The following is a 57,671-nucleotide window of genomic DNA, read 5'->3' as shown; positions in this document are numbered from 1 at the left end:
ACAAAGCCTTCATCAAGCTGGTTACTGCCATCTGCATAATTGATCAGGACTCCAGGCTGTACATTGTAGCAGAATACATTAAAACTTACTCCACTTCCGCCATCTTCTACAGAGTAAGCTTCCATCTTCACACCATCGCAAAGGAGATTATTACCTGAGAAGATTGGCGTAACCCTGTACATCACATGATTTCCAGTTGATTCTACGTATCCGGCAACCCTGTTTTCATAGGGAAGCATTCCCTCGATATTAAAATATCTTGTCCCAGTTATAAGATTCTTTTCGTTAGCGTTTTCGCCAGTCAGCTGATATCCGATGAGATGACATCTATTGTAAAGATATGGTGGTTCAGAATTTACAATTCCCGGGTATTTGTTTTGGTTCCAGCCCGTGGGCTTAACAGAACCGATAGAACCACGCTCTTCAGTTGGCATTATGTCCTTGCCAACACAGGCCATTGCTGCTGTGCATCGTCCAAGCGAATCAAAATTTCCATAGCTTTCATAAGAATCTGTGGTGATTTCATCCGCCGAAAACTCTGGAACATTATTATTTAGAGTTACAGATGTGCTTCCAGAAAACGACGCCGCTGATTCCGCTGCCTCTACCTGAATCGCTGACAAATTGAAGGAGAAAACTGTACATATCAGCAATTCGAAAGCAATTATCAGCGCATATGTACTTGTAACAGCTCTCCTTTCCCTCATCAGTTCTTCCTCTTATAAAACAAAAACACCGCAAAGCTGCGGTGTGTAGTTGCAGCTGGCTGACTCATTAAGTCCCTGTAGCTTTGTGTCGCCGGATCACTCCGGTTTTACCTAAGTATTTCACTACAAACATTGTAGTGCCCATGTTATATTCAATCAATCAAATTTCTATTAACAAAACATTAAAAATATGTCTTTTCCCACCGTAATAGTGGTAATTCATTCCCACGGTCTTTCAGGATTGCCTTCTTTGGAAGGATCCTTATATTCATACCTCTGTGGATCTTTTCCAATATTTCTGAAATATTCCTTTATATCTTTTTCATGACCGATATCATTCGGCTCATAAAATATCATATCCTTTATCGCGTCTGGGAGATACTGCTGCTCTACCCAGTGATTGGGATAATTGTGAGCATACTTATATCCAACACCTCTTCCAAGCTTTGCAGCTCCTTTATATGAGGAATCCTGCAGATAAGGAGGGATTGGAAGGTTTCCGGTTTCTCTTACTGTCTGCAATACCTTCTCTATCCCGAGATAAGCTGCATTGGACTTAGGCGCAGAGGCTATATAGGTTGCTGCCTGGGCAAGAATGATCCTTCCTTCAGGCATTCCGACACGCTCAACTGCAATTGCAGCTGAAGCCGCAACACATATTGCCATGGGATCCGCGTTTCCAACCTCCTCAGATGCTGCAACCAGCATTCTCCTGGCTATATACTTCACATCTTCACCTGCAGCAAGCATACGACCAAGATAGTAAAGTGCTGCATCAGGATCCGACCCACACATGGATTCTATGAATGCTGCTATTGTGTCATAGTGGTTATCACCAGTCTTATCATAGCGAATCGCTTTCTTCTGGATACACTCCTCAGCTACTGTAAGGTCTACATGGATTTTTGCATCTGCGGAAGGTTTTGTGGTAAGCACTGCCAACTCTATTGCATTAAGCGCCGCTCTGGCATCGCCATCTGCTATGTCTGCAAGGAAATCTGCCGCTTCATCCGTTATCTCTGCGTTATACTGCTTTACACCCCTGTCTGACTCAAAAGCTCTTTTTATGAGAGTCAGAATGTTTTCTTTAGAGAGAGGCTTTAGTTCAAATATCCTTGACCTTGATATAAGCGCTCCATTCACTTCAAAGTAAGGATTCTCAGTAGTAGCACCTATCAGTATCAGTGTGCCGTCTTCGACGTATGGAAGCAGGTAATCCTGCTGTGCCTTATTAAATCTGTGTATCTCGTCGATGAAAAGAATTGTCTTTCTTCCATATCCGCCAAGGTTGTTCTTGGCAGTCTCAACTACGGATTCCATATCTTTTTTACCGGCTATTGTAGCGTTGACCTGATGGAAATCTGCCGAGGTAGTGTTGGCGATCACTTTCGCAAGTGTTGTCTTTCCTACCCCGGGAGGTCCATAAAGGATTATTGAGCTTAATCTGTCTGCCTTTATAGCACGATATAGCAGCTTGTCTTCGCCGATTATATCTTCCTGCCCCACAACTTCGTCAAGTGTCTGTGGGCGCATTCTTGCAGCTAAAGGCGCTTCTTTTTCTTTTCTATTGCCTGCCATATATTCAAAGAGATCCATATCAGCATATGCTCCTTTGTTCAATTTCACTCTTTAAATTATATCATCATCAGGCAAAAAATGAGCTCCGGGACAGTGAAAGCCCCGGAGCCCCTATATCAACATCCTTAATGGCGGATGTGTATCTTATCTGTTATCATACCTGCTAGTATAATCAGGATGGTTTTCCATAAGGAGTGCTGCAATTAAGTATATTACTGCTCCAGAACCTCCTGAAATCGTAAGAACTGCCCATAGAATCCTTATCACGGTCGGATCCCATCCAAAATACTCAGCAATACCGCCGCACACACCAAATATCTTTCTGTCATTACTTCTGTATAATTTCTTTTCCATCACACATGCCCCCTTAAAGCTTCCTTCCATCTGCATCAATTACTTCAATACGCTCATCATCACTTTTTTCAACCAGATTTTTTCTCCTGCTGGCTACGTATGAAAGAAATACCAGCACAATATCATCTACTGGTCCGGGAATGAGATCTACCGGTGAAATCACATATACTATGAGCATCGCAACAATGAACCCTTTCCAAAATCCGTTCATGGGTATCCTCCTTTCGCAACCGCCGTATTTTTGATTTCTTTATAGACACATTGTATCCCACAAGGTTGTGTGAATATATCACATTTTTAGCGTATTTGAAGTTCCTATTCTTCGATTTTAGGAAGATATCAGATGAACAATCTTCCAAAAAGATAAGGTACCGTCACTGCGGCAGGCTCCCGGTGGCGGTACTCTTTTTCGCTAAAAAAGGAGAATAAAGTCCGTTATCCTTCTCAATAAGTGATGTTACTATCTGCCCTGTTGCTTTAAGATATCATTAACACTTAATACTATTGTCAAAAATTTGGAGGCAAAGCCATGTATGATATAAGAACAAGAGAAATACAGGAAGCTATAGAAGCAGCTGATGTTGCACTTGACCACCTTGAAAGAGCCAAAAGGTGCCTTTCCAGCGCAAGCGGATGGGGATTATTTGACACCCTTGGTGGCGGATTTATCAGCGGTCTTATAAAACACAGTAAAATGAGTGATGCTGAGAATGAAATAGATAAGGCCAAAAGAGCCCTCGAAAAATTCTCAAAAGAACTAAGAGACGTAGATGGATACTCATCTGTGCATATTAACGGCTTCCTTACATTTGGAGATCTCTTCTGCGACGGATTTTTAATGGATGTCATCGTCCAGTCACAGATTGGAAAAGCAAAACATGAATGTGAAAATGCTATAAATCAGGTTACAAGCATACGAAATGACCTAAAGAGAATGTTGTAAAAGTGATTTTATAGATACTTTATATTTCAGAAACATTTCAAACACACAAAGCCGATAAGATGTTTATATCGACTAGAGTAATATCTGCCGATAATGAAAGCACACAAAGGGGATTACAATAATGGGAATACTTGAAACAAAAATAGCAGAATACGTCGGAAATCACTCAAGAAGATGGGGCTATTCTCCAACTGTTGAGGAACTTGTAAGTACATTTGGATTTATAAACATCATGAAATCGATGTTTTATGTTTTTAACCTCTTCAGGATAGGTATGATACGAAATTCACTGTTCTTTGGGACCAGTGATCTAAGACTTATTTCTGTAAAAACAAAATGATGTCTCATTCAGTAAACGCTTCCCATGGATACTTGCAGGACGGATTCCAGATGATCCAAGAGTCAATACCATTATCATTAACAGCTTTTATCTGCTCCCTTACTTCTTCTGTCTCATACTGGCGGTACTTTTTCAGATAAGATGCGGTAAAGCCCTGAAGCCATGGCCTGACTGATGCCTGCACTCTCTTTCCGTTCGGATTAACGGTTTTTAGTGCTGTCTCTGAGTACTTCATGGCTGCATCTATCGTCTCATATGGGTAAAGATCAGGATAATCATTGCCCATTGTTCCTTCATAATAGTGCGATGGATATATCATCGGAGATAAATACTCACATCCCATTGAAAGCCAGGAATACTCCTGCCCAACGATATTTCTGTCTACTTTTGAGTTTATGACAGTTCCAAATACATCCAGTGACAGAGGCATGCCCGATGACTTAAGTTTAGCGTGAGCAGTCCTTACAAAGTCGTTAATGGCCTTTCTCCTACCATATCCGTTCATGCCAAGGTCTTCTTCGGTTATTCCGGTGGGGAATCTTACATAGTCAAACTGAACTTCATCAAACCCAGCGTCTTTGCAAGAAAGAGCAACCTCGATAAGGTAGTCGCAGACGTCGTCATTTCTTGGATCCATCCAATTAAAGCCTTTATTATCTTCATATATTTCGCCATCTGCAGTTCTTAACATCCACTCAGGTTCTACATCTTTTATATACGGATCCCTGAAGGCAACACATCTGGCAATAGTATAAACTCCGTGCTCATGAAGAGTATCAATGAGCCCTGGCATGTCTTTCACAAGTATATTTTTGGCTCCAAGCTTATCGATAAGATCTGATTTCATGTCAAAGACAATGTTTCCCTCATCATTTTTGACATCGATCACAACGGCATTGATATTACTGCCATCTATATGAGTGATCATCTCTTCCATCATGTTTTTTGTACCGGCAACATAAGCACTTACATATATTCCATGTATTTGGTCTGTCGATGGAAGGCTTGTCTCATCACCTTCAGCATATACGTTTTTAGACTGTCCCAAAGCCATTGTCAGCACCAGGAATAACAATATTATTTTTTTACTCAGTATTTTAAAACATTTCTTTTTCATAGCTACCTTGACCAATTAATGTGACTCTTAATATCATACACCAAAACCCACATTTATTCTCTAACCATAAAAAAGCCGGTCATACGGACCGGTAGCTTTTGGGAGGATGAGCTGCCAGTTATCTGACAGCTCGTTATGAAAAAGAAGTTTTACTATTATTAATTCTACAAACGCTTAGCACTATAATTATCATATGAAAATACTACTAGTGATCGATGTTCAAGAAAAATATCTAAACTACTACGACGCTGACCTGCTGCCAAGGATCAACGCTAGGATTGCTGCGGCTAAATCAACTGGAGCCCAAGTTTTCTACGTCCGCAACATAGGTATTAATGGAGATGATGATAGTTATGCACTTGCGAAAGATCTGCTCATAGTCTCAGATCACATCTATGAAAAGAAATTTCCAAGCGCCTTTACAAATGATTCTTTTGTAAAAGAGCTAAAGATTCAGAACGTTACTGAACTTGAGATAATAGGTGTAGATGGCAACAGCTGCATAAAGAAAACATGCCTGGATGCTGTCAATGCAGGCTATAAAGTAACTCTTAACCTGCAATGCACAGCCGCCAGGAATGAAAAGATATTTGAAAAGACGCTTAAAGAATTGAGAAATGCTGGTGTAATAATCACCGTTTAATATGGCTACTCGTTATTCCACTCTTCATTCCAAGTAAAGATGCAGAATAATAGGCGTCTAAAACCTTTTATTCAATGGCACACCTACCGTATTATCATCAGGTCATTCCTGCCTTATGTTCCTTTATGCGATTGTTACTTAGTAGAATCTGCGATATTCTCAGTACTGTTAATCAACTTATCAAAGTCACTTTCATATGTCTTGTCCTGTATAAGTCTATATTTTTCAAACTCGCTCTCTGCAAATTCTTTTGCTATAGCCGCAGTTACTTTCCCTTTATTTTGCAGAACTTCAGCATCGTTAAAAACAAGAAATGCATCTAATTTCGATTTCCAATCTGCCATTGTCATCGGAACATGCCTCTTAGCCTGCCTCGTCGCATAATCGAGATACATTGTTACTATCTCATTTAGTTCTTGTATTTCATCTTTTAACAAATAGTTTTTTGCTATTGAAACATCCGTCTTTATGATTTTCCCATCCGGTGCGTTTTTCCATGAAGTTAATCCCATGTGTTCCTTTGTGTGATCAGCTCTGGATACGATAAGTTCTGCAGCTGTGTTTCCATGAACAGCATAATGCATTTTATTCTGCACCGTTGCATAGAATTCTCTTGTCACAGGAGCATCTTTATCATAATCTGCAGCAGTTGCATATATATCTGTTATTTTCTGGTAGAATCTTCTTTCACTGGCTCGTATTTCCTGAATTTCAGCTACTAACTGATCAAAATAATCTTCATCAAATATTTTTCCATTCACTAGTCTGCTTTTATCAAGAACATAACCCTGTTTAGTAAATGCATCTAATACCTTCGTTGCCCATTGTCTAAATTGTGTTGCCTTATCAGAATTTGTCCTATATCCTACAGCAATAATCGCTGCCAAAGAATAAAACTTATAATTGTAGTTTTTTCCATCATCAGCAGTTTGTGCATATTTTGCACAAACTGAATTTTCATCCAATTCCCCCGAAGAAAAAATTTTTTTGAGATGCTTCGAGACAACTGACCTATCAATATCAAAAAGCTGTGCTATCGCATTTTGAGTTAACCAGACATCTCCATCTTGCACTCTAACTTCTATTCCATCACTTTTAGAATCTTTGGTAAAAATCAAAAAATCAACAGTACTATTTCTTATCTGAACATTCTTTTTCATACGAAAACCCTCTTTCCCTAACCGTGATTCTAACCTTCTTCATATCTCACACCTTTAATGGCCACTCAGAGCCAACGTCCAGCCCATTCTCCGTAAGCCAGTCATCTTCAACTGACACAAGTTTCTCATTCCCAGTATCATCCACAAGAGTAACTGATACCTTAGGCTTCTGTCCCGGCTGTAATTCCTCGCAGCCATAATCCCCATCAAATATCTGCTTTATCTTCCACATAAACCTCAGTCCAAGTCCTCCACATCAATCATCTTAATTGAAGTTTCACTAACCAGCTGCGCAAACACTCCCCTGCCCTTCACAGAAAGCCCCAACCTTCTCGCTGTAGTTATTTCCACCATTATATTTGCAGTTCTCACCTAAAAGGCATGCGCTAACAGCAATGACCATTACAGTTTTCCATCCTTTCCAAATGAGTCTTCCAGAAAATCAAACAATGGTTCCCGGATATCCTTATCATAAAAAATGTCCTTACTCATCTATAGTCCTTGAAGCCCTTTTCTCAGCCACTCTATCTTTTATCACCACTACAACAGTTCCAACTGCGGCAACAGCCAATGCAATAAATCCATAAACCATCATGATCGCCGCACCAAAAATCGGAGTCTCAGGACCAGCACTGACAAAATAGTAGTAATAATACGTGTAGAGAATCATTCCAGCGGCAGTCGATACAACAAGCATCAGAGATGAAATGCAATACTCTTTCATTCCTTTTTCAATAAGCATATTTATAACTCCAAGTACCACAATTATGATCAGTAAGTACCTGCTGATCAATGTTCCTCTCAGCTTATCTACTATGAAGAACATAATAAGTGGTATCAGATTCAGGAATTTCAGATATCTCATACTATCCTCTTAACACCCTTTCCTTCCACTTTTATGATCTTCTATAGAGCAGGCATCAGGTGTTCCATATTCAATTAGGCCCACAACCGCAGGATCAAGAGTAATGCTTCCGTCTTCAAGAACAAAGGCCGGTATACCAACATCTCCAATTTCCTTGGAATGATTGAATGCCGGATTGGTATCACGAAGTCTGGTAAAAATCCCCATATTCCTGATATTTTCGCCAATGTTAATATACTCAAATTCATTCTCACGCCCTATTATCTGCTCATGAATGTAATCGCAGTAGGGACATGTAGGCATTCCGTAAATTTTGATCATTGTTCTCCCTCCATAATGTCATTGTAAATATACCCCAATAAAATCAATACTTTCTTCATATACTTTTAACTCCCCTAATTATATGCAAAAAAGTACTTCGACGCTATATGAGACGGCTAGTTTAATCCATCAAAAAAGAGTGTAGTTAACGTGAGCTACACCCTTTATAAATCAAAAGCATCTATATTTATTCTTCATTCATAGATTTTATAACTAGACTAATGTACGCACTCCTATTATATAAGACTCTTCCCACTTCAGTGCGACCAGCCCTGATCCATATCAGCTAAAGCTATCGGCGAGTAAACTATTTCATAATCCATCTCAGCCTTCTAGCCTCCTACGCCTGTTTTTAAAATGTTCAGCGACCTCATCGTCGCTAATCCATCCTTCCTCTTCTCCAGAAGCGAATCCCGCATTGAGTTCACTGACGAGTTTAACCATAGCCCTTGCTTTGTCAAAAATTACGTCATCCTCTATACTATGTATGCTATACTCGACTCGACCATTTTTAGTCAGGTAAACCGGTTTACCCGCTTCAACTTTATCCAAGACCTGTCCATAATTGCGCAATTCAGAAATAGGTGCAATTGTTGGCATAATATCACCTCAGTTTCTTAACTTTATTATGGTTCTTCCAGGTATCTGACCTCTTTACCGTGTGCTATCGCGTATTCAATCTCACTCTTAGTGCTAGTTCCCACATAGCCTCCAACGTTGATTACATATATGGAATCTGCCATATCGATTTTCCTCTTGTGCATGTCGTCTAGCATCTCTTTTGTCTTAGTAAGCGTTCCCTCGTCCATGTTCTCCCAGACTTCCTGATCTCCAGAATGACCAAACAAGCCTACGCTGATGACAATGTTGCCTTCAAGAGTAAGCCTCTTCTGTGCTTCCATGAACTGATCTTTAAACCTAGTGCTTCCGCACAATGTTATTACCGGATATTTCCCCTGCATGTCATTCTCCTCCATCAAATTACCATTATCAGTGTCCCTGCTCCAATCAGCACACACCCGATTAAAGACTTCGCCGTAAACTCCTCATGTAAAAAGACAAATGCCAGCACCAGCGTGATTACAACACTCAGCTTATCAATAGGCACTACTTTTGAAGCTTCACCCATCTGCAGAGCTTTGTAATAACACAGCCATGATGCTCCTGTAGCAAGCCCTGACAGAATCAAAAAGATCCAGCTCTTTCTGCTGATAGAGCTTATCCCGCCCTGGGCGCTTGTTATGAATACCATAACCCAGGCCATCACAACCACAACACAGGTCCTTATCGCTGTAGCCAGGTTAGAATCAACTCCCTCAATGCCGACCTTGGCAAGTATTGATGTCAGTGCTGCAAACACTGCTGATAGAATCGCAAACAAAAACCACATATCATTTATCCCCCGCTTACATTACTCTGTAATCTCTATCTGATTCCCTTCATCTGAAATGTACTGTCCTATTCCGCCTTCAGTCTTGCTGGCATCAAACTTAAGCGTATCCAAAATGATATCTGCCTCTTCCCACATATGGCTTATCCAGGAATCGCAGTCTATGCTCTGGGCAACTATCTGAGGACGCTCATCGCCAAAAGTAATGAAGTCCCAATGCTCATGATCATCATATGTGCCAGCATGCGCGGTATATCCCGCTAATGTAATCTCTTCCTGGGAAAGTCCTGTTCCGCAAACGCCAAAACTGTCTGTGCAAAAGAGCTCTATCTGCCCTGCATCTGCAGATTTTGGTTTTAGTATCAATCCATATAGACCATAAGTGAGCTTCCCATCATCCACTGCAGAAATCTCCGCAGTCCATCCTTCCGGAACAACTACAGACATCTCTCCATAGGGTCCGCCCACTGAAACTGTCTGCTTTTCATAAGCACTTCCTGTGGCAAAAGAGCTCCATTCGCCATAAACTCTCTCGGCTCCGTTGCCTTTAAATGCCCTTACTCTTATTCTGAAATCGAAATAATCCTGAGCACTGGTAACATAAGAATTATCGGCAATCTCAACTGTTTCAGGTTCTCTGTATTCCTTCTCTGAATAGTACTTATTCTCTTCAGAGACTTCGTATCCTTCAGCCCCCTCAACCGGATTCCACTCGAAAACAACCTCTGCACAGTCTTCTCCAGGTCTCAAAATCCCGTCTTTCACCGCAGGCACACCAAGAGTACTGGCTTCAACCGCTTCCGGTTCACTCACTGTGCTGGAAGCAGCTCCGCTATCTGCCACTTTATTGTTTCCACATCCAACAGCGGCAATCGTCATAAGCATTACCATAGCAACACATAATCTTTTCATACTGCTCCTTATTCTCTATAAACATTAACCCAACTTTTTCAGATCCCTAAAAATCCCAAAGCATTCTCTGACCATATTATTTGGAAGATACCAAGGAACTGTATACGCTGCTATTCCGCAAACCTCGTTATCTGTAAGCTTCCTCGCTAAATGCACTCCCCTGAACACATGAAAATTATTGGTCACAACACCAATCGTCAGACCATCCCTATCACCTATTATTTCAAGAGAATTGGCTATATTCTGAACTGTATCAACTGCATTCGTTTCAGCTATGATTCTGTTTTCCACAATTCCTTTTGAGACTAGATACTCTTTTCCACCTTCTCCTTCACTTACTGATTCGTTATTCCCTTTAGCTCCGGAAACAATACATACTGTATCCGGATTCTGTATGAGATAATCATAAGCAGCATCAAGCCTGTATTTAAAAATAATGCTCGGTCCACTATTCCTCATCTGTGCGCCAAGCACAACTATGTAATCAAGGTCCTCCTGTCCCTTATCATTAAAATGACTTATCATCGCAATTATGCATAGCATAAAAGCCACCATAATAGCCGCTATGCAAACATTCACTATCCTTCGCACTAGTATCGGAACCCTTTTCCATCTATCTTTCCCGGAGAACCAGAATATTGTTCCAAAAAACAATGCTCCAATAAGCCATATCACAAAAGAAAAAGTTCCGCTTCCCACAAAATAGATACTCCCAGAATACAATAGACATATTCCAATTAGTAACAACCATATCAATCTTTTCTTCATATCTCAATAACATATCCTCAGCTATCTAAACGTATTACCATTTGATGATAACATTAATTTGCCTGTTCGGAGGTATATAAAAAGAGCCATCGCAAACGATAGCCCTTCGCTATAACCATATCAAAAATTTAAATTCCATTATCCAAGAAACATCACATGTTCAGGATTTCCCATAAATCCGGAGTCAGATACTTCTTAAGAAGTCCATCTGCATCCACGTCACCGAAGCCACCGTAGAATTCTTCAGCTACTCCGCCTGCAATTGCTCCGAAAGTATCAGAGTCGCATTCCAGGGAAAAGACATTTCGTATGAAGCTCTCGTAATCAGTGCTTTCGTAGAAACATCTCATAGCTGCAGGTACTGATCCCTGACAGCTCTCAGTCCACTTATAGCGCGGCCTGATCTCATCAAGGCTATAGCCAATACTGTACTCATAACTCTCCTTAGGATACTGCTCTAGCACATAATCATATATTTCCTGCTTGTTCTTGCCGTGTCTTGCCATCCAGATGCATGTTGCTGTCACAACTGCTCCCTTGATTCCTTCTGGATGATTATGAGAAACCGATGCTGTAGCTTCAGCCATATTCTGCATTTCTTCATAGTCCTCGTAATACTCTCCGACAAAAGACACTCTCATAGCGCTGCCATTTCCCCAGCTGTTATAAGGCTCATGGTTATTTCCATTGATCCAGTTAAAGAACCTCCCTCCATATCCGGCAAATGGGTACTCACGGCCAACTTCAACCATGGTCTCAACAAGATCCGCTCCGATCTTTAGTGCCCTCTTAATTGCCAAAGTCATGACTGTATCATCTGTAAAACCAATTGCATCGCCCTCAGCCAGAGGTACATTCTTCCAATCAAGATTCTTTGGTCTGTCAAACTCAAACTGTGCTCCAAGTATATCTCCTAAAACTGCTCCTTTTACTGCCATCTACTCTTCCCTCTCTTCTGATAATCTCTGTTGATCTCATCGTCCCATCCGCTTTCGCTCAGGCACTCATCGGCTTCCATAGCACTACCTGCCATCATTACTGAACATACTGCCTTGCTAACTCCTGCGTATACATTAGCCGTACCAATTGTATCACTCACATAGTTAACAGCCCTGTCCTTGCGAATTCCGTACTTCTGAGCCTCAGCATAAGCATCGATATTGGCTCCGATGAAGATGAACTCCCAGCCATATTTCTTTTGCTGCTTCTTAACCATCTTCTCAATCTTCTCGCGAGAATATCTGCTGCTGGCATTCTCCATGCCGTCTGTAGTGATTACAAAAATTGTCTTCTCAGGCCTGTCCTCTTCCCTTGCATATTTGTGAACGTTGCCAATGTGGTGAATCGCTCCTCCAACCGCATCCAGAAGAGCTGTGCAGCCTCTGACGTAATACTGCTTGTCAGTCATCTTCTCAATCTTTTCAATGGGAACTCTGTCATGGATAACTTCGCACTCATCATCGAAAAGAACTGTAGAAACCACTGCCTTCTCGCCTGTCTTTTTCTGCTTCTCCATCATGGCGTTGAAACCTCCAATAGTATCTGCCTCAAGTCCGCCCATTGAACCTGATCTATCTAAAATATAAACAATCTCTGTATATCCTTTACTCATCTCTTTTGCCTCCATCAGTACATCTGTAGTCCCCTGCAGTGGACTGTTTCCTTTGTTCTGATGTAATAATACCTTTTTGGCAAAAGAAAAAGGTCAACCCGGAGGAGACCTTTGTAAAAACACAAATTGTGCAAGTCAGCTTGCACGTTTTTATCAACTTGAAAGCGAATCCAAGCCATAATCAAAGAGTACAATATCAATCTTCATTACGTTGTAATCCTGGTGTCTTATGAAATGCTCTACGATTACATCAGTCTGGGATACCGGAGAAAAAGCATATCCAGCGAGACGCAGGAAATCAACAGCTTCATCCATGTTGAGCCGAAGTCCCACTGCCAAGGCAAGGACCTTTTCTTTTGAAGGCTTAACCTGGCCCTTTATCAGCTTGGAAAAATACTGCTTTGAAATATTCGCTGCAGCATAAACCTCTGAATTCTTGAGCCCTTTCTTGTTGATCAGCTGCTGAAGGTGCTTTTCAAAAGAATCCGTGTACATGCTCTTTAAAGCATCATCAAGAGACTCTGCCTTCTTGGGTGCACTTCCAATATCATCCTCTGGTCCGAGTTCCTCATATTCCTCAAGAACTTCTTCAGCTTCAACCTCCATCTCATCAGAGATATCCTCAAAGCCGCTACTACCTATATAATCTGCAGCATGGAAAGAAGCTTCTTCTCGCCTTCTATCTCGAGGACGCTCCAATCCGTACTCCTTATCAAGAGTCTCCGTGACATAGTCATCATCTATGTAGCAGCGTACTTCTTCACCCAACTCACCGGAAATCCTTACAGACTTCTGTCCGAACACCACCAGGAAGATTTCCATCTCATGCTCGGTTAAAAACCTGGTAAAAGAATCTACAGCAATCTCTATTCCTAATTTCTGCGGAAATCCATAGGTTCCCGTAGCAAGTAGTGGGAAAGCAATGGACTTACACTTATGCTTATATGCCAGCTCCAGAGATTTGTCATAGCAAGCCTTCAAAAGCTCTGCTTCTCCATGATCTCCGCCGTCCCACCATGGTCCACTGGCATGGATGATGTATTTAACACCAAGATTAAAGGCAGGAGTAATACCCACTTCTCCAGGATCAAGTCGTCCAATCTTGCCCCTGGCAGCAAGAAGCTTCTCTTCCCCCGCAGCTTTATATATGGCAGAATCAACGCCACCACCAATAGCTACTTCTGGATTAGCAGTGTTTACTATGACGTCTGCTTTTACTTTTGTAATATCATTCCTGATAATTTGAAATGGCATTTAGGCTTCATCCCTTCCTATAACAACCCTTTTTATCATTATATGAAATCCCACTTGTATTTGCTTTATTTTTCTTTCATAACATTTCTGTGGAAAAATCAGGTCTTTAGCGATCTGACATGAAGAACATAACCTGACGGTATCTGTCTTGGAGAATAACCTGTTATGCCTTTAAACACACGGTTAAAATTTCTAATGGTATTAAATCCCGTCTCAGCAAGCAATTCATTATAAGACATATCAGGATCTGATTCCAAAAGATCTATAGCGTGACTTATACGTATTACATTTAGATATTGAGAAAAAGTCATGCCAGACATCGTCTTAAATGCCCTGGAAAAATATGCGTCAGACATATTCATAAATGATGCAGCATCATGAAAAGAAAGAGTATCATAATGATTATCTATCTCTGACAAAAGTCTTTTATATCTGACCACAGCAAAATAATGCTCACTGTCTTTTTGGATCATTTCTTCGTTTCTTATGACATCTACCATAAGTTCAGTTGTGATAGAATTTATCAACTCTACATAGAACAATCCTTTGTTTTGATACTCATCATAGATTTTCACAATCCTATCCTTAATATGGTATCGGTCTTTAATATATGGGGTCTTAAAACGGTAATCCTTACTATTATGATCCGGATTCTTTTCAAATTGAGCTATGTATATAGTGGTCCCTTCATCGCTTTCGATACTATGTATGCTCTCTCCATAGCAAAAGAGACAGTAATCTGGTGTCAATTCATAAACTCTACCTTCCAAAATTACTTTCGCTTTCCCACAGGTACATACTATAAGCTCAGTTTCAAAATGCCAGTGCGGATTTTTGTGAAGATTTAGAAATTTGTTTACATAGATATGCAAGCCTTTGTCAAAAGCAAGATGTTCAAAATTGGCAAGCATGAGAAATACCTCCATGTGAGTATATTTTAATTTTAGTTCTATCTTCTTTTACTTACAAGATTTAAGACAAATAATGTCTATAAAATGACAATAGATTTCTTTAATTCACTGTTGGCTAGTGACACAATATAGTTACACACATGGGGTGAACGAGGATATATTTTGATATTTATCCTCGTTCAAAAAGCATATGAAAAAAGATAATGTGGGGAAAGGAAGAAAAAACATGAAAAAGAAAAATCGATTATGGCTAATAATTGCTCTATGCTGCATGGTTATCAGCATTATAGGGTCAAGCCTAATTCAGACCGCAGGGGGAAAGGTCGAAATTCGAAAGCTTAACCTTGTTATCAGCAATGATGATACTTTGTATGCACAAATGTATATTCCAAAAGATGCTACTGCTGATCACAAATTACCTCTTGTAGTCCTTCAACACGGTAGTCAACACAATTTGCAAATGCAAGATATGAATATGGTAGAGCTTGCAAGACGTGGCTTCATTGTTATTTCAGGTGATGCTCTTGGGCACGGATCATCTACTCCTCGTGGTATGGTTAACAATCCGGCTCTTAATTTTGCTAATGTTCAGATTCTTATTGATTATGCCTGTGCTAACATGGACAACATTGACACAAGCAAAATTGGTATCTGCGGTCATTCTATGGGGGCAGCAATCATACTGAGCACATTACAGCACTATGTAGAGGAAGGTTATAAAGGCGGAGAGAATAAAATTGCCGCAGCTCTCGAAATCGGTTATGATCCCGCTTATGAAGCTTGGGAATTTGATGGTGTGGACGGACCAGTTTATGCCGACAGCAATTGGGGAGTAATCGCAGGCAAATATGATGAGTATTTCTTCCGTCAGGAAGATACAAATAATGATCCGGCGCATATACTTGAAAGTCAGGCCGCACTTAATTTTGTTCGTCAGGCTGATCCAAGTGCGCAGGGACCTGTTGAAGAAGGAAAATACTATACCGGTCAGATAAATGGTAAAACCGTATCACGTGTATATTACCAGAATCCTGAAATACATCCACAAAATGTATTCTCACGTAATACTTCTCATGATGTAATTGAGTTCTTTTATAATACACTTGGAACCCCTGATGGTCATGAAAATATTAGTCCAGACAATCAGGTATGGCTTATCAAACAGCTCTTTAATCTCCTTGGACTTATAGGTATGCTCCTGTTCTTATTCCCATTCGCATGTTGGATCATGGACGCAGTACCATTCTTCTCAAGTCTTCGTGCTGATAAAGAACTCCCTCCTGCTCCAGCCCTGACAACAGCAAAGAGCAAGGTTATTTATTGGATATTCTTTTGTATTAATATGCTTCTTCCAGCAGCACTTGCAATGCCGGTAATGCACAATCTTATCGGAAAAGAATCGTTTGCTCCGGCAACAGCAAATAGTTGGTTTGGTGAAGGATCAACAAATGAAATAGCTGCATGGGCTTTAATCTCTGGTGCATGCATCCTCATTGTTTTCCTGATCAACTACTTTGTGTTTAGCAAAAAAGATGGTGCAACACCTGAAACCTGGGGAATAAAGATATCTGTTGGTAACTTCTTTAAGAGTTTACTGCTCGCATTTATTACATTCCTCACAGTATATTTGATCGTATTCGTAGCAGATTTCTTCTTTACAACAGATTTTAGATTCTGGCTTATCGCAATGAGAACTTTCAATGCCAACAAAGTCCTTTACTGGATTGCTTATGTACCAGCATTTATTATTTTCTACCTTGTTAACAATATCATGGTAAATGGTGGAAACCGCGTTGATGGAAGACCAGACTGGGTCGTAACACTTGTGAGCTGCCTTGCAAATGCATGTGGTATCGTATTGCTTCTTGCCATTCAATATATTGTTTATATTAATACCGGAGCATTTACCTTCAATGCCATGCGTACACATAATCTGTTCCCATTTGTTGTACTTGTTCCAGCTGCAACAATCATCACAAGAAAGTATTTCAAGGAAAATGGAAATATTTATCTTGGTGCCTTTACCATAGGTATGATATACACTATGATGCAGGTCACTCAAGTAGCTATGAACACTGGCCTTATTAATGGCTAAAAACTAAATGAACATGTAGAAAGCTGCAGTTACTATATGCTTTCTACATGTTCTTTTATTCCAAACATTTCTTTATCTCATATTCCTAAAGATATTGTAATCTTACGGATGTTCTATATATTCTGATTCATTCAATAATTGACATATCTGCTCAATGCCAATGAAAACCACTTTCTTCCCACTTAGTCTTGCTAAATAATCAATAGTTGCCTGAACGTTTTGGTCGAAGTGCTGAGGAGCAACTATTGCAATTAACTGAGCCCTATTATCTTCCATCCCTTGAGTTACAAATTGCCTGATTATCTCCTCTCCTTCACTAGAGGTCTCAAGTAAAGGCATTGTCAACATTTCTTCTAGGGTCCTCTTTCCCGTGTTAAACGAGTTCTTTTTAATAATGCCTTTCATAAGATAGTGATTCCTTCCTACGGTCACCTGTCCATGTACATCCCCAAACTCAGATCCTTTATGTGGTTGCACCCTAAAGTTTGGCAAATATCCCATAAACAGTTTGGGAAGGCAAACCATTTTTTTGTCCATCAAACATTTTTCAATTTTTTTGTTAGAACATCCTCCTTCGCATTTTTCCTTCATCTTAACAGCATATTCTACCAACCTTCTATTTAAAGCATATTGCTCACTGCCCTTTTGAAACTCTTTAATATCATAAAACTGAATTTCGACTTCATCATCTGGTACAAGCCCTCTTTTAATTACAAGAGTCTCATCTAATACAAAAATAGCAATATCATTTTCCATTCCGGGAAAGCCTATGTTTAAATTTCTTTTAATTTCACTTTTAAATTTCCTAGTAGCGATATACCATGCTGTAAGCTTACAATTTCTGTGCCCTTCTGCACAAACTATTTCTACCGATGCTCCGCAGTCACAAACCAGCTCTTTTCCGGACATTTTCAAAGGTTTACCACAATTACAACAAACTGGAGGTTCATATTCTTCACATTCGTTACAGTATATCCTTGGAGCTTTCATAAAATATACATCATCATCTAAAAGGCATTCAGCATTAGTTAACATTGGAATCTGAATTTGACCATCATCCTCTAGCGAAATGATATTAGTCAAGATCCAATTTGCTATTGTTTGCTGTTCCATAGAAAGAGTCCACTTAAGGTGTAATCCCATTGACTCATATATCTCTGCAACTGGTTGACCTTTAAGTTTATCAATTTCATTTAATATAGTCGTAATAGCTTCATCTGACCACTTAAAAAGAACATCTGCCGGTAAATGCTTATATATTCCTATGCTCCCTTTGTGAATATTGTGCTTGATTGTTCCCACAATTCCTTCTGTTATTTCAGCAATATAGTTTCCCGCTGTATCAAAAGTATCTCTCTTAGTTCTTAATCTCTCCTCTTCATCCCTTTGATCTTCTGTAAGTCCGGTAGAACACGAAAATGTAGTCTTTGCACCACTATAATCTTGAATCGTCACTCGGCTCTTAGCTTGAATTTTTGTGCACTTTTCTACCGCTGATTTTGGAGGCTTAATCTGAGTCACCTTATTACCCATTGAAGATGCAACAAATGATGTAATGAACCTAGTCATATTCTCATGTTTACTGATGCAAGCTAAATATGGCTTATTTGCCCCTACCCATACGCATCCCCTATGCATTTCCCATATACTAGAGTCCTTTCCCTCTTCACTTAAATAAATATATTCCTTGCTATATGTATAAACTATCTCATACCTATCATTAACTTTCTGAACTGACAGAACACGAAAATTTCTAAATCCACTAATATCTATAAAAGCTTTGCTACATGTTTCTAGCCGAAGCAATCTATCCACCTGTTCATTAGTTACTTCTTTGTTAAAATACCATAGCGTAAATGTAACCCTATCTCCATATATATAATTTTCTAATAATTTACTAATCTTTTCATCGCTTACATCCTGCTCCAGGAAAATACTATCTATTATCTCTGAGCGTGTCTTACTTTTTAATCCTTCTTCTGCAATTCCTTTCTCTACCGCAAGTTCAAAAATTGCTTGCCACGGAAGTTGCGACAACTTCCTCTTTTTTTCACTTACCAGCATAACCCTCCTCTGTTAATAATCATCAATAATCAAAAGGCCAATGTTTTTGCAATTTCTAACAACTCCAAAATATTGTCTCTTACCGAACTGATCTCAGAGTTTGCACCCCAGCTTATCCGTATTGCCGATGAAATAGCATCCTTGTCTATCCCCATGGCTGTTAAGACATAGCTTGGTTTATAGTCATTTGAAGTACAAGCCGATCCATTAGATATCCCGCAAAACTGTTTTGATGAAAGCATTAGTGCTTCCGATTCAATTCCTCGAAAACTCACGTTTATTGTATTCGGCATACAATAGTCTTGGTTTCCGTTAAGTGTATACTCTAAACCAGAATTCTCTACAAGATTCAAGACCTCTTTTTTGATTTCTAAACAGTGTTCAAGGTTTTTCTCATGCTCAGCATTTGCTATCTCGCATGCCTTTCCAAGACCTGCAACCAACGCAACAGGAATTGTTCCCGGTCGAATCCCATGTTCCTGCTGACCGCCATAAGTAATAGCTTTTACTGGTGGAAGTTTATACCGTTTTTTTCTTAATACCAATGCTCCAACTCCTTGTGGGCCGTTAAACTTATGTGCACTTAACGAGAGCATTGTATACTTAGTGCTTCTAAGTTCTTCAACGAGTTTCCCACAGCTTTGTGTTGCATCAACATGAAAAAAGACTCCTTTTTCCGCCAAAGCTTCGCCTATCTCTTCAATTGGCTGTATAACTCCCGTCTCATTGTTGGCATGCATAACGCTTACCAACAAAGTATCTTCTCTTACTAGGTCGATTATCTTTTGAGCACTAATTCTCCCATCTTTCTCAGGATCAACGATATCAATCAAAAAGCCTTCGTTTTTTAGGCTCTTTACAGTCTCAAGCACTGCCTTATGCTCTATACTCGTAGTAATAACATGCTTTTTCCCTACAGTATTTGCATAACTAATAAGCCCCCTTATCGCAATATTACTGCTTTCCGTAGAGCCACTAGTAAAAAACACTTCTGTACTATCGACACCTAAAAGGCTTGCTACCTCTTTTCTAGCCTTCTCAACAATCTTCCTTGCACCATCACCATAATCATGTGTTCTACTATCTGCATTTCCATAATTATTGGTGTAAACTTCCACCATATAATCCAGAACTCTCTTATCTATCGGTGTTGTAGCGTTATAGTCTAAATATATTCCCATAATCAGTCCTCTAATGAAAGCATCAGTAAGTCATCAAGATTCTTAATAAAATTCGTTCCGCATAGATAGGCAATTCCTCTTTCTAGATGAAGTTTAAAATACTTAGCTAATGTTTCCTCATCTGTAGGAAGATCCATTTTTTTACACCAAGCAATAATAAGTGCTTCATAAATATCGCTATATTCACCACCAAACGTGTACCAAGACATTTCCACATTACTATCTGCAACAATAGGAACATCAGTTGGTACAGTGTTTTCAGATAGTGAAAAACATAATGCCCATCTACATAAAATATTCCAATTCTTTATTCCTGTCTTTCCTTTTAGCCTGCCAAGTTTATCTTTTGATGCATTTGAAAGCTTAATTTGTTTTACAATCATGTTCTTATTCCCATCCAAAATATGTTTTTGTTAATGAGGTTGTCTTTTCCTCATCGTCATACTCCAGCGTAAACCTATCTCCTACGCTCGGTTGCATCAATTCATAATATCGTTCATCTATTTCTGAATCAGTTGATAATATTATTGTCTGTTCACTTGCATTTGGAAAATAGGTAGTTATAAGCGACTCTCTATGTGCAGAATCCAGTCGAGACAATGGTGTATCAATAATAACTGGCAGTTTTTTCTTTGAGCAAATTGCCAACGCCCATAATAAAGATATTACCATTAACTGCTTTTCTCCGGCTGATAGACGCTCCTTTGTAACTACTTCTCCTTCTTTGTTTAAGTACAATAAATCTAGAGTTTCAGGATTCATTTCAATGTGTGAAACAAGGTTCTTCTTATTTGCCAGCTTTTTATAACATGCTGTCATAGTTTCTGCCAAAACGCTCGTTTTTCTTGCTTGAAGTCTTATTTTATACTGTTCAATAATATCCTGTGCCATATGAGCATATTTCACTACTCTTTCATCAGAATCCACTGCTTCTAGAGCAGATAAAACATTCTCAGCCATTCTGCTAAATTCTGAGGTAAGCATCATTAAATTATTACTTAAGCTTGAACGTTTTTTATGATAATCCTCTATTTCGATTTCGCAATTGGCCAATTCTTTCTCGGTAGCTTTTATTGTTTTAAACAGATCACTCAGTTCTTTCTCATTAATATCTACAGAAAGATAGCCATCAATCTCATCTATCTTTTTCTGATTCTTGCATTCCTCTTTGAGCAGTTTTTTTACTTGTTCTTTTGCAGTTACAAGTCCGATATCACAGAGCATCCCAACCTTATATAAAGTCGCATCCGACAAATTATATATATTATCGCTTTGATCATCTCCAACCATATTTTGCATAAACGTGATAAACTTGTCTGTCGTGGCATTTTTCTTATCATATTTAGCGTACGCATCTTTTATCTTATCTATTGCCAAGGAGGAAAGCATTCTCTCATGCTCAACTTCTCCCTCGCTCCTTATATCTTTAAGTAATGGCATAACCAAAACTAATGGAAGCTCTCCTGAAGCAATCTCATATCGATCTTCCTGGTTACTTGCCAGCGCTGATATTTTGTTTGCCCTTTCTTGCATTAAATCATGTTTCTGTTCAACAATGTCACCGCCCTTAACCTGATACTCAGAGTTAAGGCTCTCTAGTTCATTCACAAGCTTATTCTTTTGCTTTTCCAAATTAGATATTTCTTCGTCAAGCATTTTAAGCTCTTCACTAGCTGCATCTTTTTCGTTTCTCAATTCTTCAAGTTTTCCCAAGTCCTGATTTGAAGATATCTTTTTCCCTATCCTGGTAATAATTTTGCTTATATCAGAATCAAGAATATCAAGCACCGATATTCCTAGCATTGCTTTTATTGATTCTTTCATCTGATAGCTTGTGTCTTCAACTGCTAATTCTGCTATCTTTTCTCCATCGAAAAAGAAAAAGTTAGAAAGCGCACTTGGTAGAATACTCTCTACAAACATAGGCCAATTCTCGGTCAAAAAAGCACTATCCTCACCATTTTTCCTTACCCATATTCTTTCATGTACCCTTTGTCCTTTAGCATCCCATTCACGATGAACTTGATATACTTCTTCATCAGAACTATCCATAGAAAAAACAATCTCAACAAATGATTCTAGTGTTCCGTCCTTTTTATTAACATATGATTTTAAATACTGCCCATAGGTCTGATATTTACTTTCTGTATACGCAAACGAATTAGAACCATAAAGACTTAGTAACACAGCCTCAAGGATTGTCGTTTTTCCTCGTCCATTCATTCCTCCAATAAGTACAACAGGCTTATTTCCAGTAAACTCCATCACATTTGTGTCAGCATAAACGCCAAAGTTATGCATTGTTAGTTTCTTTATGATCATTACTCTTCTTCCTCGCCCTCTTCGGTTTCATATGGTTCATCATATGAATCGTCTAATGCAATAGCACTATACTTTCCTCCCAGGTCCCTCTTTCTTTCTGTCTGTCCTAAATAGAACTGTCTGGCATCCTCTTCATCTTTGTAGTATGTCTTTTTAATTGCGCCTTCTAGTGCATCAGCAATTCCCTTCCTTTGGTTCAATCCACTAGACTTATTCTCTATATCCACGAGGCTATATGCCATTTCAAAAGCCAATTCTTCATCAGGATATAGTTCTTCTACTACCTCTTTTAGGATTTCCCACTCCTCATTCTTAAAAGCTGGGTTACCAATCCATTCGGGATCATCAAACTCCAAGCCGGTTACTTCTTGGTATATTCTCGGAAGAGAATCATCGAATTCATGTTTTTCATTAACCCAAATACGGCGAATGTTTCTAAGTTCCGGCATCGTTATAAGTTTAAGATCAGAAAATTCTTCTGGACCATTTTCATTTATATCCTTCTGCACCTCTAACAGCTCACGAAGCCATTTTTCTCTATATTCCTTTGTATATGGTCCATGATAAAGCTGCTTATAGCTTCCCTGTAGATAGCCAGCCATCTTTCTGAAGCTTCTGCGCTCACGATCATGTTCCTCATCTCCGAATCTATTCCTAAAATCTAATAAAGCTGACATCCACTCTTTTTCTGAATCGTTTGCAATCATGGCTTCCATAGATTTATCCTTTTCAACCATGGTACAAACCCAACAGCCAAATCTACTCCTACCACAACTAGGTAATCCTTTTTCAACCATCAAAGGACATTCGCCGTCAGCAGTTGCTCCTCTGTAAAGTGTTAACAGCTCTTTATTTGAATATCCCCATGGATTAGGATATTGCATCAGAAACACCCAAACATCGTTATCATTCCAGTCTTCTAATGGAGAAAAAACAAGTTCATTTGCCATAGATTGATTTGGACTCAGCAATTCTCTCACACGTTTCTTTTCATAATAAGCCATTGTTTTGGCACGTCTTGCACTCTCAGCTTTTCTAGTGCCAATTACCATAATTATCTCGCCATGCTCCGCTATCTTTTCTTTTACAAAAGTATTTACCGGCTGGATTTTCAAACGATCAGTGCACCAACGAAGCTTTTTTCTAGGAAATGGATATCCTCTTCCGATAAAATTCACCCAAAATGTATTATCCTCAGCAGGTGTCAACTGATGTGTTTCAAAAGGAAGTCCTTGCTCTTCAGCTGCTTCATCCATACATTCTAATGATTTTTTAACCCACTTTGACACTACAGGCGATTCAACTAAAGTATCTGTATTTATGATATGAACTTTCTTTTTAAGCATATACTTCGGAAGGCTTTTAAGCGCTAACCAAACCAATTGAACTGTAGCTGTGCTGTCCTTTCCTCCCGAATAACCAATGACCCAGGGAATGTCATCGCATAAGTATAAGTTTCTAACTGTATCCATCAATCCTTCAATTGATTCCTTCGTTATTGTTACTTCTCTTTTTACTTCACAACTATTTGTATCGCTCATAATACTGGTCTCCAATTATATTGTTAGTTCTTGTTCCGCAATCATTTCATCATCTGTAAGCGGTAATTCTAATCTTTTTTTAATATTGTTTGCCGCAAGTAATATCGCCTTTTCACTTGTAATCATGCGTCCATTAGGCTTAATTACCCTTTGTACCCATTCAGGAGCTGTTCGTTTCCAATCTATAGTTTCAAGCTTAGAAACCGCCTTATCAACATCATACTCATCTTGATGTTCAATAAGATACCCACCAACTCTACCTAATGCTTGAATAATGACAGCCTGCGTAGCAATATACTTTTCTCTTAACTCCATTTTAGAAATATCACGATTTTTTAGATCGCCCCACGGAATCATATGAGATGAAACTGATTGCCAATATTTAAGGCAAAACTCTTCAAAAACCTCATTACATGGCCGTCTTTTAAGAATTCTTCTATTCGCATTGTACATATTATTCAATGTAAACAATGAAGAAGAATACTTCCCTAAGATATCTTTTTCCTTATCTACGTACTCATCCAAAAAAGGAATTTCTTTAACTATTTTTCTAGTTACTACCGCCAAATCATCTCTCGAGTCATACAATTCGGATATCGAATTAGATGTTTTCACAGCATGCTTATTCAAATCAGTAAACATCTGTTGACTTCTTTCTAGCCCAGAATCCTCAAAAAAGACCACAGAAATAGTCTCTTCCATCAAAGAAGGATCTTCACTAATTGCTTCAAGGATCGCTGCTTTTCTGTGCTGACCATCATTTATCAAAAATCGAGCATCCAGCGCAACCTCTAGGATACCAACATCTTCTTGTTCTGAAGGAACAAATCTAAATTCTCCATCAATACTAGCAGCCAATGCAGAAAACACATAAGAATCCCTATTTTCAAGAATATAGTTAGCTATTTCTGGAATGCGTGATTCATTAAGCTTTCTCTGCGCTCTATGCTCCGGCATAATGTATTCATCATCTCTAGGAAACAAACTTGCTATCATTTTTAAAGGAACCATTCCGATATAGTATTCTTTTTTCGCTTGAACGCCTTTTACCACTGGAAATCTATAACAATAATTCATATCGCCTCCACGTAAAAATACCCTACTTAAGTAGTATACTTAAGTAGGGTATTCCTTGTCAATGACGCATTCCACATATTATTCAATATCTATGGGCATTAGATCATCCAAAGGCAAATCATCTATTTCCAAATTTCTTCCTTCTACAGTTGATATCATGAAGTTCTTGATTTTTTCCATAGACTCAAGATCAGTATTCCCGATCAGTTCTACAAGTTTAGTAACACCGAAATTAGCAAAAGAAACCAAAAAGCCCAACTTATTGAACTCATCCTTTGATTTTTCTCCATTCTTGCTCTTTTCATCACCAAAAGCGAGTTCAAGTTTCTTTTCTTCTGTCAGAGATTCAGTCGTAGTAGACAGAATTGCTGCCTGGAAATAAAAATCCAACTGCCCATTATCATTATTATTTATTACGTTACGAGGAACATACTTTGGCTCCTCTCCACTTTCAGAAGGAGTTTCAATCCTCTGATCATACATGATTCCTATAGCCAAACATAACATAAATATACTATAGTTTGTTCTAGTAGAAAAAATCGCAGAAAGCTTGTCGATTGCTCTATTCCAATCAGTGCCTTTCAAAATCACATCAGTAGTTATTTCCATAACTTACCCTCCTCTATAGTAGCAATGTTTTTCTCATCATTGCTCTGTATAGTCCATACTCTACCAATATTCTCCGCTTTAATAACATCATGAAGATCATCCTTAGAGAAAACTATAACCTGAGGTGCAAATTTAGGAAGCATATCAACAACATTCTGTTTTTGGTCAGCATCTAGTTTTGAAAACGGTCCATCTAAAACCAATGGATACTCTCTATTATGTAAGCCCTCTTCATTTTTTAGCATTTGAAGAATTCCGCCAATATATGCAAAGGAAACTACTGCAAATTGTCCTTCTGACTTTGATTCGTCATTAAAACTATCTGTTACTCTTACTGAAAATTCATTTGTAACAGAAACAGATCTCCTTGAAGTAAGCATATTATTCAACAAAAGCTGAATATTCTCCTGCAATTGCTTACTATAGTTGTTTGCTGCATGTTCTAATTCATCAGCAAAGTATTTTGCAACTTCTTCCATTATTTCAATTTTATGCTTTGCAGCCTGGCCTTCTTTAATCCCATCTGTAAGCTCATTAAACTTCTTCATTTGCTGTTTGAGATAAATTTCGTGTTTTTCTTTTTTCTTCTCAAGTTCTGTTATTAATTCATCAAGCTCTAAAACAGCCTCTTCAGCCTGTTGCCTGCTAACAATTAAATCTTCAATGTCCTTACTATTTTTTTCTGCCTCATCCAGCTCTTTTATTTTTCTATCACAAGCCTCAGCTGAATCCTTATTATCTAGAACTCTTTTTATTTTTCCTTCAATGTTTTCCTTGTCATAAGACTTATTTATACTATCTGCTCTGCCTTTAAAATTCTGATACATGCTGGCATACGAATGTGGAGGCATCATCTGCAAAAATGATGAAATATGTTCCTTTTCTTTGTCACATAAGGCATTACCACAAATACATTGAGTAGTCGAAAGTTTTGTCAAATATGCTATCAGTCTTTTTGAAAGGCCATCCGGTAACGCATCTGCTGTTTCTTTCACCTTTAAATCCAACTTCTTCTCAGCATCTAAAATTGCCTTTGAAATAAGCAGCGTTGGAAAGCCACTCATAATAGCATCTCCAAAGTTAGCGGTTTCACTTTTTACATTATCAAGAAAAACATCCCGTTGCTTCTTTAATTCACTTCTTTGAGCTTCATAATCTGCCTTAGACTTAGAACTACCAATCTCTTCAGACACTCTACTAATAAGTTCTTTTTTTTCATTCCTTTCTTTCCGCTTATCCTCTAGTTGATCTTTAAACAGCTGAATTTTTCCTTGCGCATTGTCTATATTTGTTTTTACCGCAGCCACTTCACTTCCACTAGCTATAGTACCTTTTTCTAAATATAGTTTTCCCAATACTGTTGTTTTTAAATCTGTACTACCAATATGCGCAATTGCAGCCTCTATTATATCAAGATCAAACATTGAATATAATGCTTTTCGTAGCTTCATTGCGGAATCTCTTCCTTTAACTCTAAGGTCCGCAATCATACTCTCACCATCAAAAAAGAAATACTCAGCCAATCCTGATGGAAGCATCTTTTCAATGGTTTCTTGTGGTCTGTCAACTCGTTTCCAATTATAATCATCATCCATCTTCTGGAGTGACAACTCTTCACCTATTTTTTCCGAGTCTGTTAGGCCTTTCTTATATATACTTTTTCTAGTGAGCGAATACTGTTGTCCATCGTCTTCAAAGTCTATTCTTCCCATAACTTCAAAAACATTGCCATATTCCTGCTCTGCCTCATATGCCAAGTTATATAGATGCTCTGTTGTTGTTTTATTAAAATGCACCTGTCCATATATTACCCACTGAAAAAGCTGGTGCAACGTTGTCTTTCCGTCACCATTTTTACCATAGACAATAGTCACTTTCCCATCTGTAGAACACTTAATTGCTCCATGATCCTTAAAGTTTCTAAAATTCTCGTATTCAATGGTCTTTATTTTCATTTGCAATTTCCTCTTCTAGTTTATTTAAAATTGCGTTTACAACGTCGGTTTTTCCGTTTTTATTATCTCCAGACATCTTTGCCGCCTGTAAATCTCGTTCACTTTCTTGAATAAAATCGACCATATGCTTAACTATCTCTTCTTTACTCATCCTCATCGACCTCCACATCTTCATAATCGTAAACATCAATATCTTCAATTGAAAGATCATATTGTAGAAGGTAGTCTTCTAAATCCATCTCTAATTCATCCCAATTTAAAGATAATCGCGCATATTCTAAATACCTACGAAGCTCTATCTTTGCCCATTGGTCGCATTCTCTACTAGGAAGGACAATAACATCGTAAATTGTTGCATCCTTTTTCCCTGCGTACGTTCTTAAAATTCTACCTCTTCGTTGAACAAACTCTCTATAATCATCATTGCTTGAAAGGATTAGGGCGCTTTTTATCGATGGAATATTAATTCCTTCATCTAAGCATCTGATTGCCGCCAATGCGGATATCTCTCCTTTATTGAAAGAATCCACCAATTCCATTCTATCCTTCATATTCTCTTGGGCAGTAAACTGACTAGCTTTATATTCATGCTCGCTTAATATCTTCTTAATCTCTTGAATATGTCTAACTTCTGCTCCTCTTTCATAGTCAAACAAATGTCCATCGCCACAATAGACAACAACATGGTCAGTCTCTTTTACTTCATCTATAATATCATGTATTTGTTCCATCTTCTGACTTGCCATTGAAATAATTCTTAACCTGTTTCTTAACGTTTTAACTAGCAAATCCGGATTAATGCATTTCCCATTCTTAAAACATGATAGGATAATGCGACTGCAAGCATTAAACTTACTTTCCTCCTCGTCTGTAGAATGTACAAATATCGGCCGATAATAGTATGGCACAAGATATTTTCTATCTAATGCTTCTTCGATAGGTAAGCTGAATACTTGCCCACCAAAGTAATCCATCAATTCTTTCCCTCGTTCTGCAGAGGTTCCACTAAATGGAGTCGCACTTAAGCCCAATAGATAGTCATAGTTTTGAGGTCTAATGGTAAATCTATGTGCTTCATCAACTATCAAAAGTTTTTTTCCTTCAAATTTAGATATCAAATTATTAAATCTATCTTTTTTGAACGATGCTATTGTAGATAATATTATCAACTGGGCTTTATCATCATATTTACTTCTTATAATCTCGTCAGTAATTTGCCTCTCCCACTCAGGATTCTCAGACGAAACTAAAACGAGCTTTGCATGAGGAAACGCCTTTTCAACATCTTCAGCCCATTGTTTTATAAGATGCTTGTACGGAGCACATACCACCGTAAGAATATGATTGTTTTCAATTAATTCCTTTGCAGAATATATAGCAGTCCATGTTTTACCTGTACCAGTTGCCATAACATAGAAACCATGGTATCCATTACTAACCCATGCGTTAATAGCTTGCTCTTGATAATCACGCAAAACTACAGCTTTTCCAGCATTTCCTGACGAGCGACGTTCAATCACCTCAAGTAATTTTTTTTGAGCAGTTTCGCGGAATTCATATACTTCAACATACTCGTTACTGTTGTTCCATAGCTGGTCAAATTCCTCATTTTCTTCTGCAACAATCTCATCAAATCCAGGCACCCAACTTTTAGCAACACGGATTTTTTCATAATTTCCCTTATATCCACTGTAACTTGAATTCGCCGAACCATAAAAAGCTATCTTATTGCCTTCGTCATCGGTAAATACCCCTAATTTATCATGATATATCCCATTTCCACTAGTAATAGCAATTTTAATATCCAAAATATTATTCTTAATCAAATCCGATAATAATTGGAGCTTCCTATCATTTAATTTTTCTATTTCATTCACAAATCCTTCTGTAAATCTATTTTCTACAAGAAGTTTCCTTTGTTCATATCCTGTGGTAATAGCGCGTATATCATCTTCGGTCAATTCTGGACTTGCAATAAGCTTTATTATCCCCTTATTCTTTACCAAACCCATTATTCCTTCAGAAATAGTATCAATGACACCTGAGGAAAAAAAGCCGACGCTTCTCTTATATTCTGTACTCATTTTCAGTACAGGAACAACAAACGCATCGGTAATACTGTTATCGCCTTTGCTTTTATAACTATTATGAATATCCAGTTCCTTGAAACTCATACCAAATCGTCCTCGTCCAAAATATAGTCACCAATTAGTTCATCTATATTATCCAAATCATCGATAGTAGCAACATGTCCAACGTTTTCTTTATCTAGATTTTTCACACCTTCAAGATTCAACATTCCTTTAGGTGCAACCACAGGAAACGAATATCTAAACTGCTCAGATGAAGCTGCTACATCTAGACTAGTTCCCCATTTTTTAATCAAACTGTATATTAGCCAATCAGTCCATGGTACATTTATCGTTGGAAATTTCATAATACATGCTAGATTAGCGATAGGAACAGTACCTGTAATTTCTTCACATATCAGCTTTTCGATATAATTCACAACATTGATATCTACTCCGATTTTTTCAATTTTCATTATTTCGCTGGAATTGATCAGTAAGCTCATATCATTACAAGAGTCTATGAAATCCAATAGACTATATATTGTAAAATGATATTCCTTTGCCAAACTCTGTATTTCAGAAATACTCATTATGTCACTATCTGCTATAGTTCCATCTATTACATCCCTCGCTCTATCAAATTGAATTTCATCTTTTGATATGAAAGGTCTAGAAAAAACATACTCACCACCAAATAAGTACTCCAGTAAACTAAAGAGTCCAAATGGAAATGAAATGAAATTTTTTGACAAAATAGCTGCATTTTCTGCAACAACTATAGGATGTATATCTTTAACATGAATCAAATCTTTGTCTGAAAGTGCTTCTTCTAGCACACTGTGCAAATACTGTTTTTCTCCATCTGTAATGCTTATGTTATTGCCATGTATATACGAGCCAAATAGATTAAGCACATTCGAATCAGATACAGACAACTGCAAAACAATATCAGTTAAGCCAGGAAATGCCTTAAATATTTCTTCCTTTGTTACAGGATATTTTGAGTGCTTGATAAAAGTTACTACACTCGTATATACAGATGTAAATGAAGGATCTTTAGCTATATAATCACGCTTAAAATACCAGCAGTCATCATATAATTCATGGAGAATTCCTTGCAAAAAGTATCTATTATCAATTCCTTCGCCAACTAACTCTTCTTCAAAAACATCAAATATTGCCCCAATCAAAATAATAGGCTGATTTGCACTTTCGACATACTGATATATTTTTTGAGCAAGCTCTTTCGATATAAAATTTCCCTTGTTAAGTTTATATCTCCCTCTGCCACAAAGAATTCCATTGGAGCTAAGGATGCCAATTATGGATCTATCTGATTTATCAGCCATTGATATTCCATAATCAAATTCCACCTTTTCTCTAAATGAAGCCAATTCTTTAGCATCATAAATATGCATGCCATTAGGGTAGTGCTTTTCAAGAACATCTAAATAAATATTCTTCAAAACAAGTCGAAATCTATGATACACTTCGCCTGTGCGATCATAGCACTCATCAAATGATCTTTCCAATAACTCCTCAGGCAATTCATATTCTTGTACACCTGCAATAATATACTTTTCTTTATCTTTTACCGCCAAAGTTTCAGGAATAGAATCAAGATATTCTTGGACACTCTCAGCAAGCGAATAATCACTCATAACAAATGTATCAGTGTTGTGATCATAGTATTTCTTATATGTTTCACAGTTTTTTAGCAGATATATGAATTCATCAGTATCTTCCCCGAAATACTCACTGAGTTCTGTAGGCGTAAGTACAGAATCTCCACTCCTGACAGCATAAATTTTCCATAGCAATCTGGTTGTCTTGGCAAACCTTCCAAAGGCAATTATCGCTTTCTTTTCAATTTGTCTAACTCTTTCCCTCGTCACTCCAATATCATTGCCAACTAATTCTAGCGTCTTTTTTTGCGCTCTCAGACTTATAATGCGATCCCACTTAGGATTGTCTTTGACAATTTTCTTTATGTTGCTTATATCATTTTCAAGATCAAAAGCGCACCATTTTACAAATTTGTTCAAGGCAATTTCTTCATTTTTCTTTTCGCCAATTTCGTCAATAAAAGCATTTAGCGCCATTTCTCTATCACTAAGATAAGAAAAGACGGTGTTTCTTGCATTATCATCATCAGTAAATGCCTTTATAAAATGCTCTGCTGGAAGATTTCCATATTTTAACTCAGGTTCTTCTTTTTTCTCTCCAGACAATGAAAAAATAAACTCTACTAATTCTGTTTGACAGCTTCTTCCAAAGCCTCCTACCTTTAGCATATCTGCCATACTCTTGTTTAGTAGGTCCTCAATTGTTCGAATATTCAGCTTGAGAAGCCTATTCCCCAGTCTATTACTAAATGTGTACTCATTAATGTAATTAAAATGATACTGTGCAGGAACCAAATTATACAAAGCACCAAATGTGTCGCACATCTTATCACGCGATTCTTCGACATGTGCACCATCATTTTTCTCAGCTATAAAATCAGCGACATCAATACTACTTAAATTCGAGACAAATTCTATAACATCATCCAAGGTGCTTTTTCCAAAGTTATTTAATGACATCAAATAATAAGGGCTTAGTTTTAACAAATCAGAAACTGCCCCTATCTTATTTCTTAATAGAATATTCTTTACCCTCCTAGGAAGGTTAACATCAAGTATGCTCTTAGCAGAATAGTCTTCTGGATTAAGACCATGTACTAAATAAAAAGGTTTATTAAATCCCAATAAATCATCACTTTGTTCTTCCAGTGATAATGTTTCTTCAATTACCTCTGATACATGATCGCTTTTATAATCTGGATGTACCTCTTTCTGAACTTGCTCCTTTTCTAGAATGCTATTGTCATTTTGAGTACTATCAATAATTGTGCATGATTCAACAAGACTTTCTTCTCTTACTCTATTACCTTCTCCTAAATCACTCTTTTCATCGAGTATTAAATCACTTAATTCTTCAGGTTTCTTATCTCCAATTGCTATAGTTTTAGAAATATCCTCTTTTACTTCTTTACACTTCACATCTCTTATCTGTGACAAAAAATTGCATATCTCTCTTTCAGAAGTTGACGCAAATCCATTCAATAACCTCAGCTCGAATAGTGTTTTATTTAATAACTCCTCTACTGAATTTATGTTGTTGCTATTCAAAACATTCTTAAGCCGATTACTTATTGGGGCATTGTAAATAGAATAGTTCTTATAATCACTTGAATCTACCTCGTACATGTCTGAAAGTAGTGGATGAAAAATATTTTTTGAAATACCATCCCGTATATCGTCTGGCTCTTCATTATCCTTAACTGACAAACCATGCTTATTTTCTTTTTTATTGTTTAATTTGTTATCGTCTTCAAAGTCATTACTATCGGCATCATTAACCGATTTTCCCTCCGATGCACTTACTAGAGAAATATCCTCGCATTGATTCCGTTTTCGAATCCTATATCTATCAATTGCATCAGAAATATCATTGAATTCAGATGTCACAACACCACAAAAATCAAATAACTCATTTATTGAAAAAAGCCCCATTTTCCTAACAGTTTTTAATCCACCAAGCTTAAGTTTTTTCAATAGATCATCTGAAAAGCCAATATCTTCCAGCTGCACTTCTGCTATATCATCTAATTTAATTATTTCTTCTATAGGAATTGAATATATATTATCTATTCCCTCTATCTCCCCATCCACTTGAACACTTTGGTTAGAAATTCCCTCATCCTCTTGAACATTCCCACAAGACAACTCATTTTGTTTCAATGCAGGATTAGTTTCCTCTATTGTTTCATTCTTATCCACGCAATTGCTAACGTTTGCTAAATTACCAACATATGATTCTATTTCAATAATTTCTTCTGGCGTTAAATCAAAAAAAACCTCAAGCTCTTTTGAATTATACAATAGAAGTTTACCAACAGTGCATACATCCTCTTCTTCTAGTTTTTTTGTCAATTGCTCAGTAAGCCCTGCAGTTTCAATTTCTAGCGATAAGTAATCTATATAATTTAAGTCATATTGCTTGCTAAAACTAATCATAATTGCCTCTATTTCTATATAAAAGAAAGGATATTCAACCATAAAACACAGCTAACTATATTATATTCCACAATCGAATAACTCTACCATAAAAATGGTTAAAAACACTAAACATACATCCTAGCTACCTTTAAATCTATTCGTACAGCTCATACTTAAACTCTCCAAAAACTGCCTATGTTTTTCTCGTTCTCTTTTAAGCTCATCCTGACTGCGATCAAATTTTCTTCGCTCTTTTTCTAGCTGTGCTTATAAGATCCTTGTATTGCTCATCCATTAATCTGCCAATTTTAGCCTTCTTTCCAGAATCATAGGGCTACGTTTCTTTCAATCCATGCTTCTATCCCTCTTGCAAATCTCATAGAACTTACAAGTATCACATTAGTGTTTGCAGAATCTGTTGTTCCTATGAGTATATTTCCTAATCCAACACTGGACCTTATCCATTACATATTCTCCTAAAAGACTACCTATTCACCTTGTAACTGCCTTGAATTAGTATTTTATGTGTCCCCATAGTAATTGATAATGTGTCCTATAATTACGCCAAGATAAGTAATGATAACGAGACAGAAGAAAATGAAGAAATGACAAAAATGTAAAGAAAAACTGCCGGAATTTCTACCGGCAGCCCCATCATTTATACTTTTCCTCTAATATCTTAATAGCCCTTTTCAAAAAATCCACATCATAATCAGTATACCCGCCCATACTCCAATGAGTCAGATACCTCCAATATGAAAACAGTTCATTACCTACAACTTGCCTATCTGCATGTTCTAAAACATATAGACGATTTCGTTTTTCTTCTCTCTCATTCGTTGGCTCCTTGAGTTTTAACCCGCAGTTCCTTTCATACTCATGAAAGGACTCTTCACAATCCATCTCAAAGCCTAACCCCCACATTAAGTCTGGGAAATCCTCCCAGGAATCAAGATTATTGTTCTCTTTATATTTATCAAATATTCCCGGATTGTATACTAACGGTTCAATGCCCTCATGCATAACCCCTCACCCCCTATTCCATATTCTTCGTAAATTCAACCAAATTGATTTCGCAATAACTCTCCTCCAAGAGACAGAAGAAAATACATTTGTCTAATCATTCCATGAATACATCGCACACGCTATTCTCAAAATGAATATTTCCTTTAGTTTGAAACGCCATACATACCAAAGAGTGCCTTGAACTTGCTTCACGATAGCTAACTCAATTATCAATACTATCAATTTTATCAGTTAATACATCAATCTTGTAATACTTAATGGTATTACCATCTGTACTATAGTAATTACCATATTGGCTATGTTTTTCTAATTCATCACATACAATAGTACTATATGCCCCATCTCTTGTACTTAAAAAATCATATTTATAAGTTACAGCATCATACTCACATGACCCTATATTAGGAAAATCTGTATTAAAGCCATTGCAACTTCCATGGTGAGAGTGCAAAAGAGTCTTTAAACTAAAGTTTCATGACTGAACTCAATTCGTATCTATTTCTTAATTTCATTTAATCCTTTAACTTTGGCATAAAATAAATAAAAAAGGCAGCATGATTAAGTCTGCTGCCTTTTTAAGAGTATCACATTATACACTATAGATTATTAGATATTAAATCTTTTATCTCAAATATTGTTTCTGTTATCCTTTCTGCATCAAATGGGATCCCGCACAAAACGACCTTATTTGAGACATCATCCAGATGCGACTTATAAGTCACTTCATAGTGTGTAAATCTGTCTGATGGATATAAGATATATCCCGTTTTATCTCTCTGGGGCTCAAATGAACAATAGGCTAATATTTGATGTAGATCATGTCTGTATGTTTCTTTTAAAATAGTTACATCTGTTCCCACCGAATACATATTGGCTTTATATTTTGCATCAGCGAATACTGTCTTATCTTGAAATAATGCAATCATATCTGGTTCAAGATATTTTACCCCCCACTTCATATGAGCGCCTTTTCCTGAAATTTTCGAATTAGAAAGCATCTTTCCAGCTAACTGTTTCACGCTATTTCCGAACACATATTGAGCATATCGTTCAAAAAGCATTGACATATCGATTCTCCAAGCCATACTATTTGAACTTTCCATTTGTAATATTCGATTAGCTTGTTCTTTTAATTCTTTTACACAAATTGGATCTCCAGCGTGAATGAACACTTTTTTAACGGGACGAGGAATGATGCTCCTAACACTATTTTCCACCGATTTGTAATAACTTTGAAATTTATACCTTATATTGCCTGGCGCAGATGACGAAGTAATAATATTCTTTGCCAGATTCAAAACATAAACTAACTCTTGCCACTCTTTATGATTCATAGCTAAAACATTTCTATTACACGGAAATAGCAACGAGTTATTGGGATTTGATGATTTCATCGCATAATCATCCCAGTGAGTCCCACTAACAGGATATGGAAGAATCGTCTCTATAGCATTAAACCTTCTCCACTTATATTTAACAACTCTTTTAAACAAATAAATGTACTGTAAAGCATCGTTGTACATTGGAGCATTTAGCTGATATGGAAGATTTAATTGCATATTTGTTTCATACTCAGGCTCTACAACAAAATCTAACTCGTTAATTATATTAGTCAGAGTAAAAAAGGTATCATTGCCAGTAGTAAACCTCGGATATACTTGAAAATCTTTATGTGCAATCCCATCATATGGCATTTTAATAGGAATAGCCCCCACGTACTTAGATGAAACAAAGCTTACTGATAGATTGCTACCTGAGCCAAATGTCTGAATTCTGATGTCAAGAAATTTAAACGCTTCTTGGTTTAACATGATCATTTTTTGAAGATCTGCTTCAAGATTTCTTTTATCTCTAACTTCTTTATCAAAAAAAGTTTCATAAATAGTTTCGGCAGGTATGTATCTAGATTCAGTTAGACAAGGCATCTTAAATAACAGTTTATCCACTTATCTAAACATCTCCTCATTTATACGTTCTCTGAAGTAATTAACAAAATCATCTTTAGCTCTAACTAGCATACCATCAAGTATATATTCCTTGATAAGTGGAAGAATCTCATATCTTAATCTTTCCTCAATATGTTCATCTTTAATATCTTTTTTAACTATAAAGTATGCTTGTCCAGGCATTACGTTAAGCTCATCATCGGACGCATACTGCTCAAATATCCCTTTTATAGTATTAAATTCTTCCTCGCAAAAGTACAGTTCATCGTCGTCAACATCAACCGCATGCGGAACCATTGTGTACCATGCAAATCTTCTACGCAATGCAAAATCAACTACTGCTAAACTTCTATCTGCAGTATTCATCGTTGCAATCACATACAAGTTTTCAGGTAATTTGCCAAGTTTTACCCCTGGACATACATCAATTGTTATGTTACTTTCCTGCATTGTTGGCTCAAATAAATAAAAAGCGGATCCAAGTACATTTGACAGATTTGCTCTGTTTATTTCATCAATAATTAAGTAAATATTTTTATTTTTATTATTTTCTGCAGCCTTAATTGCCTCGACAAAAACTCCATATTTTTCATCATATTTCAAGTCTTCACTATTGACTCTTGGTAATATTCCATAGATAAAATCGCTATACGACGTTTCTGCATGAAATTGAGTAAAGAACACACTACCACCAGCAGCCAATCGTTTAGCCATGCGCGTTTTTCCAGTACCTGGCGCCCCCTGTAAAACAATGTACTTTCTATTTTCTAGGAGTTTTTTTATGTTATCTTCTTCGTATCGCACTATTGCATTATTATTCTTTAAAGCTTGACTGATAGCAGCCCTATGAGCTTTATTTGTAGGCCACATACGAATTTTGGCATATATTGCCAAATATAGTCTCATAATTCTTTCACAAGCTTCTGAGTTAGGAGCAACTATTGTTGAAGACAAAACTACCTGTTGGTACTTATTAACCGAATTATCCAGTGACTCAGGTATTTCTTGACATTCGCAAAAGTTTTTAAAGCCATCCTTTGATTCTATATCTAAAAAATCATTCTTAATAAAAGATTTTTCATCAAGTCCTCTCAAATTATTGATGAACATACGTCTAGTCCCAGGTATTGAAGCTATATCATAATCATTTCTATATCCAATGATCCCAACTGCCAGTGCAACAATCCACTTGTCGTCTTTGTCTTCACTTTCATTACTCGGGAACACTACTACACTCAAATCTTGATATGCACCTGAATAATTTTCTTCTTTGTTGATACATCCAAAAAAAGCTCCATCTGGAAAAATTTTTCCTTGCTCACCTATATTTTTTCTAAAAATGTATTTTTCTTTTCCTTTTGACGCACCACCATAACCTTCAATTATTTTTTCAAACAGATCTACCTTATCTCTGAAATTATCAAACATTGTAACCTCCCTATAGTCCTATCTCATCACTCAAACTTTTTAACTATAAACTCACCCTATTCAATCCTTATTTGCTATTGCTTCAAACTTTTCGGCTTCATTTAACAATTCAGAAATAGCAATACCAAAGCCATCAGCTATTTTCTTTATGTTTTGGATTGAAATATTTCTTTTTCCAGCCTCTACGGATGAATAGTATGTCCTATCCATACCAATCATTAGCGCAAACTTCTCTTGACTCAATTTTTTTTGCTCTCGTTGCTGTCTGCATGCCATTCCAAAATATTTTTGTATCATTGCTGTAGCCCTCCACTTTTCAGGTTAGCTTTTTGATGTATATGCAACAACGGATTATAAGTCACAAATTCATGCTAAATATTGATACAAAAAAAGGAGCCTCCAGCTCCTTCAAAATGCATACATCATACATAAATATTCAATTCAGTCAGTTCTGTGATATTCCATCAGTGAAAACGCGAAGGCTCCTTCCTACAAAAGCGCCGTTAACACACTCTGTTAGCATTTGTAAACTGCAGCAGATTAACAAAACAAATATAATACCACTTCTCATATATCTACTTCCTTTTAGTATTCTTATACTCTGAAATAATTTTAATAAAGGCACTTCCATACTTTTCTAACTTTTTTGGGCCAACCCCGTTAATCTCTAGCATTTCTACTTCATCCGTCGGTGTTTTTTCGCACATTTCCAAAAGAGTCCTGTCTGTAAAAATAACAAAAGCAGGGACACGTTCTGTTCTGGCAAATTCTAATCTAAGGCGCTTAAGCCTACTAAATAAATCTGTTCCTTTGGGCATCGTATTGGATGACTGCTCATTTTTTATAACAGGTTCGCTGCCGCATCTATTGGCATAGAGTTCAATACATGTCTCAACAGAATTAATAATTCCTAATATTTCAGATACATCGCACCCAGGCTCAAGCACTCTCTTGTCATCTGTAAATAAAATGTCATACTTATACCCGCCATCACCAAATACACCTATTCGCTTTGCTTGAAGCACAAGTCCATATTTTTCCAATCTGCGAAGTTCCTTTGTCAATACATACTCATCTTTTCTCATGTGCAGACTCCTATTATTCTTCACCGAACAACTTGATCATCCTCGCTCTGATTGCCCCAATGGTTCTTCCGTGAGCTCTACTTATATCAGCTACCGAGAGACTCCGATTTAATTCTTCTCTTAGCTTCTGATCTTCCTCATCAGTCCATGAATAATACGCATTTGCATTAACTTTCCTTATACCCTCTATGTAATTTTTTTCTTCACATCTTGGTTCCAATTCAATACCGGAACAATTCACATCATCCCATTTATGCTCATCGAATTCCCATCCCAGGAGCTCATCGTCTAAGTCATCATAGAAATCATAAACAGCCTTTGAAGTTCTTAGGTACTCCTTTTTAATATCACTGCTAATACTCATGTTTTCTATCTTTTTAACTCGACTAAGTGCAACATAGAGCTGTCCTCTGTCAAAGCACTTAGGAGAAATGTTTACCGCAGAAAATGTCTGCCCCTGTGATTTATGAATTGTAATTGCATATGCAATCTTAATTGGAAACTGTTTAATACTACCAATCAGTACTTTTTCAACCTTATCTTCCTTTACTACGTAGTCATATGTTTCCCAGGTATGTTGCTTTACAATCACTTCTTTCCCATTAAATAGTTTTATTCCAATACAATCCTCATCTAACGCGGTTATCTGACCTAACGAACCATTTTGGTATTCATCACCATTATTTAATATAGTCATTACTCTCATTCCGCATTTTAGCTTCAGTTCCTGAATACCAGAAAACTCTGTTAAACTTGCTTTGCCTTCTATTACAGCGCTATAAACTATATACTCTCCGGTAAGCTTTTCACCTTCGCTTTGGTTTATACTGTCAGCTTCTGCATTTGTTCCGCATATGTAAACCGCGTCAGGAATCGGTGTTCTCTGTACATGCGTATTAAACCATTCAATACCACTTGAATCTCCAACTCTTATTTTGTTTAGGTTTTCCAAATACTCCAAATCGTTACTTTGTCTTACCTGCGCCTTCAAAATGATATTAGCAAAAAGCATGTCCTCCCAAAGAGTAGAATTATAAGCAAAGAGATCCTCGCCTCTTTTTATCCCCCATTTTTCTTCGAATTCCTTTTCTTTCTCCTTTTTCAGAACTGGTGGCAGTTGATAAAAGTCACCAACCACGATTACCTGTTTTCTTATATGAGCACTATCATTAGTTTCCTTTTTCTGTTTATAGATATCATGCAATGTACGAATGATATATTCAAAAGTATCAATTCTGCACATGCTTATCTCATCTATAATGATGATATCTGCCTGCTTCACCGCCATACTAGGGCTCTTGGTATAACTGCCAGGCTCGGTTATTTCAGTAGGAACATAAAACAATCTATTAAGAGTTACTCCTCCAATATTTACTGCAGCTAAGCCTGTTGGAGCACAAAGCAAAACATTCTTATCTTTGTTTTCTTTTAAGTACTCATTTATCAAAAAAGATTTTCCGGTACCCGCTGCTCCTGAAAGAAAAACATTTCTTCCTGATCTCATTACTTTTAACGCGCGTTCTTGATCTATTGTTAGTTTGTAACTGTGTTCTTTATCGCCAGCGATCTTTGTTCCAATGATAATGAGCCACTCCCCAATATACTTATCTGATTTTGAAGAGTCCCCACCCCAAATACTCACAACAGAAAAACCTGCTTTTTTGAACAATGCCTTTAAGCTCTCGCGAGTATAATCACTATATTCTCTACCATCACTAGTAATTACACCATTTCCATTCTTAAATGACGCAAATATTGCTCCTCCAACTTTCAACGCCTTGTTCATCTTTGTTAAAACTGCTGGCAATTCATCATTTGCAACATGATGAAGCGATGCGCATGCCCATATACCATCAAATTCTTCATCATAAGAAATCTCATCAAATCTGAGATTACGCACTTCTATCCCTACATACTGAGATGCCTTTTTGCACATTTCTATAGAGGCATCAAAAGCCTCCACTTTATAATCCGCTTCCAGGAACGCCTTACTATCCCTACCACTTCCACAACCTGCGTCAAGAATTTTTCCGCCTTCAGGTAAGTAGTCTAAAAACCTTCCTCTGGCAACAGACATATCAATATTGATTGTTTTTTCAAAATAGAAATCAGCATTATTGTTATAATAATCGATATTTTGATTTGCCATAACCCTGCAGCGTTCCTTTCAGGTAGTTATTAACTCCACTTTTTAGGAAAACAAAAGGGGAGCAAAGCTCCCCTTTTGTAATTATAACATTATATCATTACTAATTATTCTTAATCGCGATGATTTAATAAAAAAACAATACTTCAATCTGAATCCAATCAGTATACTACATTTTTTAATATTTCTTAGCAGTTACGCTTATCTCGCTTCATAATTCTTTTACAACATTTTTAATTTCAGTTAAAGTACAAGTCATAATATAAAACCATCAAGAAGAACACAACTTCTTGACCCAAACAAAATAATACTTTTTCATAACACACCCCTTCGGAAAATATCCGAAGGGTCCTCCCTAAAACAATGCCGCTATGTTTCCTAAAATATGAAGCATAGCGGCTTTATCATCTTTCTTTTGGTTATTTATGAAACAAGCTTTGCTCCTTTGCTGCGGTTACATTTCCAGCAAAGTGTCTGAAGATTATCTTCCTTTGTAAGACCTCCTTTTGCTATCGGGATAATATGGTCAATTTCGAGAAGAAGATTAGGCTCTACATGAGTTGAATTGCCACACTGACAACAAAACCCAGACGTCAATACAGTAATCATAGTCTTTATTCAAACACCTGCGGATATTTCTCAATATAATCAGCAAACTTCAACCACTCTATTTCTACATAATTGGAGCGCCATTCATCTGTCAGTTTATTCATCTCATCTTCAGATATCTGACATTCTGGGGTCTGTGAAGCACTTGTAATACCCTCAGTTGAGCCAAGAATATGAACAGGATCATATAAATAGCCAACATACTCATCCTCTATTAACCCTTTATCACAGAAATGCGTTCTGCCGTCATATACAGTTTTTGAAGAATCATAGTGAAATCTAGACGCTCCCCAATATGCTGCTCCACTACTTCCAATCTTATATATCTCCCCATCAGCTCCAAGCCAAAAAAGAAACCTTTCACCACCAGCACAGATTTGCACTACCGTTCTATCAACTAACGTATAGGCCTCATTGAAGCAGTGATTACCATACCAATAATCCTCTTTTTTTTCAATCGAACCGAAAATCAACTCAAAAGAACCATCGTCATCAAAATCAATATATGTATATCCAATGTCATTAAGGCAATAATCAATATCTACATCATAACTTTGACTTTTCTTCCACTCTATTTCTGATTCAAAATCATTTTTCATATTCTTAAATGCATCGGAATATAAATCATCATATTTTGTTATTAACTCTACATCAGATAATTTATAAGTATATATATCATTTTCATCAGCTGAATATGTTTGATCAACTAATTCCTCTTCATAAATTGTATTTCCAGAAGACTCGGCACACCCCACCATTATTTGTGAAATCCCAACAAATATCATTACAGATAAAAATACTTTTTTTATTTTCATTTCTATTATCCATCACCAATACAAAGTGGAATACCAACAAGTTTTCTATGTACATTTCATTCAAGACTAACAGTCTACATTTCCAAAGCTGCCACAATAGTTAACACCTACTTTGATGGCAAGCGAAGTAGACTATCTGATAATCTTTAGCCAAATCATCAAGGAAATTCATAGCTCCGGCAAGTCGACTCTCATCTAAATTTACAAATGGATCATCAAAAATTAGGAACGGCTTTTCCTGATCGTACATTGCATCCACCATTGCCATTCTTCTACAGAGTCCAACAAGGTCCTTATATCCTTCACTCAAGTATGCCAGTTCATGCAAACTTCCTTTTTCCTTCAACTGAATGTTCAGATTAGCATCTAGCTCATATTTCTCGTCACTGTCAGAAATAATATTATGATATTTTTCAAATGAATCCTTAATGTCATCCATGTATTTACAAGAAAAATTATACTTAGCTTTTTCAAGATATTCTCTTGTTTTTCCGATAATCTGATACTTTCTCATATCAGTCTCATAATTCTCTTGCAACCTTTCAAGTTCAGCCTCATCATTTTCTAAAGCTTCCAGTTCTTGAGCAGCTTCATCCATCTGCTCCCTAAAGCTATCTTCAATGTCAGCTATACTATCAATCTGTTCTTTCAGCTCATTGAAAGATTTATTCAATTCCTCCAGAGAAGCTACCTCTGCTACGTCAGCACTATCAATGAACTTAGTAACATCGTTATCCTTCTCGAATTTCTCCTTCCTGCCAGTTATATTTTTAAGTCCCTCATTTAAATAGTTCAAACTAATAAGCTTTTCATTTATCGTAGAAAGCTGTTTTTTAAGCTCTTCTTCAGGTTCAAAGCCAAGTGACATCAAATAATTCTTTACTTCATTTTCAATGGCAGTGCTTTCCTCAGATGCACTCAGTACTTTATCCTGTTTAGCTTTAATTCTTATATAATCTGAAGCATTATTCTTTAATTGGTAAAGAGCCTTTTGATAATCCGCGCCTAGAATATCTTGATGATATTCCTTCAAGAAACCTGTGATTGTGTCCACAAGAGTTTTCATTTCTTTCTCTCTTTCAGGAGAATTCCCCTTCTGGTCCCTGTCAAAAAGCTCGTCGTAGTCCCTGATCAGGTTTCTGATGCGATTCAGCTCTGTAGGCACATCATACTCATTGTACTGTAAACCAAGCTTATCAAACATATCTTTACAGACTTGCTCAACTCTCTGGATAAACACTTCATCTCTTGATATTTCGTCAAGCATTTTATTATATGTGGAATTATTATTATCTAGATTTTCATTATTTTTCCTAAATGATAGCGTTGTGCCTACAATAGCCAGAACAATCCCGGCAACAGCAATACCTGCTCCTAAAGCATTACTCTTTACTGACACTATGGTTACAATTCCGCAAAGTGTAGCAATTATTCCAACTACAATAATGATAATTCCTAATGTTTTATTTGATGATCCCATACTACTATTAGCAGAATTTGCATTTTTAAATAATTCCGCATTAAGCCTCTTGGAAGACAGTACCTCTTTTTTACTCTTTCTCTCTCCCCAATCATTAATAAGCCCATCAACTTCATCCATAGAAGGTCTGTAATGTTCAAAGAGTTTTTCTGCATCATCAAGTTTTATTCTTTCTGGATCAGAAAGTAAACATGCATCCCGTTCCGACTCAAGTTCTGACAACTTGTCTATGCTTTCTTCTATATCATTAAGTTTACTCTCATCCGGAACACCAGCGCTAAAAGCCACCTTCAAAGCAGAAAAGCTCCTACTTTCATCATCTGACAATGAGAAATTCTTTATTGTCTGAAGTAAATCTTCATATTCATCGCATCGCTTAACTACAATATCAATATTTGTCTTTTCAGGAACATCCTTCGGAAAGAATGCTTTGGCATTTTCATATTTCTGCTTGGCATCAGCTTCCTGTTCGCATAATTCTTTATATTTCTCCGCTCCAGCTTGAGAATCCTTTAAAGCAGATACACGTTCCAGTTCCTTCTGAATATCCTTCTGCTCTTCTTGTTTCTTTTCTTTGGCATCTACCTGTTCCTCAAGCTTCTTCCCAAGCTCCGTAAGGTTATTAATATAATATTCCTTATTCCTTACCACTTCTCTAAGCTCAGAAATTCTCATATTCATCTTGCTGAGCTTACCTGTAGCTCTTTCCGGAGAAAGTTTGTTCATCTCATCCTTCAAAGTATTTTGAACAACATCATAATTACCCATATCAGCAGTCTGATCAGAGACATTACCTATCTTTGCACTAATACTTGGCGTAACTTCAGTACCGCAATCCTGCTGCGCGATAAAAACTGTTCTCATGAATGATTCTAGGTCAATACCAAATAATTCCTCTCCAATATTGCTTGAATAATCATCCGACTTCAGGTTAGTCGTATTATCATATAAAGCAAATTCATCAGAACCAGATTTTTTCTCGCCAAAGCGTCTTTCCATGCGGTACTCTTTACCATTTACTGAAAACACTACATTTCCACCATATGTTCCCATCTGCCATGGCTTAAATCTTTTTCTTTCATTTTCTGTGATATTTCTCTTATTTTCTCCAATAAAGCCAAAGAACATAACACGAATAAATGTGGCAAATGTGCTTTTGCCCCAACCATTATCTTCGTGTATTATGCTTTTTTCATCGCCAAATGAATAATCATAATTTTGAAGCTTACCAAAATTCTCTATATGACAGCTAACCAATTTCATAGTTCAATATCCTCTCCGTTAAGTGCTTGAAATCCACAACGTATTATCTCTGCTTTTTCCTCTTCGCTAAGTGATTCATCAGCTTTTACAATTCTTACAAACTCACCTTTAAGCGAAGCATCAAGCTCATAATCGTTATAGTCAACTGCAATTTTGGTCTTATCATTAACCTTTGCAAAATAAAAGCCTTCCATCAAGATTTTGGCAAGATACTCTGTATTCTTTTCACAATCAACATCAATATCACCGGTCAGTACAATTTTTAATAAATCTTTTGTCTCAGATTTCTGTAATCCTATAGCCGCATCAATTTTTCTTTTAATATCGGTATTGGTTTTGCAATCAGAAATATCAACAGGAATTTCATATAGGTGTCTATTTGCAAAATCTACAAATTCAGTCTTGCATGTAAAATCATCTTCATTTATATCTAGCAACACAAAGCCATGCTTGCCACATTCATCGAATCCTCTTCCTTCAAGGCAACCGCTGTAGCAATATTTTCCTCTTGGCGGTAACTCTCCCTCCTGATATTCATGCACATGTCCAAGAGCAAGATAATTGATATTTTTATTTCTCAGATCAGACAAACTTATGTTATCTGAAGAATTCTTGACCTGATACGTTGTTATCTGCCCATGCATAGTAACAATATTAAAATCTCTTGGATCCAGTAATAGTGAAGAGTACACCGTACTCACATTATCATCGCCAAGCTCTATTCCAGAAAGCGTAATTCTTTTTCCTTCATTTTCATAGAGATTATATCTTTTCCAATTATCGGCGAACAAATATAGATTGTCTGGCACTTCCTTAATAGCTTCAATAAATCGATCACCGCCTCCATGGTTACCCTTAAGATAATAAAAATCGATATTTGGATGAGATGCTATTGAATCTATAACACTATTGCGTGCACCAGCAGAAAACGTCTTAGTATCAAATAAATCTCCAGCGATAATAATTGCATCAACATTATTATTTCCAGCATACTCAACCATTCTCAAGAATGTATCCAATATCTCATGTTTTCTCTCTTTTGCCTTTTCCTTATCTAAATTCGCTGTCATTTGAGAATCTAGATGGATATCAGCACAGTGTATTATTCTCATTGATTTCTCCTTGCCAAAGCATCATTTATGGCTACTAATAACTTTAATTTACCCAATACAGTTATTATACTATATACGCAAACCACTACATAAATAACAAATTATAATTGTTTCTTAATCTCTAAATCATTTCTCAAAGCCACAACAGTTACATCCTCAAAATTTCTTTATCATCTAGCATTTTTGGCTCTTTGTATGAGATGATTCCATACTAATCGCTTATGTGTCCTATAATTACACCTCAATAAACTGATAATAAAGTTGTCCAGTATCCATGCGACTTTCGGAGATCCAACCAGAAGTCCAAATGCAAATAGAGGTAGATATGTGCTATGATCATTTACAAAATGATAACCACAGGAGTTCTATAATTATGAATGGCATTACAAAAGCTGATTGGAAATTGTTCATGGATAAGGTTCCTGAATGGCAGGAAGCGTATATGGAAAGGCTTTTAAAAGAATATGTTAAGATGCTTCAGAACAAGAAACCAGCAGCTCTTGTCTTTGCTTTCTCTATTTGACCTTGTCTATTTGTTTCAATTTCTTTTCCTGATTGCTGATCTTGTTGAGCAGCTGCTGAATCAACTCTTGCAGTAGCACTGTAATTGTAAGAAGCAGTGCCAATACTGTGGCCACCACTTTCAACAAGATTCTTTTTATCTTTACCTGGTATTTTTCTTTATTCTTCAAATAATGTCTCACTGCAACAATGATTATTGCAAGAAGTAATTCAAAAATAGCTAACATGTTACCACCGCCTTTCCCAAATGGCACAAGGCAGGAAATGATATATGATCATTCCCCGCCCCCAACTATGAATCTGTTAATCGATATCCCCATACCATCCAGGAAGCGTGTAGCCATCCTCTCCTTCAGGAAGTCCAATTACATGAAGTTCATCTGCTGAGTATACCCATCCTCTCCCGGAAGTAGTGCCTCCACAGGTTGAAGAGCTTCCGGAACCGCTGTTTTTATTAGAACTTGAATTTGATTTACGATTAGGTTTTCTCTTAGAAGTTCCTTTACTGATGGAATCAATTGCTTCCTGCGTCAGATTCCCATCAGCCTCAAGCTCATCCATGTATTTTTCATCACGCTCACGCTGTTTCTGAAGCCATCTTTCGCAATACTCCTCGTAACTTTCAGCATCCACTCTAATGCTACTAACCAAAAGCATAAGAGTCATAACTGTAATGGAAGATAATACAATAATCATTTTTTTCATAAGAATCACCTTTTCCTTTCACAAAACTATTGTTATCTTCCCCCAACTGCTTTTCTATGATTCAAATTTTAAACTATCAATTGTCCAATAATTTCCACAATGAAAAAGCGCATGAACACTAGGCTGAGGAGATGTGCTTTAAAATCATCTCTCACGCACCAGTATCCATGCGCACTCTTTTATGCTTGCTTTTTGTTCATTCTTTAAAGCAATCCGGTATTTCTTTTACCCCGCGTCCCATACATAGCGCTGAAGAAGCACCTGTGTATGAAAGGGGATTTCCTTCAATGTCTGTCACGCTGCAGCCTGCTTCCTTGGCGATAAGCGCTGCTGCCGCGTAGTCCCAGATCTGGATCTTCAGTTCGAAGTATAGTCCGCATCTTCCAAGGGCAACGCAGCACATATCCCATGCAGCAGTTCCGGATCTTCGAAGATCGACGCACTGAGGCAGGAGTCTTTTTGCTATGTCAAAAGATCTGTCTCTATATTCTTCGTAGTAAGGAGCGGTTCCAAAGCATGCAAGCTGATCAGAAAGTGGTTCCTCTGATGACATTATTTTTTCACCATTCATGTAGGCGCCCTGGCCTGCTACCGCAGAGAACATCATGTCATCATAGGGATTATAGACAACGGCCATGTATGGCTTTCCATCCTTGAGAAGTCCCACAGATACAACTGAAGGTCTATACGCATAGATGAAATTCGATGTTCCATCTATGGGATCTATAACAAAGCAGTATCCGCTTGCCATCTTAGCGGAAAAGACATCCTGCCCATCTTCTTCTCCAAGGAACTCAGCCTCAGGCAGCACCGCCTTCAACTTTTCCACAAGGAATCTCTGAACCTTCTCGTCTGTTTCAGTTACAAAATTTGCATGCCCGGACTTTTCCATCACCTTAGGGCGTTTTGCTGTCAGTAGTATATTTCCGGCCTCTCTTACTATTTCAATAATCTCATCAATTTTCATTTTCTTTTAACCTATTCTTCTTTTGATCTGCCTTTCGTTTGAGACAGCTACATCCTTAAGGTCCTGATTCTTGCTGAGGAATAGATAGCGGCTTCATATATTAGAATTCCAAACTGTCACTATTTAGAAGAAAATACTTCATTCCCATGATTACGTATCCTTCATCATTTCTCCATGGTTTTGACGATCCATTTACAAGTACAATTTTCTTGAAAGAGTCAGGAATGTATCTAAACGAATTGTATTCCTGCTGTTGTTTTTCTTCAGTAGAAAGATCGTATGCGACCTGGATATAGTACCGTTGATTACCCATGTTGGTCACAAAGTCCACTTCCAGCTGTTTTCTCACGCTTTTACCCTCACTATTCTTCTGATTAACTTCTATGATACCAACATCCACGGAATATCCTCTTGCCAAAAGTTCATTGTAAACAACGTTTTCCATAAGATGCGTTGGCTCTTGCTGCCTGAAATTCAATCTGGCATTTCTAAGTCCAACATCAGTAAAATAGTATTTAAGGTTAGCAGCTATGTATTTCCTACCCTTGATATCATACCTGTTTGCCTTTGATATTAGATATGCCTCTTCCAAAAAGTCTATATGTGCTGATATTGTTTTATGTGTATAGCTGCTATGTCTTTCCGTCGCAAAAGTATTTGATATCTTTGTAGGATTAGTAGGAGATCCAATCGCAGATGCAAGTATATCTACAAGTGTATTGATCTCATCCTTATTCTTTATCTTATTACGATCAATAACATCCTTCATATAAACGTTATCAAAGATGCCTTTGAGATAGTCCATCTTCTGTTTGGCATTATTCATGTCAATAAGAGCTGGTAGTCCACCATAATTCAAATACTCATCCCAGGCATCATCGTATTCACCACTAAAAGCAGAATAAAACTCAGCAAAGGTGAGTGGATATATATGTATCTCATCACCTCTGCCTCTGAACTCAGTAATAATGTCTTTGGACAAAAATTTAGAATTACTTCCCGTGACATATACATCAACATTCTCTATTCTCAAAAGACTATTTAATACTTCCTCAAATCTGTCCATGAATTGAACTTCGTCCAAAAGAACGTAATATTTCTCGCCATCAAGGATTTTTTCCTTAATGTATCTATAACACGCCTTAGGTTCACGCAATTCATCAACATCGATACCATCAAGTGCAATCTCAATTATATGATCAGCACCAACACCACTGTTAAGAAGATACTCCTTATACAACTTGAATAATAAAAATGATTTGCCACAGCGCCTGATTCCGGTGATAACCTTTACCATTCCATTATTCTGTCGTTCAATAAGCTTATTTAAGTATACATCTCTTTTTATCAACATCATATTACCTCTTTTTGCAACTTGACGCATTTTCTGGTAATAGGATAGCTCTCAACTCGTTCTATGTCAATATTTTATTACCATTTTTTGCGTCTTGACGCATTTTGGGGTCATCATACCATCCAGGAAGCGTGTAGCCATCCTCTCCCTCAGGAAATCCAATTACATGAAGTTCATCTGCTGAGTATCCCCAGCCTTTGCCTGATCCTGAGTAGGCATAAAAATAGAGAGTGGCATAAAACCACTCTCAATCTCCTCTATTCATCAGTTTTTAAAGCAATCCGGTATTTCTTTTACCCCGCGCCCCATACATAGCGCTGAAGAAGCACCTGTGTATGAAAGGGGATTTCCTCGGTCACTTGATATTTCAAGCTTGGTTATTTAAATTCTTCGAGCAAATCGGATGAGAGCGCGAAGCAACTAAGAAAAAAGATGAGAATGTTTGAGGTCACAATTTGTTACCTCAAACATGGAGGAAAAAGTGCAAAAGCAGGAAGGACATACTCCTGCATCATGAAATGAAAGATTTCTTTTACCTTATCAGGCGTGAGCCTTGATTTTAAAATTATCTCGCAGATACAATTACTTTTTTATGTACAGATTCTACTGTGCCATCAGCTGTAACAGCGTAAACTTCTGCCTCTCCGGGAGCTATTGCATCGATTGAGAAGTAGAGATTGTTGTTTCTTGAAGCTTTAGTGAAATTGATCTCTGCAACTTCAGGATTTGTGCTGATAAATGTCACATCTCCGGGTTTGAAGATTGCTGTATCGGTGATCTCCGGAATGAGATAGCTTGTGATATCACACTGTCCCGGAAAAAGTGTTACAGCTTCATCTGATGAAAGCTTAAGTGCTGTGATATTCCCTGATGTGAGCTGTTCTCCGGATACATCTTCACCCTGAACTCCTGCCTGTTCTGTAGTAGTTTCTGTAACTGATATGTTCTCTGTGGATGTTGCTGTGCCTGTCTCAGTGCCGCATGCTGTAAGTGAAAGTATGAGTGCTGATACTGCAACAAGGCTTACTAATGTCTTTTTCATTTCTAAATCCTTTCGTATAACTATAATTCTTTTATATTCTGCCGGATTCTCCGACACAAGAATATAATCATACTACTTTTTTAGTTTTATCAAAACATTTTTTGTGAATTTAGAATTACTTCCCGTGACATATCTCCTACTGTTCCATTATTGCAAGTAATAGTTGCTTTATAGCATTGCTCCTACTATTTTCATGACATTCCCCATTTCCTGAATATCACTGATTACTTCCCCGGTCTCTAAAGAATGATTTCCTTTTTCTACTATTACCAGCTCAAGTCCAAGCTCTTCACATCGTGCCTTGGCAATATCTGTCTTACACCAGGGATCCGCATTGCCGTGAAACACTGTTCCGCTTTCAGCTCTCAAAAAATCAAATGTCTGAGGAACCGGAGTAAATACAAGCTGCGTGGCACCGATGTTATAAGTTTTATCATAATAAGCAGCAAGAGCAGTGCCTATACTCTTCCCTACAAAAAGAATCTTCTCACATTTTTCAAATTCAACTTCACCAAGCTGCTCTTCTACCTGCTTTGCTGCAATTTCAAATGCTGCCTTCATTCCTTCTTTGTCATTAAGAATATCTTTTGCCTTAACCGGCAGCTCATATGTAACATCAATCACGTCATAGCCTGCTGCCTTGGCCAGCTTCTTAGTGTAATACAAAAGAGGTTTGTCCCCGTTATATCCCATACCAGGAAATATTACTACAAGTTTCTCACTACACATCTTCCAATCCTTCTAAAAATATGGCTTAGTAATCTTCAAATCCTCTGATTTTATCTCTAAAAGAATCAATTCCCGCTACCATTTATACTCCTCCAAAAAGCTTTGTAATTCGCCTTCAACACGTTCATCCGAATTGTCTGACAGGCTCATGGCAAGTGATACTGGATCTACTTCGCCATTATTTGCAAATAGTCCCGGATCATATTTCCAAAGTTCTACTCTACTCGTCATAATATCATCCTGCCATCTCGTATCTATCTCTTCAAAGCCACTCACAATATCGCTGCCTTTAACGACAGCATATACATCCTCGCTTGGTGCAGCAAGCATGCTATGTCTGCTTAGCATCGTTTCTCCGGCGATGAATAATCCTTCTTCTTTTGTAATCTTAGTATGAACAATCTTCTGCACTGGGTTGATCAGATAATCCTTTGCTACCTCAAATAGCTCACGCCCTCTATAGTTAGGAACCATCCTTATCTCTTTTCCTGCTCGTTCTTCTCTGATAAGGTCCATCTGCTTAAGTTGCTCTGAAGCTCTGGTAATTGACATTTTCGTCAATCCAAGATCATCTGCAGCCTGCTTTTTTATGAAAAAGTCATTTCCACTTTTGTATAACAGATAAAGAAAAAGGCATTGCGTTGCTGGCATCATTTTGTCTGTAGACACAATCATTTTTCTTTTTAAGTTATTACTAAGCATTACCCCAAGGAAAGGCAAAAAAATCTGATCCGGTAATGAAATAAACGGAATCTCTTTTGCTATCAACGCATCTCTTTGTACTCTTGTGATGTCATCAAAGCAAAATGCCACATTAAGCCCTGTCTTTTCCATGTACTGAGAAAGCTGCTTTTTAAATGCCACAACGCCGAATTTCTCCTGGTCTGACAATTTGACAATCAAAAATGATGCATCTCCCATTACAGCACTATAGAAGACTCTTCCAGACACCATGTATAAAGGTAGCCCTTTTAGTTTAATTTGTTCCAAATGACAGTTTATACCAAAGGCTTTTTTTAAAGCATTTTCCAGCATAATATCACCTCGATAACATTTTTCTTTTATAGTAACATTAAATATGTTATCGTTCAATATTTATGTTACTATCTTACAAATCTCAGTGATATCAAACCCCATTCTGAACTCATCTAACCATACGCTCTACTATTTCTTTAGTCTCATCACTGAATCCATCAAGGTCCTTCATTGAGATAACCTCATAGCCCACCAATGACGCCAGATGCACATGGAAATTTGATCTTCTGACATCCTGCAAAAGAACTCCTGGATTCTTCCTGTCTGCCTTAATCTTCTTATCAAGCTCCCAGAACTTGTCAGATGCAAGCCCATCACCTTTGAGAAACTCAATGTAGTCTTTGATCAGCTTTTCCATGTAGTTCTCCTGCCAATCAGGAAGGTACTTTCTGAAAAGCTTCCAGTCTTTTTCATTTACGTCTATACTACTCAAACCTCTCAAACAAAATGACTTCTATCCTGAATATCCACATCCAGGTTCCGTTTTCATTTCCCATTGCTTACCTCAATCACTCATTCAATTATATAGAAAAAAGGAATCTAGTGCTATATGAGTCGCTAGATTCCATCTATGGTTAATCCCATTTTATGCCTTACCAAGCATATCATGAATATATGTCCGCAAACCATCCTCCGTATCTATTCCATACTTTTGGTTTATCAGGATATAATACTTCATGATCCTCTCTTTAGGCAGAAGCTCATTAGAGGGAATGCTGTCGCCATATCCTTTTCTCGCTTCCATCCACGGATCCTCATTATGAGTAATCCTTTCCAACACCTTTCCGCCATACATCCCGAACGTGTTCACAACAAGGTCGATCACCCGCTTCTCGTCATCCGTCAGCGCATCCTCTGTTCCTTCCAGAAGTGCGAACCGCGCATCATCGATTGGATTATATTTGAAATCCCGGAACAGCTCGTATACCTCCGGATAGACTGGGCCGTGTACCCATGCCCTGCAATCCTCTTCAAAGATTGGTCTTCCATACAATGCGGAATACACGCCCTGGATAAAGTAAAGTAGCTTCTGAAGCATGAGAGGCGTTACTTCTTCCAACTTTTCAAAAATATATGCGATCACCCGGAGCATCTTATCTGATACAGAAAACAAGCTCTCTATGCTTTCTGCCGCGGCAAAAGCTTTCCTGTAAGCCGCATCTGTCAGCTTCTCCCTGTTTTCCATGAGCTTCTGCTTCATGTATGCCGGGGATGAAAGCGCTGCTTTCATGATATCTGAATACTCTTTGGAAGGCACCTGCCCTTCAAGGTATCTCGGAATCGTCACCTCTCCAAACCCAAGTGCCAGGGACAACGGAGCCTTTCCGATCTTATATATCTTCATGAGCTTTTCGATATCGTCAATCAATACAAGACCCTCTGCCACCCTGTACTGTTCATCGATTTCCTGAACATTCTTATCAATAAGACCAGGAATGCTCATTTCCTCCCCGCATTCGGCGCAGACAGCCACAGTAATTGCAAAGGTATATTCCTTATCCCTTATATTCTTCACGATGTCCTTCTTCTGTAAAAGGTACTCGGTCTCTTTCCTGCACTCTATGCAGAAATCTCTTCTTCCCTTCTCTGTCATAATGGTTACCTCCGATTTGCCTCCTGATTATCTGAAATAGTACATAAGCGGATATTTCTGTTCATGGAACGAAATGATGATTACGAAACAGTTCTCCAGCTTGTTAAACTTGATATACAGAGATACTGTTTTTTCTTCTGATCCATTCCTCTCCAAAAGGATTACATCCTTGCCAAATACATACAGTTTTTCGTGTTCAAAACCTTTATGCTCATTCTGCAGGATCTCCGAAAAATCCATTGCAGTAAGGCTCAATATTATTTCTTTGGCTTTTGCCTCGTCGATAACATAATCCAGAAACAGATTGATGTTATCCTGACGTCTAGCGTTTCGATCTATCCGGTAATTATCCTTTTCAACAGCTTTCTTCACCTCGGAAAGATACTGCTCTATGTCTTTCTGATCTATGTTCAATACTTCATCCTCCACAGAGCCTGCGATGGTTTTTTTAATTTTTTCTATCATTAGCGTAGCAATATGATTGCTTTTTGTCAATATCCAATCATTTATCAGGCGTGAGTCTTGCGCTATAGTCTGTCATGTACGGATAAAATCATGCTCTAAGACTGTTCTTATCCGTACATCGCCAGAATATCACTCCTATAACAGCTCTTTTTCTGGGGATTGTACGGATAAAATCATGTTCTAAGACCAATCTTATCCGTACGTCGCTGGAATATCACTCCTAAAACAGATCTTTTCTTAGGGATTGTACGGATAAAAGCATGTTCTAAGACCAATCTTATCCGTACGTCGCTGAAATCTCACCCCTAAAACAGCTCTTTTTCTGGGAAATGTACGGATAAAATCATGTTCTAAGACTGTTCTTATCCGTACGTCGCTAGAATCTCGCTCCTAAAACAGCTCTTTTCCTGGGAAATGTACGGATAAAATCGTGTTCTAAGACTGATCTTATCCGTACGCCGCTGGAATCTCACTTCCGAACCGAATCTCACTCCTAGAACCTCCCCCAAAAACAGCTCTTTTACCATCTCCTACTGTTCCATTATTGGAAGCAATATCTGCAGGGTAAATATGCCGTCCTTGGCATTTACTGTCATAGTGCCGCCGTACTTCTCGGCAAGATATCTGATGCTCTTGACGCCAAAGCCGTGCTGGGTCTTGTCTGTCTTGGTTGTGAGGGGCATGCCATCTTCAAATGACAGGACACCATTGTAATAGTTCTGAAGCTGCAGCATGAACATATTGTTCTGATTAAGTACCTTCAGATTTATAACTCTCTTTTCCTTGTCACTTATCTTCTCAACCGCTGTAATGGCGTTATCCAGAGCATTTCCGAATATGGCATAGACATCCTCGAGTTTCATGAATGAGAGGGAACCCGCGTCGGCCATGCAGCTTAGCTGTATATCATGTTCGCAACAGTACAGCCCCTTGTCCATCATCAGGACATTAAGGGCCTCGTTACCGGTATCTATGGCCACGTCGTAGATCATGATATCTTTCTTCAGTTCTTTATAGAAAGCCTCTTTGTCGCTGTCCTTTTCCATGTGATGAATAGCCTCGATCTGATGCTTCAGATCATGGCACTTTCTATTGATACTGTCGATGGTCTCCTGCTTGATCTTGAACTGCTCCTTTTGGACCATGAATGCCTTATTGATACCTTCAAGCTCGCTTGCATAGTACTCGCTGAGCCGCCTTGTACCCTGTGTCCACAGAATATATACGCAGCAAAGAGCATCAACAATCCTGTAATATACATAATTCCAGGAGAATTCCACGTCATAAAAGGTATTGCCTTTATACATGACACTTACAAACAGCACGATCATCATGATCGTTATGATCGGCACCAGATCTGTCTGCTTAAAGCTCTTGGCTTCCATCTTGGCAAAGATTCTTTTGATAACAAAGGCAAAAATTCCATAGATAAGAATGTAGACAACTATGTCTATTACCTGTATTCTGCCAAATATCGCATCGAAGATCTCGCATATATCAAAGGCAACATGCTGCACTGCAAGAGCTACAATGGAATAGTACAGAACCTGCCTGACGTTGTACTCCGTGCACATGAATATCTGGAATAATACTCCCGCTATGTATAGGGACCAGTAGCCTACAAAACCTATTACCTCCATGATATTCCTGGAAAAATGATTCATAAAAAGAGATACCAAAATGAAAAGAGCTGCTGAAACAGCATAGCGCAGTCCCCAGTATTTTTTCTTTGGGCTAAAAATGATCACTATAGTTCCGGACAATATCAGCTGTACTGCATATGAAATTAGATCCCATATTTCAAACATGGTATTCACAAAATCTTACCTCCCATGTATTCAGCAATTGCCTGCAAGAACTCCCTCTTTTTGGGGCGGCTTATCTTAAGTCTGTCTCCGCCTACAATTACATCATCCTTATCCACACCACTTACATGTTTAAGATTGATCAGATAGCAGTTGTTACACCTCTTAAAGGGCAGTTCTGATATCTTACCCTCTATCTCTTTTAGCGTGCCTTTTTGTTTGTAAACCTGATTGGTAGTGTGATAGTAAATATAGTGACCGTTCACCTCTATGTAATAGAGATCGTCACTTGATATCATGACAAAGCCATGCTCTGTCTGAACTTTGAAGCTCTCTGACCTGTGCCCCTGATAAAAACCAAGAGCATTCCTCATCTTCATGGCAAAATCACCGTAATTGACAGGTTTTACTATGAAATCAAAAGCCCTGACCTCATAGCCTTTGATAGCCATTTGAGCCAGATTAGTAATAAAGATGATAATGACATCAGAATCGACCTGCCTTATTTTTTTGGCAAGTTCAATTCCATTATCACTATCATCTTCTGTATTAAGCTCAATGTCGAGACAGAGCATCGCATAGCTCTTGTCGTACCCGGACAGGAAAGACTCCCTGTCTGAGAACGTAACGACAGACAGGTCGATCCCTATCTCTCCACCAAGTCTTGTAAACATATCTGATAATTTTTGCTGTTCATTAAGATCGTCAT

55 protein-coding genes, 2 pseudogenes and 1 riboswitch (2 of these 58 only partly in view) are annotated in these 57,671 nt (G+C 37.6%); of the genes and pseudogenes, 5 read left to right on the top strand and 52 right to left on the bottom strand.

What is annotated here, in order from left to right; all coding sequences use genetic code 11:
* The 4 genes from C4S54_RS03385 to C4S54_RS03370 all read right to left on the bottom strand — a co-directional run.
* Positions 1-707: the 5' portion of a DNA/RNA non-specific endonuclease gene (locus C4S54_RS03385; protein ID WP_103868270.1), read on the bottom strand. The gene continues 262 nt to the left of window position 1, outside the view; 707 of the gene's 969 nt are visible here — the first part of the coding sequence; its start codon is at positions 705-707; the stop codon falls past the left edge of the window.
* Positions 708-754: 47 nt separating this feature from the next.
* A riboswitch (cyclic di-GMP riboswitch) is annotated at positions 755-829 on the bottom strand.
* Positions 830-926: 97 nt separating this feature from the next.
* Positions 927-2,303 (bottom strand): replication-associated recombination protein A, encoded by a 1,377-nt coding sequence (locus tag C4S54_RS03380; RefSeq protein WP_103868418.1) that lies wholly within the window; start codon positions 2,301-2,303, stop codon positions 927-929.
* A 126-nt stretch (positions 2,304-2,429) separates the two neighbouring features.
* The gene (locus C4S54_RS03375) at positions 2,430-2,639 is read right to left on the bottom strand and encodes a PspC domain-containing protein (RefSeq protein ID WP_103868269.1); all 210 of its coding nucleotides are present in this window, start codon (positions 2,637-2,639) and stop codon (positions 2,430-2,432) included.
* 13 nt (positions 2,640-2,652) lie between these two features.
* Complete coding sequence (locus C4S54_RS03370) at positions 2,653-2,850, bottom strand: hypothetical protein (RefSeq protein ID WP_103868268.1); 198 nt, start codon at positions 2,848-2,850, stop codon at positions 2,653-2,655.
* Between the two features lie 318 nt (positions 2,851-3,168).
* On the opposite strand from C4S54_RS03370, the gene C4S54_RS03365 reads away from it, so the two are divergent.
* On the top strand, positions 3,169-3,582 hold the full coding sequence (locus C4S54_RS03365) for a hypothetical protein (protein WP_103868267.1): 414 nt from the start codon (positions 3,169-3,171) through the stop codon (positions 3,580-3,582).
* Between the two features lie 121 nt (positions 3,583-3,703).
* Complete coding sequence (locus C4S54_RS03360; protein ID WP_103868266.1) at positions 3,704-3,922, top strand: hypothetical protein; 219 nt, start codon at positions 3,704-3,706, stop codon at positions 3,920-3,922.
* A 4-nt stretch (positions 3,923-3,926) separates the two neighbouring features.
* Here the strand turns inward: C4S54_RS03360 and C4S54_RS03355 are convergent, their stop codons facing one another.
* Positions 3,927-5,039, bottom strand: a complete 1,113-nt coding sequence (locus C4S54_RS03355; protein WP_146059960.1) for a putative glycoside hydrolase — start codon at positions 5,037-5,039, stop codon at positions 3,927-3,929.
* Positions 5,040-5,232: 193 nt separating this feature from the next.
* Between C4S54_RS03355 and C4S54_RS03350 the strand changes: the two genes are divergently transcribed.
* Positions 5,233-5,682, top strand: coding sequence for a cysteine hydrolase family protein (locus C4S54_RS03350; RefSeq protein WP_103868264.1), 450 nt, complete (start codon positions 5,233-5,235; stop codon positions 5,680-5,682).
* 134 nt (positions 5,683-5,816) lie between these two features.
* On the opposite strand, the gene C4S54_RS03345 is transcribed toward C4S54_RS03350, so the two are convergent.
* From C4S54_RS03345 to C4S54_RS03280, 14 genes and pseudogenes are all read right to left on the bottom strand, one after another.
* Positions 5,817-6,842: a virulence RhuM family protein gene (locus C4S54_RS03345; protein WP_026659688.1), complete on the bottom strand. Its 1,026-nt coding sequence runs from the start codon at positions 6,840-6,842 to the stop codon at positions 5,817-5,819.
* Positions 6,843-6,888: 46 nt separating this feature from the next.
* Positions 6,889-7,074 (bottom strand): hypothetical protein, encoded by a 186-nt coding sequence (locus C4S54_RS03340; protein ID WP_103868263.1) that lies wholly within the window; start codon positions 7,072-7,074, stop codon positions 6,889-6,891.
* Positions 7,075-7,149: 75 nt separating this feature from the next.
* Positions 7,150-7,245, bottom strand: a pseudogene (locus tag C4S54_RS03335) (DUF523 domain-containing protein); the annotation flags it as partial.
* 81 nt (positions 7,246-7,326) lie between these two features.
* Positions 7,327-7,707: a hypothetical protein gene (locus C4S54_RS03330; protein WP_103868262.1), complete on the bottom strand. Its 381-nt coding sequence runs from the start codon at positions 7,705-7,707 to the stop codon at positions 7,327-7,329.
* 9 nt (positions 7,708-7,716) lie between these two features.
* The gene (locus C4S54_RS03325; RefSeq protein ID WP_103868261.1) at positions 7,717-8,028 is read right to left on the bottom strand and encodes a glutaredoxin-related protein; all 312 of its coding nucleotides are present in this window, start codon (positions 8,026-8,028) and stop codon (positions 7,717-7,719) included.
* Between the two features lie 324 nt (positions 8,029-8,352).
* Positions 8,353-8,628 carry a prevent-host-death protein gene (locus C4S54_RS03320; protein ID WP_103868260.1) on the bottom strand — a complete coding sequence of 92 codons (276 nt, stop codon included), beginning with the start codon at positions 8,626-8,628 and terminating at the stop codon, positions 8,353-8,355.
* A gap of 26 nt (positions 8,629-8,654) precedes the next feature.
* Positions 8,655-8,990 carry a hypothetical protein gene (locus C4S54_RS03315; RefSeq protein ID WP_074892164.1) on the bottom strand — a complete coding sequence of 112 codons (336 nt, stop codon included), beginning with the start codon at positions 8,988-8,990 and terminating at the stop codon, positions 8,655-8,657.
* Between the two features lie 14 nt (positions 8,991-9,004).
* Complete coding sequence (locus C4S54_RS03310) at positions 9,005-9,418, bottom strand: EamA family transporter (protein ID WP_074892142.1); 414 nt, start codon at positions 9,416-9,418, stop codon at positions 9,005-9,007.
* A gap of 21 nt (positions 9,419-9,439) precedes the next feature.
* Complete coding sequence (locus C4S54_RS03305) at positions 9,440-10,330, bottom strand: hypothetical protein (RefSeq protein ID WP_103868259.1); 891 nt, start codon at positions 10,328-10,330, stop codon at positions 9,440-9,442.
* Between the two features lie 24 nt (positions 10,331-10,354).
* Positions 10,355-10,873: a YdcF family protein gene (locus C4S54_RS03300; protein ID WP_160110664.1), complete on the bottom strand. Its 519-nt coding sequence runs from the start codon at positions 10,871-10,873 to the stop codon at positions 10,355-10,357.
* A gap of 377 nt (positions 10,874-11,250) precedes the next feature.
* Positions 11,251-12,036, bottom strand: coding sequence for an ADP-ribosylglycohydrolase family protein (locus C4S54_RS03295; RefSeq protein ID WP_103868257.1), 786 nt, complete (start codon positions 12,034-12,036; stop codon positions 11,251-11,253).
* Positions 12,027-12,710 carry a vWA domain-containing protein gene (locus tag C4S54_RS03290; RefSeq protein WP_074888926.1) on the bottom strand — a complete coding sequence of 228 codons (684 nt, stop codon included), beginning with the start codon at positions 12,708-12,710 and terminating at the stop codon, positions 12,027-12,029. The genes C4S54_RS03295 and C4S54_RS03290 overlap by 10 nt, the downstream gene beginning before the upstream one ends.
* Before the next feature lie 153 nt (positions 12,711-12,863).
* The gene (locus tag C4S54_RS03285; RefSeq protein ID WP_103868256.1) at positions 12,864-13,964 is read right to left on the bottom strand and encodes a macro domain-containing protein; all 1,101 of its coding nucleotides are present in this window, start codon (positions 13,962-13,964) and stop codon (positions 12,864-12,866) included.
* A gap of 98 nt (positions 13,965-14,062) precedes the next feature.
* Entirely contained in the window at positions 14,063-14,875 is an 813-nt protein-coding gene (locus C4S54_RS03280; RefSeq protein WP_160110663.1) for an AraC family transcriptional regulator, read from the bottom strand.
* Positions 14,876-15,065: 190 nt separating this feature from the next.
* On the opposite strand from C4S54_RS03280, the pseudogene C4S54_RS16455 reads away from it, so the two are divergent.
* Positions 15,066-15,572: pseudogene (locus C4S54_RS16455) on the top strand (alpha/beta hydrolase); the annotation flags it as partial.
* Positions 15,573-17,072: 1,500 nt separating this feature from the next.
* Here the strand turns inward: C4S54_RS16455 and C4S54_RS03270 are convergent.
* The 21 genes from C4S54_RS03270 to C4S54_RS03175 form a co-directional block, all read right to left on the bottom strand.
* Complete coding sequence (locus C4S54_RS03270; protein WP_103868253.1) at positions 17,073-19,034, bottom strand: hypothetical protein; 1,962 nt, start codon at positions 19,032-19,034, stop codon at positions 17,073-17,075.
* Positions 19,035-19,063: 29 nt separating this feature from the next.
* The gene (locus C4S54_RS03265; protein WP_103868252.1) at positions 19,064-20,215 is read right to left on the bottom strand and encodes a cysteine desulfurase family protein; all 1,152 of its coding nucleotides are present in this window, start codon (positions 20,213-20,215) and stop codon (positions 19,064-19,066) included.
* Between the two features lie 2 nt (positions 20,216-20,217).
* On the bottom strand, positions 20,218-20,598 hold the full coding sequence (gene dndE / locus C4S54_RS03260; RefSeq protein ID WP_103868251.1) for a DNA sulfur modification protein DndE: 381 nt from the start codon (positions 20,596-20,598) through the stop codon (positions 20,218-20,220).
* 4 nt (positions 20,599-20,602) lie between these two features.
* Positions 20,603-22,537: a DNA sulfur modification protein DndD gene (dndD, locus tag C4S54_RS03255; protein WP_103868250.1), complete on the bottom strand. Its 1,935-nt coding sequence runs from the start codon at positions 22,535-22,537 to the stop codon at positions 20,603-20,605.
* Positions 22,537-24,078, bottom strand: a complete 1,542-nt coding sequence (dndC, locus tag C4S54_RS03250) for a DNA phosphorothioation system sulfurtransferase DndC (protein WP_103868249.1) — start codon at positions 24,076-24,078, stop codon at positions 22,537-22,539. Before dndC ends, dndD begins: the two co-directional genes overlap by 1 nt.
* A 15-nt stretch (positions 24,079-24,093) precedes the next feature.
* Complete coding sequence (gene dndB / locus C4S54_RS03245) at positions 24,094-25,155, bottom strand: DNA sulfur modification protein DndB (protein ID WP_103868248.1); 1,062 nt, start codon at positions 25,153-25,155, stop codon at positions 24,094-24,096.
* Between the two features lie 78 nt (positions 25,156-25,233).
* Positions 25,234-25,764 carry a hypothetical protein gene (locus C4S54_RS03240; protein WP_103868247.1) on the bottom strand — a complete coding sequence of 177 codons (531 nt, stop codon included), beginning with the start codon at positions 25,762-25,764 and terminating at the stop codon, positions 25,234-25,236.
* Positions 25,755-27,719, bottom strand: coding sequence for an AAA family ATPase (locus C4S54_RS03235; RefSeq protein ID WP_103868246.1), 1,965 nt, complete (start codon positions 27,717-27,719; stop codon positions 25,755-25,757). Before C4S54_RS03235 ends, C4S54_RS03240 begins: the two co-directional genes overlap by 10 nt.
* On the bottom strand, positions 27,700-27,870 hold the full coding sequence (locus C4S54_RS15915; RefSeq protein ID WP_160110661.1) for a hypothetical protein: 171 nt from the start codon (positions 27,868-27,870) through the stop codon (positions 27,700-27,702). The genes C4S54_RS03235 and C4S54_RS15915 overlap by 20 nt, the downstream gene beginning before the upstream one ends.
* Positions 27,863-29,893, bottom strand: a complete 2,031-nt coding sequence (locus tag C4S54_RS03230; RefSeq protein WP_103868245.1) for a DEAD/DEAH box helicase family protein — start codon at positions 29,891-29,893, stop codon at positions 27,863-27,865. The genes C4S54_RS15915 and C4S54_RS03230 overlap by 8 nt, the downstream gene beginning before the upstream one ends.
* Entirely contained in the window at positions 29,890-33,852 is a 3,963-nt protein-coding gene (locus C4S54_RS03225) for a DNA-directed RNA polymerase subunit alpha C-terminal domain-containing protein (RefSeq protein ID WP_160110660.1), read from the bottom strand. Before C4S54_RS03225 ends, C4S54_RS03230 begins: the two co-directional genes overlap by 4 nt.
* A gap of 636 nt (positions 33,853-34,488) precedes the next feature.
* Positions 34,489-34,857, bottom strand: coding sequence for a hypothetical protein (locus C4S54_RS03220; RefSeq protein WP_103868243.1), 369 nt, complete (start codon positions 34,855-34,857; stop codon positions 34,489-34,491).
* 599 nt (positions 34,858-35,456) lie between these two features.
* Positions 35,457-36,806 carry a hypothetical protein gene (locus C4S54_RS03215; protein WP_103868242.1) on the bottom strand — a complete coding sequence of 450 codons (1,350 nt, stop codon included), beginning with the start codon at positions 36,804-36,806 and terminating at the stop codon, positions 35,457-35,459.
* Positions 36,807-38,234: an McrB family protein gene (locus C4S54_RS03210; protein ID WP_103868241.1), complete on the bottom strand. Its 1,428-nt coding sequence runs from the start codon at positions 38,232-38,234 to the stop codon at positions 36,807-36,809.
* Positions 38,235-38,294: 60 nt separating this feature from the next.
* Entirely contained in the window at positions 38,295-38,531 is a 237-nt protein-coding gene (locus C4S54_RS03205) for a helix-turn-helix domain-containing protein (protein WP_103868240.1), read from the bottom strand.
* A 278-nt stretch (positions 38,532-38,809) separates the two neighbouring features.
* The gene (locus C4S54_RS03200) at positions 38,810-39,319 is read right to left on the bottom strand and encodes an HRDC domain-containing protein (RefSeq protein ID WP_103868239.1); all 510 of its coding nucleotides are present in this window, start codon (positions 39,317-39,319) and stop codon (positions 38,810-38,812) included.
* Between the two features lie 13 nt (positions 39,320-39,332).
* The gene (locus C4S54_RS03195; RefSeq protein ID WP_103868238.1) at positions 39,333-41,468 is read right to left on the bottom strand and encodes a methyltransferase domain-containing protein; all 2,136 of its coding nucleotides are present in this window, start codon (positions 41,466-41,468) and stop codon (positions 39,333-39,335) included.
* Positions 41,469-41,888: 420 nt separating this feature from the next.
* Entirely contained in the window at positions 41,889-42,074 is a 186-nt protein-coding gene (locus C4S54_RS16415) for an HNH endonuclease (RefSeq protein ID WP_103868237.1), read from the bottom strand.
* Between the two features lie 5 nt (positions 42,075-42,079).
* Positions 42,080-42,889, bottom strand: coding sequence for a hypothetical protein (locus tag C4S54_RS03185; protein ID WP_103868236.1), 810 nt, complete (start codon positions 42,887-42,889; stop codon positions 42,080-42,082).
* Positions 42,890-42,989: 100 nt separating this feature from the next.
* A complete protein-coding gene (locus tag C4S54_RS03180; protein WP_103868235.1) occupies positions 42,990-45,632 on the bottom strand; it encodes an AAA family ATPase in 2,643 nt (880 codons plus the stop codon).
* The gene (locus C4S54_RS03175; protein WP_103868234.1) at positions 45,629-46,744 is read right to left on the bottom strand and encodes a metallophosphoesterase family protein; all 1,116 of its coding nucleotides are present in this window, start codon (positions 46,742-46,744) and stop codon (positions 45,629-45,631) included. The genes C4S54_RS03180 and C4S54_RS03175 overlap by 4 nt, the downstream gene beginning before the upstream one ends.
* Positions 46,745-47,117: 373 nt before the next feature.
* On the opposite strand from C4S54_RS03175, the gene C4S54_RS15910 reads away from it, so the two are divergent.
* A complete protein-coding gene (locus C4S54_RS15910) occupies positions 47,118-47,267 on the top strand; it encodes a hypothetical protein (protein ID WP_160110659.1) in 150 nt (49 codons plus the stop codon).
* Here the strand turns inward: C4S54_RS15910 and C4S54_RS03170 are convergent.
* The 12 genes from C4S54_RS03170 to C4S54_RS03115 form a co-directional block, all read right to left on the bottom strand.
* Positions 47,260-47,493: a hypothetical protein gene (locus C4S54_RS03170; protein ID WP_103868233.1), complete on the bottom strand. Its 234-nt coding sequence runs from the start codon at positions 47,491-47,493 to the stop codon at positions 47,260-47,262. The genes C4S54_RS15910 and C4S54_RS03170 overlap by 8 nt on opposite strands.
* Before the next feature lie 76 nt (positions 47,494-47,569).
* Complete coding sequence (locus tag C4S54_RS03165) at positions 47,570-47,971, bottom strand: hypothetical protein (RefSeq protein WP_103868232.1); 402 nt, start codon at positions 47,969-47,971, stop codon at positions 47,570-47,572.
* Positions 47,972-48,167: 196 nt separating this feature from the next.
* The gene (locus tag C4S54_RS03160) at positions 48,168-48,938 is read right to left on the bottom strand and encodes an inositol monophosphatase family protein (protein WP_103868231.1); all 771 of its coding nucleotides are present in this window, start codon (positions 48,936-48,938) and stop codon (positions 48,168-48,170) included.
* 100 nt (positions 48,939-49,038) lie between these two features.
* Positions 49,039-50,292 (bottom strand): ATP-binding protein, encoded by a 1,254-nt coding sequence (locus C4S54_RS03155; protein WP_026664023.1) that lies wholly within the window; start codon positions 50,290-50,292, stop codon positions 49,039-49,041.
* A 565-nt stretch (positions 50,293-50,857) separates the two neighbouring features.
* Complete coding sequence (locus tag C4S54_RS03150) at positions 50,858-51,334, bottom strand: hypothetical protein (RefSeq protein ID WP_103868230.1); 477 nt, start codon at positions 51,332-51,334, stop codon at positions 50,858-50,860.
* Positions 51,335-51,502: 168 nt separating this feature from the next.
* Positions 51,503-52,063, bottom strand: coding sequence for an alpha/beta hydrolase (locus C4S54_RS03145; RefSeq protein ID WP_103868229.1), 561 nt, complete (start codon positions 52,061-52,063; stop codon positions 51,503-51,505).
* 75 nt (positions 52,064-52,138) lie between these two features.
* Positions 52,139-52,966, bottom strand: a complete 828-nt coding sequence (locus C4S54_RS03140; RefSeq protein WP_146059959.1) for a MarR family transcriptional regulator — start codon at positions 52,964-52,966, stop codon at positions 52,139-52,141.
* Between the two features lie 241 nt (positions 52,967-53,207).
* Entirely contained in the window at positions 53,208-53,531 is a 324-nt protein-coding gene (locus tag C4S54_RS03135; protein ID WP_200821035.1) for a multidrug transporter, read from the bottom strand.
* A gap of 153 nt (positions 53,532-53,684) precedes the next feature.
* On the bottom strand, positions 53,685-54,692 hold the full coding sequence (locus C4S54_RS03130) for a Panacea domain-containing protein (protein ID WP_103868227.1): 1,008 nt from the start codon (positions 54,690-54,692) through the stop codon (positions 53,685-53,687).
* A gap of 27 nt (positions 54,693-54,719) precedes the next feature.
* On the bottom strand, positions 54,720-55,106 hold the full coding sequence (locus C4S54_RS03125) for a type II toxin-antitoxin system MqsR family toxin (RefSeq protein WP_103868226.1): 387 nt from the start codon (positions 55,104-55,106) through the stop codon (positions 54,720-54,722).
* A gap of 581 nt (positions 55,107-55,687) precedes the next feature.
* Positions 55,688-56,965 (bottom strand): ATP-binding protein, encoded by a 1,278-nt coding sequence (locus tag C4S54_RS03120; RefSeq protein WP_242973741.1) that lies wholly within the window; start codon positions 56,963-56,965, stop codon positions 55,688-55,690.
* 5 nt (positions 56,966-56,970) lie between these two features.
* Positions 56,971-57,671, bottom strand: partial view of a LytR/AlgR family response regulator transcription factor gene (locus tag C4S54_RS03115; RefSeq protein ID WP_103868224.1) — the 3' portion only. 22 nt of this gene lie beyond the right edge of the window; only the last 701 of its 723 coding nucleotides appear in the window; the start codon falls outside the window, past its right edge — the gene reads right to left on this strand; its stop codon occupies positions 56,971-56,973.

Origin of the sequence: Butyrivibrio sp. Su6 (assembly GCF_900108105.1) — a bacterium.
In the GTDB taxonomy this organism is placed as follows: Bacteria; Bacillota; Clostridia; order Lachnospirales; family Lachnospiraceae; genus Butyrivibrio.
The sequence above is the reverse complement of the archived record's forward strand: the minus strand, read 5'-3'. Positions and strand labels throughout refer to the sequence as shown.

Excerpts from the sequence above, each read along its gene's own strand:
- C4S54_RS03380 (WP_103868418.1), bottom strand. The coding sequence starts at position 2,303 with ATGGATCTCTTTGAATATATGGCAGGCAATAGAAAAGAAAAAGAAGCG.
- C4S54_RS03375 (WP_103868269.1), bottom strand. The coding sequence starts at position 2,639 with ATGGAAAAGAAATTATACAGAAGTAATGACAGAAAGATATTTGGTGTG.
- C4S54_RS03370 (WP_103868268.1), bottom strand. The coding sequence starts at position 2,850 with ATGAACGGATTTTGGAAAGGGTTCATTGTTGCGATGCTCATAGTATAT.
- C4S54_RS03365 (WP_103868267.1), top strand. The coding sequence starts at position 3,169 with ATGTATGATATAAGAACAAGAGAAATACAGGAAGCTATAGAAGCAGCT.
- C4S54_RS03360 (WP_103868266.1), top strand. The coding sequence starts at position 3,704 with ATGGGAATACTTGAAACAAAAATAGCAGAATACGTCGGAAATCACTCA.
- C4S54_RS03355 (WP_146059960.1), bottom strand. The coding sequence starts at position 5,039 with ATGAAAAAGAAATGTTTTAAAATACTGAGTAAAAAAATAATATTGTTA.
- C4S54_RS03350 (WP_103868264.1), top strand. The coding sequence starts at position 5,233 with ATGAAAATACTACTAGTGATCGATGTTCAAGAAAAATATCTAAACTAC.
- C4S54_RS03345 (WP_026659688.1), bottom strand. The coding sequence starts at position 6,842 with ATGAAAAAGAATGTTCAGATAAGAAATAGTACTGTTGATTTTTTGATT.
- C4S54_RS03340 (WP_103868263.1), bottom strand. The coding sequence starts at position 7,074 with ATGTGGAAGATAAAGCAGATATTTGATGGGGATTATGGCTGCGAGGAA.
- C4S54_RS03330 (WP_103868262.1), bottom strand. The coding sequence starts at position 7,707 with ATGAGATATCTGAAATTCCTGAATCTGATACCACTTATTATGTTCTTC.
- C4S54_RS03325 (WP_103868261.1), bottom strand. The coding sequence starts at position 8,028 with ATGATCAAAATTTACGGAATGCCTACATGTCCCTACTGCGATTACATT.
- C4S54_RS03320 (WP_103868260.1), bottom strand. The coding sequence starts at position 8,628 with ATGCCAACAATTGCACCTATTTCTGAATTGCGCAATTATGGACAGGTC.
- C4S54_RS03315 (WP_074892164.1), bottom strand. The coding sequence starts at position 8,990 with ATGCAGGGGAAATATCCGGTAATAACATTGTGCGGAAGCACTAGGTTT.
- C4S54_RS03310 (WP_074892142.1), bottom strand. The coding sequence starts at position 9,418 with ATGTGGTTTTTGTTTGCGATTCTATCAGCAGTGTTTGCAGCACTGACA.
- C4S54_RS03305 (WP_103868259.1), bottom strand. The coding sequence starts at position 10,330 with ATGAAAAGATTATGTGTTGCTATGGTAATGCTTATGACGATTGCCGCT.
- C4S54_RS03300 (WP_160110664.1), bottom strand. The coding sequence starts at position 10,873 with ATGCTATGCATAATTGCGATGATAAGTCATTTTAATGATAAGGGACAG.
- C4S54_RS03295 (WP_103868257.1), bottom strand. The coding sequence starts at position 12,036 with ATGGCAGTAAAAGGAGCAGTTTTAGGAGATATACTTGGAGCACAGTTT.
- C4S54_RS03290 (WP_074888926.1), bottom strand. The coding sequence starts at position 12,710 with ATGAGTAAAGGATATACAGAGATTGTTTATATTTTAGATAGATCAGGT.
- C4S54_RS03285 (WP_103868256.1), bottom strand. The coding sequence starts at position 13,964 with ATGCCATTTCAAATTATCAGGAATGATATTACAAAAGTAAAAGCAGAC.
- C4S54_RS03280 (WP_160110663.1), bottom strand. The coding sequence starts at position 14,875 with ATGCTTGCCAATTTTGAACATCTTGCTTTTGACAAAGGCTTGCATATC.
- C4S54_RS03270 (WP_103868253.1), bottom strand. The coding sequence starts at position 19,034 with ATGCTGGTAAGTGAAAAAAAGAGGAAGTTGTCGCAACTTCCGTGGCAA.
- C4S54_RS03265 (WP_103868252.1), bottom strand. The coding sequence starts at position 20,215 with ATGGGAATATATTTAGACTATAACGCTACAACACCGATAGATAAGAGA.
- dndE (WP_103868251.1), bottom strand. The coding sequence starts at position 20,598 with ATGATTGTAAAACAAATTAAGCTTTCAAATGCATCAAAAGATAAACTT.
- dndD (WP_103868250.1), bottom strand. The coding sequence starts at position 22,537 with ATGATCATAAAGAAACTAACAATGCATAACTTTGGCGTTTATGCTGAC.
- dndC (WP_103868249.1), bottom strand. The coding sequence starts at position 24,078 with ATGAGCGATACAAATAGTTGTGAAGTAAAAAGAGAAGTAACAATAACG.
- dndB (WP_103868248.1), bottom strand. The coding sequence starts at position 25,155 with ATGAATTATTGTTATAGATTTCCAGTGGTAAAAGGCGTTCAAGCGAAA.
- C4S54_RS03240 (WP_103868247.1), bottom strand. The coding sequence starts at position 25,764 with ATGGAAATAACTACTGATGTGATTTTGAAAGGCACTGATTGGAATAGA.
- C4S54_RS03235 (WP_103868246.1), bottom strand. The coding sequence starts at position 27,719 with ATGAAAATAAAGACCATTGAATACGAGAATTTTAGAAACTTTAAGGAT.
- C4S54_RS15915 (WP_160110661.1), bottom strand. The coding sequence starts at position 27,870 with ATGAGTAAAGAAGAGATAGTTAAGCATATGGTCGATTTTATTCAAGAA.
- C4S54_RS03230 (WP_103868245.1), bottom strand. The coding sequence starts at position 29,893 with ATGAGTTTCAAGGAACTGGATATTCATAATAGTTATAAAAGCAAAGGC.
- C4S54_RS03225 (WP_160110660.1), bottom strand. The coding sequence starts at position 33,852 with ATGATTAGTTTTAGCAAGCAATATGACTTAAATTATATAGATTACTTA.
- C4S54_RS03220 (WP_103868243.1), bottom strand. The coding sequence starts at position 34,857 with ATGCATGAGGGCATTGAACCGTTAGTATACAATCCGGGAATATTTGAT.
- C4S54_RS03210 (WP_103868241.1), bottom strand. The coding sequence starts at position 38,234 with ATGTTTGATAATTTCAGAGATAAGGTAGATCTGTTTGAAAAAATAATT.
- C4S54_RS03205 (WP_103868240.1), bottom strand. The coding sequence starts at position 38,531 with ATGATACAAAAATATTTTGGAATGGCATGCAGACAGCAACGAGAGCAA.
- C4S54_RS03200 (WP_103868239.1), bottom strand. The coding sequence starts at position 39,319 with ATGAGAAAAGATGAGTATGTATTGACAAAGGAACTTCGCAGATTGGAA.
- C4S54_RS03195 (WP_103868238.1), bottom strand. The coding sequence starts at position 41,468 with ATGGCAAATCAAAATATCGATTATTATAACAATAATGCTGATTTCTAT.
- C4S54_RS16415 (WP_103868237.1), bottom strand. The coding sequence starts at position 42,074 with ATGATTACTGTATTGACGTCTGGGTTTTGTTGTCAGTGTGGCAATTCA.
- C4S54_RS03185 (WP_103868236.1), bottom strand. The coding sequence starts at position 42,889 with ATGAAAATAAAAAAAGTATTTTTATCTGTAATGATATTTGTTGGGATT.
- C4S54_RS03180 (WP_103868235.1), bottom strand. The coding sequence starts at position 45,632 with ATGAAATTGGTTAGCTGTCATATAGAGAATTTTGGTAAGCTTCAAAAT.
- C4S54_RS03175 (WP_103868234.1), bottom strand. The coding sequence starts at position 46,744 with ATGAGAATAATACACTGTGCTGATATCCATCTAGATTCTCAAATGACA.
- C4S54_RS15910 (WP_160110659.1), top strand. The coding sequence starts at position 47,118 with ATGAATGGCATTACAAAAGCTGATTGGAAATTGTTCATGGATAAGGTT.
- C4S54_RS03170 (WP_103868233.1), bottom strand. The coding sequence starts at position 47,493 with ATGTTAGCTATTTTTGAATTACTTCTTGCAATAATCATTGTTGCAGTG.
- C4S54_RS03165 (WP_103868232.1), bottom strand. The coding sequence starts at position 47,971 with ATGAAAAAAATGATTATTGTATTATCTTCCATTACAGTTATGACTCTT.
- C4S54_RS03160 (WP_103868231.1), bottom strand. The coding sequence starts at position 48,938 with ATGAAAATTGATGAGATTATTGAAATAGTAAGAGAGGCCGGAAATATA.
- C4S54_RS03155 (WP_026664023.1), bottom strand. The coding sequence starts at position 50,292 with ATGTTGATAAAAAGAGATGTATACTTAAATAAGCTTATTGAACGACAG.
- C4S54_RS03150 (WP_103868230.1), bottom strand. The coding sequence starts at position 51,334 with ATGAAAAAGACATTAGTAAGCCTTGTTGCAGTATCAGCACTCATACTT.
- C4S54_RS03145 (WP_103868229.1), bottom strand. The coding sequence starts at position 52,063 with ATGTGTAGTGAGAAACTTGTAGTAATATTTCCTGGTATGGGATATAAC.
- C4S54_RS03130 (WP_103868227.1), bottom strand. The coding sequence starts at position 54,692 with ATGACAGAGAAGGGAAGAAGAGATTTCTGCATAGAGTGCAGGAAAGAG.
- C4S54_RS03120 (WP_242973741.1), bottom strand. The coding sequence starts at position 56,965 with ATGTTTGAAATATGGGATCTAATTTCATATGCAGTACAGCTGATATTG.